This is a genomic window from Flavobacterium sp. N1994 (genome assembly GCF_025947145.1).
GTDB lineage: Bacteria > Bacteroidota > Bacteroidia > Flavobacteriales > Flavobacteriaceae > Flavobacterium.
Genome location: NZ_CP109999.1, coordinates 2,305,810 through 2,363,480, shown reverse-complemented (window position 1 = coordinate 2,363,480; position 57,671 = coordinate 2,305,810). Strand labels below are relative to the sequence as shown.

Here is a 57,671-nt window from a genome sequence, read left to right as displayed (position 1 = left end):
GATAAATTTTCAAAACTAACGCGTCAGATTCTGGAAAATTCGAATGAGAATTATATTTCATTAGCCGAAGAAGTCGAAATGATTGAAAACTATTTGGCTATTCAGCAATTGCTTTACAACAACAAGTTTACCTATTGGGTAGCAGTTGAAGAAGCTATTGAAAGCGACTCCATTTTTTTACCGCCTATGCTAACGCAGCCTTTTATAGAAAACGCTATAAAGCACGGATTGAGTGATACTTCGGTAAACGGAAAAGTAGCAATTCATTTTTATTTAAAAGACACCAAATTGTTTTTTGAAGTTACTGATAACGGTAAGGGATTTGATTCTGTTCAGAAATCGACCAATCACAAATCATTGGCGATGACGATTACCAAAGAGCGGCTAGTAAACTATACAAAAAATCAGGATTTTGTTGTGGTTACGGATAATATTTTGGACAATGAAACTAAGGTTATAGGAGCCAAAGTTGTTTTTGAAATTCCCTACATTTACGAAAATTAAACACCATGTTACGAGCCATTGTCATTGATGATATCGAATCTATTCGAAAAGAAAACATTGCCATTATCAAAGCGAACTGCCCAACTATATCTATTATTGGCCAGGCCGATTCAGTAGAGTCGGGAGTGAAACTTATCAAACAATTAGTACCCGACATTGTTTTCCTCGACATTGAAATGCCCGACGGCAATGGCTTTGAATTACTTCAAAGATTGAAACCAATACAGTTTAAGGTTATATTTATCACTGGATATGAAGACTTTGCTATTAGAGCTTTTCGCTTTTCGGCTATTGATTATCTGCTAAAACCATTACAAGCAAGCGATTTGAGGGAAGCAGTAAAAAAAGCTGAAGATTCATTAGCGAAAGAAGTTTTTGACATGAAACTAAACAACCTATTTGTCAATTTAGAACGCCCCAAGAACCTTCAGAAATTGATTTTGAAAACCTCAGACCGCATTTACTCTGTAAACATACAGGATATAATCAGCTGTGAATCGGATAAAAACTATACAACCTTCAACCTGATTAATGCACCTAAACTTGTTGTTTCCACCAACCTCAAAGAGTACGAAATGCTCTTAACACCACATAAGTTTTTCAGAACCCACAAATCGCATCTGATTAACATGGCATATTTTGACCATTTTGTAAAAGCAGATGGTGGCAATAAGGTAGTGATGAAGAACAAATTATCGGTGCCGCTATCAGTTCGCAAGAAAGAAGAGTTCCTTGTTTTGCTCGAAAACCTTTAAATTCTCATTTGACCAAAAACGTTCGTCCTATGAAACCATACGTTAATATTTAAAAACTATACGTTAGTTCATTGGTCAAAATCCTTATTCTCCTTTGATTTATTATTGCATTGTATTTCATAAAATGTTAAACAAAACAATTAAAATCAGAATCAAATGAAAAAACAGACCCTAGTTATTGGATTGCTCTTTCTTTCCCTTAGCAACACCAGCGCCCAATTACTCAGTAAACTCAAAAAGGCAGCTAAAGATGTGAATAATGTTACTGAGACCGTTAAGACAGGTGAAGAAGTTTTAAAAAACGTTAAAAAGAAAACAGGTGCGGGCACGGGATCTGCTGGACTCAAATTAGACTGGACCACTTTCAAACAAACTCCAGCAATAACTTTTAGCTCTTTACTATACGGCACAAATGTTGGTCTAGAAGGATTAACCCACTTAGAAGGATATACCGCCACTTTTGTTCCAAATAAAACCATGAATGGAACAACTGTAGATGCTATTCATGACCAAGAAGATTACTTAAAAATCAAAGTCTTTAAAGATGGTCAATACCTAAACTATTTTGAATACTCAGGAACACAAACTTTTGATGATGGCAAAAAGACAAAATACAATGTGCCAAACAGTCGGTACCAACGTAACGGAGAATGGGTAGGAGACACTGACATCGATGCTAAAAAAAATGGTCCAGGAATGTACCGATTGGATTTTTATGCCGGAGACAAAATGTTCTATTCGTTTGATTTTGAAATTGCCAAACTAACCAATAACGATCCTTATGCTGCTATTAGCGAAATGTATGTGACTAGAGGTCCTTGGAATAATTACGCTTACATGAATTATGCCGATACAGGAAATTTAGTATTTGGATTTTACTTAAATCACGAAGAATTTCAACCAAACCCTGCCAACAACAGAAATACAAATAAAAGCGTGAAATGGGGTGTTAAACTATTTAAGGATACTAAATTATATGCACAACATTATGGTAATGGTATGAATACAGCTCAAGTAGAACAAGCCAAATGGAATGAAAACTCTTGTGCGTTTAAATTAATTGACAAACCAGGAGAAGTAAAGTTTGCCAGCTTACCTGATGGAGCCTATAAAGCAGAATTAACCATTGAAGGAGAGAAAAAACCTAGAGCCTATACTTTTTCTGTAAAAAACAATAGGATTGTTCAAAGTCCAGAACAAGATCGAGCTAAAAACACTGACCCAACGCATTTGATAGAAGGTTGGAATGATTACTTCTGGTTGAAAATGGAAAAATAGAGACTCTTGAAAACGGCATACAAAGTATTAGGAATTTTGGTCATCTTGATTGCTTTATCGGCATCGGTTGTAGCTATAAAAGCGTTTGAAAAAGAGGTTGGTTTTTTTTCTTTCGAATGGGAGTATTGGCTGCTGCAATTTTTAGAATTGATACTTATTGTAATCACCTTGTCCTTTGCAGTCCTCTTGTTTCGTCCCAATGTAAAATTGACATCCCATTTACTTTGGGCTACTGTACTAGTTTTGATTGTTATCTCTTGTATCTCATCCGGAATTAACAGAAACTTTGGAGGACTTGAAAGCTATAGCCTTTCAATAGTAACTGGCATTCCTGTTATTCTGTCTGGAGTATGTTCTTTATTAGTGATGAAAAACGACCAATCCTTATTTTACGATGAGTTTAAATCAAAGTTAAATGTTTGAAATTAGTAATGAATAAATCGTTTGTGTAATATTAAAAAAAGGAAGTTGCTCTGCACTATATATTTTTAATAATTTGTTAAAATGATTTAATAGTGTAGGTTTGCAGCCCAACATTTGAGTCTGGTTGAACAAAAAAACCACTATCTAGGAAATTAATACCAATAAAATAATTTATTAACTAAAATCTGATCCTAAAGTAGGGGGATGAAAAGCGAAACAAAAAACAAAATGAAAAAACAATTACTCTTTATGGCCATCGCCGGTTTATTTACCTCAATGGCTTCTGCAACCGACTTAATCGTAAGAGATGCTGGTGCAGGTGGTGCTTATGCAACAATTACAGCGGCAATTACAGCGGCAAATGATGGTGACCGAATTATCATTCGCCCAAAAGTAGGAAACGTTCCGTATCAGGAAAGTGTTTTGGTCAATAAATCACTAACATTTGTTACGGAGATTCAGGGAGATAAATACGAAATTAATGGTACGATTACCATCGAAGCCATGGAAAACAGAACGGTAACCATTCAGGATGCCTACATAGTCAACACCCAGTCGATTACTATGAGCGGTGCCGTTTCGGGATCAAGACAAAATGTAAACATTTTAAATTGTTTTGTTGCCGGAAACATTAACCTTGGTACTCCAGGTGTAACTGCTACTATCACCGGTAGTGATTGTGCTGCGATTAGCATAGTACATGGTATTGTTACGGCCAATGCTACCAAGAGAATTACATTGGTAGACGATACTTTTGCTATTGCAGGAACAGGAGATGTTTACATTATCGCCAATAAGGTATCCTATCCTGCCTCTGGAAACTATGTTGACAATTTAGTAACGTTAGGGTCTGGTAAATATGCATTCCATGTAATGAATAACTTCATCAATGATGGTTTGGGTGGCCCTAGTTTAACGGTAACTAAAGTTAAGGCAGCTACCACAAATGAAATTTACAATAATTTTCTTTATACGAATAAGGTAAATGAATATGGCATAACTATTAGCGCAGCGGATATAGCCAACATTAGCATCGTGAACAATGCTTTTGATTTTGGAAGCACGGCAGGAGTAATTAATTCGCTTTCCTCTGCACCTTATGTTCTGGTTCAGTATAACATCAATGAAGCGAGCACGTTAGGCACTTCATTTATTTCAACAAATGTTGATGTTAACACGAACAATATTTCAGGCCCTTATAATTTTTCATCTAATACGGGCGTTGCATCGGGAACTATTATAAATGGTGGAAATCCTGATAATACTTTTGCTGACATCGATTTAACAAGAAGTGATATGGGACCAACAGGTGGTTCTTATGCCTGGAGTAATTACTGGACTGGAGTAACCAGCAAACCACATGTGTTTTTCCTGAATACGCCAAGAACAATCTTTAACGGAACTACTACTTTCAGTTCCAACGGAACTGCTGTTACTAAATAATTTTATTTTAAACTAAACTATAATTTACGACTATGAATAAAATTAAATATATACTACCAATCCTATTGTGCGTTTGTATGAACTCCTGGGGACAAGTAGTATCAAAGACAGAATATTTCTGGGATACCGATCCGGGCGAAGGTAATGGGATTGTTTTTAATGCTACCGATGGCAGCTTTAATGCCAATCTTGAATCATTTTCATCAAGTACAATTGCTGTGCCTGCCACCACAGGGCTGCACGTTTTTAACGTTAGATCTAAAGACTCCAACAATCAATGGGGACCTGTAAATAAACAAGTGGTTTATGTGAATCCGGCAATTTTGGGTACTAACGCAGTACCAACTTTATCACAAGTTGAATATTTCTGGGACACCGATCCCGGAGAAGGCAATGGTTTGCCATTTACTGCTACTGATGGAGACTTTAGCAGCACTGTAGAAAAATTTGTAAAAACAGATGTAAGCATAGTAAACCCCTTAGGATTACACGTTTTGAATGTACGAGCCAAAGATAACACAGGGGTCTGGGGTCCGGTAAATAAACAGGTTATTGTAATAGAAGCTGTTTTAAGTATCAATCCGAATACTCTTGCTGATAGTTACTATTTCTCTCCTAATCCGGGAACAACAGTAATTCGATTCAACAAGGATATTGAGAGCGTTATCATTGTTGATCTTAACGGAAGACAAATGGTAACATCAACAGCTAATAATGAAGTAAATATCGAAGGATTAGCTATCGGAACTTACCTACTGAAAGTAACTACACCGGAGGGACTTACATTCAACAAAAAAATGATCAAACGATAATTCGTTTAATCTCTTATAAAACAAAAGCCAGTCAAAGACTGGCTTTCTATTCCTTTGATGTTAAAATTTAGTACTTTAAAAAAAATAAAAGTCGATATTTGGGCTCTCAAAAAACAAATAACAATTAATACAAACCTTATTCAATGAAAAAACAATTACTTTTTATGGCACTTGTAGGGCTTATTACCTCAATGGTTTCTGCTGCTGATTTACACGTTAGAAACTTAGGTGCTGGTGGTGCTTATGCAACTGTAGGTGCTGCTATTACAGCTGCGGCCAATGGAGACCGAATCATCATCCAACCCAAAACTAACGGTACTGCTTATGTTGAAAATCTGACCATCAACAAATCCTTGACTTTCGTTTCGGAAACTATTTACAACAAATATTTTATTCAGGGATCTATTAATATTACTCCATCAGCTGGAAGAGTAGTTACCTTTAATAATTTAAGCTCTGGAAATTTTACGATTTATAATGTTACGGTTACCGGAGCTACTACCGGAGGAAGAACTACCGTAAACTTATACAACTGTTATTTGAATAATGTAGATGGAAGTTTTCCTAATACTACAACAAATATATCAGGATGCAATGTTATAGGCTATATTGCTATTTCACACGGAAGAGTTACCGGAAATACCTCAGGGTCTTTAAGTGCTTATAGTCAGGGGACAGATACCAGTCTTGCCACAAGTGATGTTGAATTTATAGGAAACGCTACTACAAGTGGAATCACCAATCAACAAGACAGTTATAACTTTAAATTCTGGAATAACTTTACATCAGGCATCTATGCATACAAGATAAAAGCCGGTGGATCTGATGAAATTATTAATAATACCATTTACCAACCTAACGGTGGCGATGTTGCTCCAATCTACATTGATATTGCTAATGCCAATACTGCAGGGAATATTACCATCATGAACAACGCGGTTTCTTTTGTGGTAGGTCAAACCACGGCCTGTATAGAATACTACGGTATTGCAACAGTAACAGCAACCTACAATGTATTTACCAATGCATTCGTAACCTCTGGCAGTCCTATAACGCAAAGCAATAATACAGGAGCAGTCAATATGAGTTTTAACAATACTACTTATACCGTAACGGGAGGGAATGTTAATGCTGGAAATCCATCGGTATTGTACACCGATTTAGACTTAACCCGAAACGATGCAGGTCATTATGGAGGCTCGAACAGTTGGGCTAATTATTGGGGACCTGATTCAGGAGCTATGCCTCAAATTAACTATTTGGTTACTCCAAGACAGATTTTAAACACTAGTACATTGAACGTTACTGGTTCAGGTTTTTCTAAATAATTTTAAAGATACAACAGATGAAGAAATTTATATATACTCTAGCGGCTTTCTTAACCATAGGCCTTTGCTCAGCTCAATCCACCATTTTACAAGCCGAATATTTCTGGGATACGGATCCAGGATACGGATTAGCTACTCCTGTTTTAGCCACAGACGGAACCTTTAACAGCGCTTTTGAACAACTAACCAAAACCGGAATTACATTACCATCTCTTGGACTGCATGTTTTTAACATCCGTATCAAAGACAATAGTAACGGATGGGGACCTGTTTTCAAAAATGTAATTAGTGTACAAACTAGTTTAGCCACTGCCGATTTAGATTTAAAGAACGTGGTGCTTTATCCTAACCCAGTAAAAGACATGCTGAACATCAGTGGAGAAAAAAATATCACCATTGTGGCTGTTTATAATGTACTAGGTCAAGAAGTTCTAACGAAATTTTTTAATAGTAACGAAGTAGCCTTTGATATCTCAAGCCTAACCTCAGGGACGTATTTCGTAAAAGTATACGCCGATGGTTTGGTAAAAACTATGAAAGTGATTAAAGAGTAACCTGATAGTAAAATCTGGTTTTCTTTATCAACATATCATTTAGAACTTAATTTTTAAATAGAAATGAAACAAAAACAAGTACTTCTAATAGCATTATTGGTAATGTCAGTATGTTCTGCCGGCTTTGCACAACAAGCGGTTGTTGCTTCGGGAGGTAATGCAACAGGCTCTGGAGGTTCTTCGAGTTACTCTGTAGGCCAAGTGGTTTATACAGTGAATTCAGGGGCTAACGGAAGAATTACTCAAGGGGTGCAACAGCCTTTTGAAATATCCACTTTAGGAACAGACAATTTGCCAACTGCAAATATCAATCTAATAGCTTTTCCTAATCCAACTAATGACATTCTTCTATTGTCTGTTGAAAATTACGATACCAATACCTTGGTTTATCAACTCTTTGATGTTACTGGTAAAGCAATTAAAAATGGTAGCCTTAACAGAAATCAAACTGAAATTGATATGAGCCAAACGGCAAGTGGAGTTTATCTACTAAACATTACCAAAGATTCTGGAAAAATTAAAACCTTTAAAATCATAAAAAACTAATCACACATGAAAAAAATAATTACCCTTTTAGTAGTATTTGCATCTGTGACCATTTGGGCACAAGCACCAGAAAGAATAAGTTATCAAGCTGTAATCCGCAATGCGAGTAATGCCCTAGTAACCAATACCAATGTACGTATTCGTGTCAGCATTCTGCAAGATGTGGTTACAGGGCCTGCGGTGTATGTCGAAACCCACAGTACTGATACCAACAGCAACGGATTAGTTAGTTTGGAGATTGGTGGAGGAACTGTTGTTTCCGGAGATTTTTATGGAATCAATTGGGGAACCAATACCTTTTTTATCAAAACAGAAACGGATCCAACAGGAGGTACCAATTATACCATCACTGGAACTAGTCAATTCCTAAGTGTGCCTTACGCTTTATACGCACAAAGTGCGGGAGCGAATAACTTACAACAAGTTTTAGACGCCGGGAATACCGCAACAAAAACGTTAAACAGTACGGCTTCAAATGGTCTTTCATTGACTTCAAACACAACAACAGCAAGTCCGGTATATCGCGGAATAGTAAGCACAATGTCAAGCACCACTGCCCTAGCCAGAGGAGTACAAGGTGTTTCCAATGGCAATAATGCTCAGGTAAATGTTGGATCTGCCGGTTTTGCCAGCAATTCATCACTATTAAGTAACGGTTTATATGGTTTTGCTTCGGGTACTTCAGATAATTATGGAGTATGGGGAATAGGTCAAAATGCTATTGGAGATAAAGAAAACCGTGGAGTTATGGGTTACGCTATAACTTCAACAGCAACAGGATGGAATTATGGAACTACGGGTTTTACGGGTGGTTCTGAAATAGCCAACATCGCCTTGGGTGGTTATGCGGATGCTGCAGGTTCAACTACAGGTGACAATTATGGAGTTAGTGCCAGAGCTACTGCTGTTTCAACTACAGGAACCAATTATGGAATATATAGCGAGGCTGCTAATGGAGCTACTAACTACGCCGGATTTTTTAATGGTGATGTTACAATAACCGGAACCTTTGTACAACCTTCCGACCGTAAACTTAAAAAAGACATCCATACTATTGGATCTGCATTAGACAAAATCAATGCATTAGAACCAGTAAGTTATCTGTATGATGGCGATAAAACTAAAGGACTTAATTTACCTAAAGGGTTACAATATGGTTTTATTGCTCAGGATTTAGAAACCGTTTTTCCTAACTTGGTTACCAAACAAGTATTAAATTTAGCTACCACAGGTAAAGGAAACAAAGGAAATACCATTGTAGATGCTGAAGGGAATGTCGTTGTTGCTGAGGGTTCTAATGCCACTGACAGTTCCTCAAATAAGGGTACTAAAGAAGAATTCAAAGGAATCAACTATACCGGGTTAATCTCTATTCTGACTCAAGGTATAAAAGAACAACAAGCAGAAATTAAAGACTTGAAAGCTCAAAACGAAGCACTTGAACAAAGAATGCAACGTTTAGAAAAATTGCTTCTTAAACAATAACGATTATTATTTATAATAAAGAAAGCCTAATACGAAAGTGTTGGGCTTTTTTGTTTGCTCTAACGGTTTAAATTAAAAGCACTCTTTCAATAGTCCAATACAAAGCGATACAGGCAATGATACTGGAAATCGGATAAACGATTCGTTCTTTATAATAACTCTTGTTTGAAAACCATTTACTGATTAAAAAATAAGCCGTAAGTATCACCATAACTTGTCCTAATTCTACTCCGAGATTGAAAGAAAATAAAGCCGCAAAAAAGTGATTATTTGGAATGCCTATTTCTTTTAATACGTTGGCAAACCCCATTCCGTGTAGTAACCCAAATAGAAAGATGAGAATTAGTCTATAGGGATTCACTTTGTCGTGAATGATATTCTCTATTGCCGTAAAAAGTATAGAAATCGCTATGAGGGGTTCAATGTAATTTGCATTGGGAAGAATCAAACCTGAGGCTGCTAACCCTAGTGATAAACTGTGAGCCAAGGTAAAAACAGAACATTGTATGATGACCGATTTAATTCTTGAATTCAAAAAAAACAAGCATAAAATAAAGAGTATATGATCCAACCCTAGTGGAATTACATGAGTAAAACCTAAAGTAAGGTAGTGCATAATCATCTCTGAATAGGGCATGCTTTATTCTTTAATAAGTTTACTTCTAGTAACGATATTCGATATTATTTTTAAGATATAAATCCCTTTCGCTAAAGAAGAGAAATCTTGTTTACTAATATTTTTACCAGCATATAGTTGTTTCCCACTTTCATCGAACAATTCAAAATATTCATTCCCTAAAGTATTAGAAACATTTATTTTCGATTGAAATGGATTGGGAAACACTTTAAAAGAATGGTCTTCTTGAATAACAGTAGCATTGTTTAAAGTACTCGGATTCCCTCTCACACAAATAACATAATTGCTATTGGCTTTAACATCATAAGTAGTAATTCCGAATTGGGTATTCCAATACCAGGCACTAGAGGGATTGGTAGTATTCGGTTTTAAAGTGGTAGAAGACCAATAGTTTTTTACTCCAATGGAACCAAAGAATGCAGTATTTACAGAGGGATTGGTTACACTTTCATCGTTTAGTGATTGCAATTCTTTAATATTGGGCAATCGCCAATCTGAAGTGCTTCCTAAAGTTAATCCTTCTGCATAAGTTAAGGCTTGTTCCCAAGTCATCGCCGAAGCATTGGGTACTTTTTGCCATGTTAGTTGGGTTAGATTATCTGTTATTGTTCCATCTCCGTTATCTGTAAAATGATTAGCAAGTACTATTGAGGGAACCATATCTCTCACAGCTCTGACATGAAATCTTTTTGTCCCACCAGCACTAATAGTTTCTGATTTAGGATGATTTCCTATTCCGCCACCTGCATTGGTACACCAAACTTTAGTATTATCTCCAGCTTGAAACTTGCTTGTCCACCAATACTCAGCAGCACTTGCCGTAAAATAAGTGGTATTCATGGCGGGGTTATTGTTTTGCAATATTTGCAGACTAAATGCTTCTAAAGGCGTTGGCAATCTCCAATCTGAAAATCCGCCTAACACTAGTCCATCACAATAAGAGGTAGCATTTTCAATAGTCATTTCCCCTCCATCCACTTGTTGCCACATCAAACCAGTTACAGTATCAGTAATGGTTCCGTTTCCATTATTGGTATAAGAAGGTGTGTTGATACTATAATCATTATCTTCTCCAAAGGTATTGGTATAACTTGCAGTCTGTCCTGTATCGGGTAACAAGGCAATCGATTTAGTCACACTTTGTGAAAATGAAACAGCAGTTATTAAAACAAAAATTAGTCTTTTCATAGGAAGCACTTATTGAATCAACATTTTTTTGGTAACTAATGTCCCCGGAAACTGAATCTTTACTAAATAAGTTCCTTTAGCTAAATTTCGAATATCAATAGCCGATTTGAATTTTTCTACTTTTAAGACCACATCTCCTTTGATGCTATAAATCATAATATTTTGTACCTCATCTTGTAAACTATCGTTTCCTAAATTAATGTTGAGAACCTCCTTTACTGGATTCGGATACAAATGTATGTTAGGCTCTGAAACAAATGTACTATTGTTTAAAGTGGGAACTGTACATTGGGCAAAACCGTTATAATTTGTGGTTGTCGTTCCTGATGGGGTAACATAATTGAAGGTGTAGGTGGTGTTATTCCAACTAAAATTTGTAGCATAACCAGGTGTTCCGTTCAAACTATAGGACAAGTTATAGCCATTGTTGATGGTATTAGGGACACAAGAAGTAATTAAAGCGCCGCTCAATGGTGTCCAATTTTCATTTCTAACAGGATGTGCTGCCGCTTGTGGAATTAATTGATAAGTGGCATCTTCGGTAACTTGGCCCACAAAATTAGCAATCATATAAGGTGCCGTTGCAGTTCCATGATAATGATATACTCCGTTACTTCCATAATGCCCATGATTAGCATCTAATGTTGCCATTGGAGAACCATCTGGTTCAACGCTACCATATACAGCATATCCGTCTAAAGCAAAAGCACAAGGCAAATTAGTAGTCGTTTGTCCCAAAGTATATAAATGCGTTGGTGCTATATGATAATGATAATCATCTCCACGACCACAATGGCCTCCATAAGTATCAAGTTGCCCATCTAAATAAGAATCGACTCCTGTATTAGTATGATAGTTAAAAATAGCTACACCGTTAGCCGCAATAGCAATAGCGCCTCGTGTAAAATGAACATTATCGATAGCAATTGGTGTACTGGCCACGACTGGATTTAAAGGAATACTCCAATGATTATTTCCGATGTAGCACTGCGGATTAGGCACTTGTTGTTGCCATCCATGATTAGAAATACCGACCATCATAGTGTGATTAGGAATCCCTTTACTTTCAACATAAAAATAGGTGTTGTCCCAGGAAGTAGCCACATTGGGAACAAAGGGTAGGAATGCCGAATTTACAAAGTTAGGGTCTGTAGTAGTAACCATTTTTTTGGTAAAACTATATAAGGTCATTAGGATTCCGATGCCAAGTATTGGCGCTAAATATTTCACTTTATTTCGGCTTCCTGCTTTATAAAACCAAAAGGCTAATGCCAATAACAAGAGCACTATTCCCATCAGTTTAACTCTAAAGACTTCTTTGCTTTCAGTAGCGTTTTGTGTACTATTCATGTTGAGAGCTACAACTTGTTCTTCTCTTTGCTTTACATAAATTTGATCTGCTTCAGAAAGAGTGTTCAATGGATAAGACCTTATGTTGTTTTGAGCATCTTCAATATACACCTTCCCATCTTTCATCATAGAGAACGACCCATCAATAAAACGATGTTCTTTTTGAATGTTCCAATGTCTTAAAACCTGATTTTGATAGTTGATGGTATGTGCCATAGCTGACAAACCCAACAAAAAAACGAAAAACACCATTACTCTTTTCATGACCTTACTGTAATTAAATTATCTTTTTACTATTATTTTACCCGTACTAAGTGTCCCTTTTTCTCCAGTTATTTTATAGATGTAAATCCCATTGGCCACCTCATCACCGGAATTGTTTTTTCCATCCCAAATGACCTCAAACTTTCCTTCGTTAATTTGATTATCGGTCACTAAATTTTTCACTAATTGCCCTAATTCATTATAAATAGTAATAGAAATTTGCTCGGCTGTAGCTAAGGAAAATTCTATTTTAGTTTCTGTGGCTAGTGGATTCGGATATATTATTTCATCCTTATAATTGGTATTCCATATTACCGGACTACTAACTCCTAAGTTGTAACAATTATTCAATCCTATAGTATACGTTGCCGAAATATCTTTGTTATGTCGAGTGGCATTTTCATTAGCGGGAAGATAAGCTCGCACATAATCAACTTGCATTTGGGTACCACTTACGGTGACTTTAAGATGCCCCGAATTACCAACGATTTGTCCAGCTAAATAGCCATAATCGGCTGCTTGATTAGGGTAATTAAAGTTGGGTAAACTAGGCTGAGGGGTTTCTTGGTACACCAAACAATCTTTGTCTTGCTTTACAAATAAATGATCATGTCCGTGAAAGAAAATAGTAACATGATTATCCATTAATAAATCTTTTATAGGCTTGTACCATCCTTGTCTATTAGTAGCAAAGCCCGGTGTCACTCCGTCTAAATTCATCCCTCCCCATTCATACTTATCAGCAAATTCGATACCCCCACGTCCTTCTGCATCTCCTCCAACCATTTGATGAGCAAAGACAAATTTGAATTTAGCATTACTATTTTCTAAAGTGGTTCTAAGCCAATTGTATTGTGTAGCTCCCAATGTCCAATTCCAACCTGTGGTAAGAGTAGGTTTCGGATTGGTATTCCAATAAGGATCAATAACCACAAACAAAGCATCCCCCAAGTCCAGGAATAATAAGCGTTCCTTTGAGCTGATGTATTGTTTGGTCCAACATAATTTTGTAGTGTAGTGTCTCCAGAGTAAAACCCATCAGGTCCCGGATTTAAAAAATACTTTTGTCTTTCTTGTGTTCCCCAAACGGCAATATTATTAGGAGTTCCATTTAAGTTCCAACCAGCCTCTCCTTCATGATTTCCTAAAGCAATAAACAACGGAACCGAGTGGCATATAGTTTCATAATACGAGCGCAATAAGTTACAACGAAACGGAATGGTATCACGTGGAATGGTATTGGTAGTTAAGTTCTTTAGTTTGTCAGTCATTAAAAAATCTCCTAAATCAATCATGAAATCAGGATTGTCTTCTAACTGATTTTGCAAACATCTTTGATATAAAGCAGGATCCGATGAGGCGTCCAAATGTGGGTCTGCTTGCACCACAAACGTGAAGGCGCTACCAAGTTGTCTTTGCGTATGGAAGTTATGTTCTGGTTGGGTTGAAAAAGTAGTATCCCCAGGGTTTCTGTAAATTACACGGTAGTAATATTTTGTGTTTGGCTGCAAACCATTAATAGTCATTTCTGCTGGTTCATTAGCAATACAAGGCTGCCAACTACTTTGCACAGTATACGACCCACTAGTAGTGCCGTATTGAACAGCCATTTCTGCTGGAGTGGAAAAAAACATTTTTAAAGTAATCCCAGTATCTCTAGGTTTTCCTAATATTTCTGGTCGGGATATTGTTTGTGCACTAGCATTTAAATTCACAAGCAGTACCATAATAGCATATAAATACCGATTCATTATCTGAAGTGTTTAATGATTATTTTTTTCGTTAGATTTTTATTTCCGTCTATTTCTAAAAAGTAAATACCATTTGGAATAGCTTCTGTATTGCATTCATTGGTATCAAATGTTGTAATGATTTGTCCAAGAATATTAGTTATTTGATAGTGATGATTCGTCGAATTATCCTCAAAAGAAATATAGAGTTTAGCATTTGCTGGATTAGGGTAAACCCATACTTTAGCCTTTGGATCACCTACTCCATCGGTGTTCAAGTTACAAGTCCCAACAGTGTAGGAGTAACCAATTTCACCATTGGTATGACCTGTAGAACCTGTAGTTCCAGGGATGTATGATTTAACATAATCTACGGTAACACAATTTGGAGTAACATTCACTTTTATATGTCCCGTACCGTCTAATGTCACATCGGTGTAGGCAGTAGCATTGGCAGTATAACCAAAAGTATAAGTAGCATCACTTGGCATAGGCACTTCTTGATAGACTACCCCATTAAGTTGTTCTTTGGCAAACAAATGGTCGTGCCCTTGAAAGAAAATATCCACCCCAGCATCTACAAATACTTGATGAATCGGTTTTCCCCACCCTGGACGGTATTGATCAAATTTATACTGATTGCCTTGCATTCCGCCCCATTCATTTCCAGTGGCAGTGCTGATTCCCCCTCGCCCTTGTCCTCGAGTATGATGTGCAAAAACAAACTTATGGGTTGCTGTACTAGTTTCTAGCACATTTCGCATCCATTGGTATTGGGTATACCCCAAAGTCCATTCCCAATTTAGTGGTTTCGAACCATCAACTGGTGCAGTTCCTGGAAATATTTCAGTCCGATACACATCCAACACTACAAATAGCGCATCCCCCCAAGTCCAAGCATAATAGTTCTCCGGCAAATCCATTCCAAAACCTTCTGCATTGCTATTGCCACTGTAAAAACTATTAGGAAACGGATTCGGATAATAATATTTTCTCCATAGTGTTCCCCACACTCCAATTGCATTAGGAGCTGCAGGTAAATTATTGGTAGCTGTGGTGTAAATCCCATTCACATTTAAATAGTAATCATTCTCAGCATCGTGATTTCCTAAACAGACGTAAAAAGGAACCGAATGACATAGCTGCCCTAAATATTGTCTGTAGTTTTTATGTAAAACATTCATATCAGCACTAGTAGTAGTGGTGGGTGTGTGGTCATCGCCAAAAATATCTCCTAATGACAACATAAAATCAGGGTTCTCAGCCGCTTCATTAGCCAAGGTTACTTGATACATCCCTGCATCGGCATAATTATTATATAAATGCTCATCCGCTTCTACAGTAAAAGCAAAGGAGCTTCCTGGAGCACGTTGGGTATGAAATTTATATTCTGCTGTTGGTGTGTAATTAGTAGCTGTCCCCACTTTATACTGCATTCTATAGTAGTATTGTGTGTTGGGAGCCAATCCTGTTACCTCTACCTCATCTGGCACATCAGCCGTATTGGTATAGATTGCAGTGGCGTTTGGATAACTACCACTTTGTGTCCCATATTCTAAATAATAAGTAACCGCTTGATTGAATAAAATACTGGCGGTTATAGAAGTATCTGTTGGTCTTCCTAAAATAATTGATTTTTCTTGTGCCTTGCTATGGATAGTAAAGCATAAGAGTGTTATCATTACCCAAATCTTTTTTAAAGTACTATTCCTTTCTTTTTTCCTCATCATTCTCTTTTTTATCGTTTTATAGGTTGGTTATCAGGTCTGAAATAATCGCGAATTTCTTTTACTAAACTTTCAAATCGCTCTTGCTGTTGTGGACTACAAATCGCTTTTAGTTCTTTGGCCTGACTGTAGCGAAGTAATTCCATTTTATATTCGTTACTAGCTATTCTTTTGGCCAACATCATGATGGTAGATTCATTCGTTTCCTTATTAAACATCTCCTGATTCATGGCATCTTTATCGTCCTTGATAGTTTGCTTTAATTGGATTTCTTTGTTAAAATAGTCTTCCCTAATCGCGTCGAATTGCTTTACTTGTTGGTTGTTTAATTCCAATTCCTGTTTTAAAATACCTGACACATCCTTGTACTTTTCGTTTTTAGGAAACAAGAGAGGTTCGTGTCTTGGTTTAAGCTCTTTCCAAACAAAGAAACTTACCAATGCCAAGTTCAGAAGTACTAGAATGGCAATGGTTCGTGTTAATACTTTATGCTGACTAAAAATATCCATCTTGATTAATTTGAAGTAATTAATAATTCACTAGAAATCACTTCCAAATTAGTGGTACGTGGCGTTTCGGTTTGTGGCGTTTTCATAAGCGAAAACAATACAAAGAGACCATTAACCAATACTAAGCCTACCAAAACTAAAGAATAGTGACCTCTTGCACTAGGTTGGGCTTGATGTGTTAATTGAAGTCTTGTTTGCATGGCTATATCCCAATTTTGAGACGCTGAAATAGGGGCTAACGATTCAAATTCTTGAAGCTTTTGAATCACTTTTTCGTTTAGTTCAGGTGTTTTCATAAAATGGCATTTTGTATTTAGACGATAGTAAAATTAATAACTGGCACTAGGTGTCTTTATTTTTTAAAATAGTAGTAAGCTCTTCTGCGGTTTTCTTTTTGGCTCGGTGAATTAAACTCTCCACCGCTATGGTCGTGGTATTCATGATTTCGGCTATCTCTTTGTTGGTAAAGCCTTCTATTTTACTCAAGGTAAACGCTACTCTTTGATTTTCGGGCAAAGTGTTTAAAACAGTACTTATTTCACGGAATCTTTCCTCCTCCTGCAAGGCTTTATCGGGCATCGAGTCTCCTGCAATCCACGGAATAATAGTATCAATATGAAGCAGTTTCCCTAATGAAGATATTCTTTTTTTACGGTTGCGTTTTTTGATTTCATCCAGGCATTTGGTGACTGTGATTCGGTAAATCCATGTCGATAGTTTGGCGTCGCCCCGAAAAGAAGATATGGATTGGTAAATTTCAATAAACACTTCTTGCGAAATGTCTTCGGCATCTTCTTGATTTAATAAAAACCGATAACAAGTATTGATGACACTATTTTTATGTAGTGCTACCAGTTCCTCGAATGCGGCTTTCTCGTTCTCTTTTAGTCTATTAATCAAGTAAGTAAAATGCTTTAGCCTTTTAGACGATTTCTGCAGTTGCTTCTTGCACTACAACCGCTTAAAATACTAGTTGTTGATAGGCTCTTTTGAATTACTAAAAGGTAATGAATTGTCCCTTATCCTTTTACTCCACATAAATAGCCTGTTTCAAATTTAGGAAAATCAAGGGAGCTTAAGACCATTTGGGGTTCTCCTTTTCATTTTTACCTATTTTTGTTCTTACTACAACACTCCCACCCCATGAAAATCATCACGTGGAATTGCAATATGGGTTTCCGAAAAAAGGCAGGCGTTATCTTAGCCCATCAGCCGGATATCCTAGTGATTCCCGAATGTGAAAACTTAGATAAAGTAACCTTTGCCGAAGGCCTACCACTCGCCACAGATAGCTTATGGCACGGTAAAAACCCACATAAAGGACTGGGTGTTTTTGGGTATAATGGCTACCAACTGCAATTGCTCGACTGCCACAACCCCAACTTCAAAACCATCTTACCCATAGCAGTAACAAGAGGCGAAACTGATTTTATACTCTTTGATATTTGGGCCAACAACCCCGAAGACAAAGACGGCCCTTATGTAACCCAGATTTGGAAAGCCCTAAAGCACTACGACCATTTACTCTCGGATACTAAAACCATCCTGATAGGCGACTTTAACAGCAACGCCATTTGGGACAAACCAAGAAGAGAAGGCAACCACTCCGCCCTAGTAGCGAAACTAGCCGCCAACGATATTCAGAGCACCTACCACACCTACTACAACCAACAACAAGGCCAAGAAGCCCACCCCAACTTTTACCTCTACCGCCACCAAGACAAACCCTATCATTTAGACTACTGCTTTGCCTCGCAAGATTTTATAAAAACCCTAAAGAAAGTTACTGTTGGTACTTATGAAGACTGGACGAGGTTTAGTGATCATAAGCCTTTGATGGTGGAGTTTGAGTAAGTATATTTAGTATACCACACGAAAGGATTCGTGCGGTAGCGGGGGGAAGTATAGTGACCATAAACCTTTGATGGTGGAGTTTGGGTAAGTATATTTAGTATGCCACACGAAAGGATTCGTGCGGTAGCGGGGGTATCGAAGGACGATTTTTACCTTTAAAATAATCCCGTTAGGGATTTAATATTGGTAGAGAATTAATGTTAGAATGAATTAAATCCCTTTAGGGATGATATAAATTACGTAGGTTCTTTAAATATATACCGATCATCATAATCTATCTCAAACAAATTTAAAAACTCTAAATATTCATCTCTAAACGTTTTTACCGCATGATGTTTCTCTTGATTTTTAATATAATCAATAACAGAATTTACTTGAGATTTGGAATAAGAAAACGCTCCATACCCCTCTTGCCATTCAAACTTTGCTTTTAAAAATTTCTTTTCATTTATCCATTTTGAAGAATTCCCTTTAATGTCTTGCAATAAATCAGATACTGATTGTGTCGGACGCATTCCAATAAAAACATGAATATGGTCAGGCATACCGTTTATTGCTAATAATTTATGATTGTTATTTTTAATTATACCCACAATATATTGATATAATTCATCTTTGAATGAAGAATGTATAAGGCCATCACGGAATTTAACCGCGAAAACAAATTGAATGTGAATTTGTGTATAGGTATTGGCCATTTTATATCATCCCTAGCGGGATTTTGGGTTTACGCTTAATAAATTACTACCGCTATTAAATCCCTAAAGGGATTATTTAATTTCGTAACAAATGAATTCAGCTATGTTAAACTCCGAATCAATTATCCATTCATTTTCTATTAATAGTTTTTTTAACGCTTCATTTTCGTTAGCAACATTGTCAACAATTCCAATAACTTGTAAGTTTTCAATTTCCGCGCCATTAGGAGCAGAGGTATTACCTTCTGGGGTTATGAATATGTATTTTTTCATTAGTCTATTTTCTTGTAGGTTCCCCTTCCATTAAACTCAATAATTCCTTTGTCTCTCAAAAGCTGAAGTTGCTGTCTGATTTTATCTCTTATAAAGTTATTATTTGGATATTTTATTTTTAATTCACTTTCAAAGTTATAAATATCTTTTAGTGTAAAATCTTTATTTGGTATTTTTTCAATGCAATATAATATCTCTAAAATCCATCCTTTTGTATCTGAACTTTTATTTCTTATAAATGTTGTTTTATTGAAGGCAGTTTGAACAATTGCAGGACTAATTATTTTGGATTTTTCAACTAGAAATATTTTGCCAAGTTCTGATACTTTCGATAGGTCAATATTGCAACCTGTCCAACCTGCTCTTATTGCAGTTTCAGACAAAGGCTTTCTTTTAATAATGATGTCAGGGGTAAAAAATTGTTTGGGAATTATTAAAAAATTATCAACTGCCAACTCTTTATTATACGTTAAAAAGAAAAAATTTGGGTTTGTCTCAGAAGTTATCCTATTTGTCATGGTATCATAAGCCCCGTCAGTTATAGTTGTGCTGAATTTTCCACTCTTACTTTTTAACTCAAATTCTTCTGTGCATTTTACGCAATAAAAATCGGCAACTGGTCTGTTGTTTTCAAAATCATTTAAAGGTTTTTCACCACAACTAGGACAATACGAATTTTTCTTTACCCAATCTTCAGTAAGGACCCTTGCAATTTGAGAATTACTAGAATATCCTTTAGCTAATTCAATATTAAAATTTAAATCCATTTACTATTTCAGAAAAGGTTTTGCTTGCATAAAGTTCTTTGGTTTCTGCTAAAATAAGAAATATACAGTAAGCGATAGTAAGCGTTTTGTTTACTTTTCAACAAAATAAAATTGCCATTTTTAAACTGTTATTGTCGTTTGAGGTTTGTTATCCAACCTGCAAAAAATATAAAAAAGTAACTCCCCTACTTTTCCTTGCATTTGCTACGTTTTTCTTCACTCTTCCTTCCTACCTACTCCATACCTAGTCCATAGCTAGTCCATAGCTAGTCCATAAAAAAGCTATTATTTTATGGAGTAGCTATGGATTGGGTATGCATTCCCTATGAAGTAGTTACGAACCAGTTTGGCACAAAAATTGATAAAGTATTTTATAAAACGGAGTAAAGCAATTTTTTAAATCATTACGTTATGGCACGAATAAACAAAAAAGGACAAATAATAGGTAGCATCGGCCCGGTAAGCTTCCGCACCTATAATGGCAAAGATTATATGCAAGGCAAACCGGGTAAGGATAAAATGAAACAAACAGTGGCGACTAAAAAAAGTGCTTCCGACTTTGGGAGAGGGAGTCGTTTAGCAAAAGCCATTCGAGAAGCGCTGTTTCCTATTGTACAAAACCACAGCGATTCAAATTTCTATCGCCGGTTTACGACTAAAATCAATACCGCCACTCAAGAGGGCAATCAGCAATCTATAGGAAGTCGGACACTGATGGAGGGGAATTTGGCTTTGCTCAACAACACCGACTGTAACTTGGCGAGTCCGTTTGTGAACTATTGTCGACTTACTCCAACCCTAACGCTTTCTGATGCTCGTCAGCTTACCATTGCTTTGCCTGAGTTTAGTGTACTGGATTACATCGCCCAAAAAGAAAAGGCCACTCATGCCGAATTGGTATTTCTAGTAACGGCCACTCCTGCTGAAATTGATCCCGACAATCCTATCGAACCTAAAGCAGAACTCTTCCGAGTAGCGTTCCCTTTAAAAGCCAGTCTCATCTCTGCCCAAGAATGGACATCAAGAGTCTTACCAGGAGCACAGCTGGTTGTTGTAGCCTCGGCATTGTTTTATTATAGAAATAACAATCTAGCCGGCATGGTAGGGTTAAATGGAAAGGAATTCCACCCGTGTGAAGTAACTGCGGTTTTAAAAGGATGAAACTACTTAGCTAACCTTAGTGGTTTTACTGTGCTCGGTTGATATAAATCCAGCCCGTTTTGGTTGGGGTATCTTGAAAGTTAATTACATAATAATAGGTACCGTCTGGTAAGTCATCGCCTTTATCGGACTGCCCGTGCCACTCATTATTATAATTAGTCTTGTCGAACACTTTCATTCCGTAACGGTTAAAGATGGTCAAATTCGAAACGTTGTAGGCGGCAAGATCAAAGTTATCATTAAGCCCGTCATTATTAACAGAGATGCCATTTTGAATACTACATAACGTATTGAGTACTTCTTTGGTTCCACTATTGCTGCATCCATTCTGCGTTACGACTAATGAATACATTCCGGGTGTTGTTATGGTTACAGTAGCATCAGAACCAATCTGTACATTGGAGGGGTTATACCAAGCATAGGTCGAACCCGAGGAATCGGTTTGTATAACACTCAAGGTATATACTCCGGTACAACCTCCCGAAATGGTAAATTGAGGTAATGGGTTTACTTGTACCGTAAGCGAAGTCGTTGTAGCACATTGCCCAGCAGCAGGAGCAAAAGTGTAGGTGGTAGTGGCTGTATTGTTTAGTGCTGGCGACCATAATCCGGTAATACTATTATTTGAAGTAGTTGGCAAACCAAGTAAAGGATCGCCATTGCATATTGGCGCAACAGCAGTAAACGTTGGTATTGTCGTTGGATTTACTTGTATGGATAGGGTAGCGTTACCGGCACATTGTCCGGCAGCAGGTACAAAAGTATAGGCGGTAGTGGCTGTATTATTTAAAGGTGGAGACCAAGTTCCGTTGATTCCGTTATTGGAAGTAGTGGGTAAAGCGTTCAAAGTATCGCCAGTACAAACTGGAGCAACAGCAGTAAACGTTGGGGTCACAGGTTGATTAACTACAATTTGAAGGGTAGCCGTCGTGGTACAGGTACCTGTAGTTGGTGTAAAAGTATAGGTTGTTGTGGCGGTGTTATCTAATGCCGGAGACCAGGTTCCCGTAATTCCGTTATTGGAAGTGGTTGGTAAAGCATTCAAAGTATCGCCCTTACATATTGGCGCAACAGCGGTAAACGTAGGTACCGTTGCTGGCGTCACGGTAACAGTAACACTTTTAGTATAGATACAGGTTACCGTTTCCTTTAACGAAATGTCATCTAAGGCAAAGTCATTTCCGTTTGACGAAATCTCTCGGTCATAAATACAAATATTCGCCGTGGTATTGGAACCCGAATTCCAGGTAAAGGTATTTAAGGTCCATGCACAAGTGGTAAAAGGGGCTGTTATAGGAGCGCCTAATGAAACACCATTAATGGTTGGTTCTAATTTTGCTGGAGAACCAGTGGAGACAGAAGCAACATAATAAGAAAAAGTATAACTCTTGTTGGGAAGTACTGGAATCGGTGTTGCATTGCACCAGACTTTTATATTCCCACTAGCATCGGTGGCACCGTCAAATACCATCATGTACCCACTACCGTTAGTGTGATCGCCACAAGAGGAAAAAGGATTAAACCAAGCTGCGGGGTTGGCAACAATACTATAAGACGTTTGAACACCAAATGGATTTGGGTCACCAACTTGAGTATATTCAGTAGTGAATCCGCTATACCCCGAAGAAAAATCACCGTTAACTACCAAATTTGTTGGTGATGATGGCGTGCCCGAAGTAGCCGTATAAGTTGTAGTAACAGTTGGACTGACAGTTGGCGTTGCCGAATTCGGATTGACTAAAGAGGCGTCCGCCGGACTTGCTGTCCAAGTGAACGTAGAAAGGCCACCGCTTACAGATAACTGCGTAGATTGCCCCGAACAAATAGTAACCGGACCACTTATAACCAAATCATTGGGAGCCGTTAATACAATATTAGATTGGGTGTATACTTGATTATTAGCATCGGTAACAGAAATGGTATAGGTTCCGGCTGGTAAATTAGAAAAGATACCATTGGCGTTAGTTTGGGTAACCGTACCGGTTAAATGATAGCTTCCATAAGGTAAAAAACCACCCGCCAAAGTAACGGTAATAGAACCATCTGTGTTGGTAGGGCAAGTAGGGTTTGTGGTAGCATAAGTTCCGCTAAAGGGAAGTGCTCCAGGGGTTATTGAAAAATCATCTACAGCAAAATCATTTCCTACCGATGGTACACTCATCGTTTTTAAACGCACCATTACATTCGTGTTGGTAGCCACAAAAGAATAACTAACCTGTTGCCATCCATCTGAAGGTAGTGGTGCCAAATGGTCTAATGCTGGTGGATTTACATTACTCGCATTGATAAATAAAGCGCTTATATTAGCTCGGGTAGCGTCATTAGTAACCTGATTGGAAACTGATTTAATCCAATAACTAAAAACATAAGATTGTCCTACAGTAAATCCTGGAATGGTCCCACCGGTATTTCCAGTGGTCCAAATGAATTTGTTGGGAGCTGTTGCTCCATCAAAAACCAACATTTTACCAGTTCCTGTAGTATGGTCACCACTAGCATTAAAGGTAGTGTTCATTAATGCGGGATTGGTAGTTCTACTATAAAAACCTGGAGAGCTGGTTCCGGTAAGCGGGTTAATTAAAGTATAATCGGTTACCAGAAAGCCAACGCCACTTCCACCACTTTCAAAATCACCATTAGTTAGGATTTGGGCATTTAAAAAAGTACTGCCTGTAACCAGTAAAAACAAAAACAAGTAGGTTTTGTTTAAAGAAGTGATTGTTTGATGTATCATGTTATTTTAAAAAAAAGTTATAATTACTAAAAATACGATGCTTTTTTTAAGAAAATGAGTGTTTTCTATTATAGAAACTATACAATTCACAATTTATGCAAATCCTTCTACTTTCATCATTATGACTGATATGCTGGAGTCCTATAGTATACTATTTTTACTAGTTCCTCCATTTTGTTGTAGTAATGTTTAGTTAACCCCTTGTTTTTGTTTAAAAGATTTGGATGCACATCACTGTTAATTATCAAAAATACCTATTTTTTAATCTCTTGATTCACATAATTGATTAAAAATCTTGGCTAGGGTCACGCTAAATGTTAAAAAAAGGTTTTTAGTATCCTTGTTAAAGTAAAAAAATACTACTTTAGTATTCTAATTAGTAGGGTGTAAACTAAAAATAGCTCCTAATAGTGTTATGGAAGACCAATCAAGATTATCGGCCAACAGAATCAAGACCATGCAGCTTTTTATTTTAAAAAGTCTAATTAGCGAGATAAAAAGAGGAAAGAGAATCGACTTCAGTCAAATTCCATCGGATATCGTAGCCCTGTTTCAGCAAGAAGTTGCCAGAAACGAAGAGTTGCGAATGGCAGTGGAAAAGCATGCTAAATAGAATACACCAAAAGAAAATACTAAAAACCCCCAATACAAAAGTATTGGGGGTTTTTTTAAGTCAAACTGAATTCCATTGGCTCCGAAATAAATCAAGTACAAACCCGCCTAAAAAACAACATTTTTTGTAAGCCTTTTTTCCTATATTTGTTTCCTAACTCTTTGAGCATGAAAAAATTTACTTTCTTGATTAGCCTTTGTCTTTGTTCTGTTTTTTATTGTAATGCCCAGTTCTCCGAAAACTTTGATGGGGGTGTGGGAAGTGCGTTGCCAACAGGCTGGACTAAAATTAATGGTGCCAATACCGCTTCTTGGTTGATAGGCTCTCCGCTTTATATCACGGCGCATAGTGGAACTAAGGTGGCTATGATTTCGGGGTCTGGAAGTGCGGCTCATGATGATTATTTGATTACGCCACAGATTACCGTGGTAGCCGGAGTTACAGATAGACTAAGCTATTGGGTGGGAATTTCCTCTACCGGTAATTTGGAAAGTTATGATGTGAAAATATCAAAAACAGGCACCGCCTTAGCCAACTTTACCGATTATGCACATCAAAATGTATATGGACCACAATTCTTTACCAAAAGAACCATCAACTTATCTGCTTATGTTGGGCAGTCTATTTATGTGGCCTTTCATGCTACTTCCCCTGCGAACTCTATAGGATTGAATCTAGATGATGTAGTGAATGATGGCTTTCCCACTTGTAGTGCCACGACTGGGTTTTCAGAAAGTTTTGAATTAACCCAAACCGTCAATAGCAGTGTGGGTGATTTTCCAGGCTGTTGGACTTCTCAAAATGCCGCCAATCAAAACAACCTTTGGTATATAGGCTACAGTGATACGGGTGCTGCGCATACAGGACAATATGTTGCTACGGTTACTTATAATCCGGCCACTTGCCTTAGTAATTATTTAATCTCTCCTAAAATTACCGTTACTGCTGGAGTGAACGACCGCTTTTCCTTTTGGGCACGAAGCGGCGCTACTTCCAACCGCTATTTGAAAGTGAAGGTTTCTACCACCACGCCTACTGTTGGGGGTTTTACCAGTACTTTAGTCAATGCTATCGGTTTGACCACTACTTATAAACAAGTGACCCTCGATTTATCGGCTTATGTAGGACAATCTATTTATTTGGGGGTTAATTCTGAAGATGCTACTTCTGGCTATTTTCTACTAGACGATGTAGTCAATGACGCCTTGCCTGTTGTCGCTGATTTTCCGCAAGGTTTTGAAAGCGCTAACACCATACCAGGACACTGGCGAGCTCTTACGCCTAGCAACACTAGCTCTTGGTCGGTTTCGGCTAATGGGCATACAGGTGTTAATGCCGCTCAGTATGATTATAGTTCAGCCGCCCAAAATGACATGTTAGTTACCCCAGCCATAACTGTAGTAGCTGGAGTGAATGACCGTTTGAGTTTTTGGGCTAAAAGTACCACTGGCTTTTACAATCAAAACAATATTATAAGTGTGGCCACTGTGGCTAACCCAACGGCTGCTAATTTTAATCCCATTAAATATTGCGACAGTTTCAGCACTTGGTCTAAACAATTTGTTGATTTATCCGCTTATGTGGGGCAAACCATTTACTTGTCTTTTAAAGGAACCACCTCACTAACGAGCAGTGCGGTTAGTTTTTATTATGATGATTTTGTTTTAGATCGTTTAGTTCCTGCCTTGCACTCGGATTGTCAAGGGGTTTATAATTTTACCCTTCAAAATACCCTTTTACTGAATGGTCAAAATGCGAGTCAGAATACCATCACGTTTTATTACAATGAGCCCGATGCTATTGCTGGTACTAACGCTATTGCTAATCCAGAAAGTGCTGCTATTTATTCTAGTAGCCCAATTACTATTTATGCTAGAATCTACAACAACACAACCAATACTTTTACCACGAATTATTTTGGTTTAGTAAGTGATAAAATAGATTTCCAATTCCAAGTAAACAACGGCACTATTTTGGCTTCGTTGATTGGAGGTAGTAGTGTCACCTTACAATGGTATTATCAAAATACGGCTTTACCTAACGAGACTAGTCCATTTCTCAACACTCAGTTTTATCCACAATTTCAGGCTTTTTCTTTGAAAGCTACCAATACCGTTACTGGATGTACTATTACCAGTAATCCTATTCTCATACCTGTTTTTGGGGAAGATACGTTTACCCTTACTTTAACCAGTGAAGCGGTTACGACTACCTCTTCCGTGTTTGATAATGATATTTTATTTGGGTTGGCTCTTGGTACTCCTGCTCCTACTGACGATCCAACATTCACGATGAATGTTGATGGGACTATTAATGTAGCTGCAGGCACACCTCCAGGAACTTATTCGGTGATTTATAGTTACTCTAGTGTAGGTAGTAACGTTTACTATTATGGCACAAGAACTGCTACCGTGCTTATCTTAAGTTCGGGGATTAGAATGAACGCGTTCCTTGACTCTAATAATAATGGGGTCAAAGACAGTGGAGAACAAAATTTCACCAAAGGACAATTTCATTATATCCTAAATGACAACGGCATAGAGAACAATATTTTTTCATCTATTGGAAGTTGTACCATTTATGACAATGTTATTACAAACTCCTACGACTTAAGTTATACCATTAATAATGAGTTTGCGCCCTATTATGCCTTAGCGAACCCCACCTTTAACAATGTTGTAATCAATGGTAATGGCTTTCAAACTTTTAATTTTCCGATAACGGCTACCCAAACTTATGCAGATTTATCGGTTACCATTTCTCCTTTAAGCCAACCAAGACCTGGTTTTACCTATATCAATAGACTTACCTATACCAACAATGGCAACCAGACTTTAGCTGCGGGAACCGTGACTTTTTCGCCTAATATTGGGTTGTTTATTAATGCTATTTCACAGTCGGGCACGACTTCTACAGCTAACGGATTTAGCTATGCGTTCACCAATTTAAACCCGTCGGAAAGCCGCTATATAGATGTTACTATCAATGTCCCTAGTATTCCTTCGGTAACTTTGGGGCAATTGTTAACCAGTACGGCTACTATCACCAATCCAACGGGTGAAATTTACCCTACGGACAATAGTGCTTCTTTAACGCAAGCCGTTATAGGCTCTTATGACCCTAACAACAAATCCGAGAGTCATGGAGGTCGTATTCTACAGTCTTCGTTTTCAGCCAATGATTATTTAACTTATACCATCCTATTTGAAAACACGGGCACAGCTGATGCTATCACGGTGCAAGTTAATGACGTTCTAGATGCCAAGTTGGATGAAACCTCTATCCGCATGTTGGGAGCCAGTCATAATTATATTTTAGATAGAGTGGGCAGCACGCTAAATTGGAAATTTAGTGGTATCAATCTGCCGCCTTCTGTGGCCAATTCACAAATTGGACATGGGTATATTGTGTTTAAAGTAAAACCAAAAGCGGGTTATGCGCTTGGCGATATCATTCCAAATACCGCCAACATTTACTTTGATTTCAATCCGGCTATTGTGACCAATACTTTTACGACGCAGTTTGTTGCTACTTTAGGTACTGAGGACTTTGCTTTTGCTTATTTCAGTTGTTATCCTAATCCGGTGAAAAACACACTTACAGTTACGAATGACGCCACTATAGATACTATAGAAATAGCTACGGTTTTAGGACAAAGCATAAGTTCACAAAAAGTCAATGACTTACAAACTCAAATCAATTTATCAGGATTGGCCAGTGGGATCTATTTTGTTAAAGTAACTAGTAGTAAACAAGAGAAAACCATAAAAATCATCAAGGACTAATTTTCCTTTCTTTTTAATGATAAATAAAAGCCATTCAAATGAATGGCTTTTATTTTTACTTTTAAGTGAGGCTACGAAAACGATATTGTTTGCACTTTCCCTTAAGATTTCCTTAAAATTGTTAAATAGTGGTTAAAAAATTCTTGATTTTCTGCAATTGAAAGCTACATTTGTGACCAAATATGAAAAACACAATACTATATCTTGTTTTCATCTGTCTGTTGGTTTCCCAAACAGGTCATGCCCGTTCTATAGAAATGGGTCATATTGCTGTACCTTCTACGGTGCAACAACCCTATGCGCCTGCCGCTGTGATACAAAAAGTGACGGTAGGAAGTAGAGAGGATGTTTTCACTTATTGTGATGATTACGACGAATACGATTGTGATGATCATGAAACAGTTATTAAGGATAAAGCGTTTGTTGCTAGTACTCCTTACCCCTTACATTTTAATGTGGCGGCTTCTTTTGTGGCTATTCCTTTTAGCTATAAAGCCTATCACCACGTGAATTTTTCACGTCTTCCTCGTTTTAATTATATTTCGCTCAAAGTCTTTCGTCTTTGATTTTTATAGTTTAACGCATTTAAAAAAAGATTGTTTCGCTCTGAAATAGGTCAAGATTCATTATTAAAAATTTATTTGAAAAAACATGAAAAAGTTCGTAGTGCTTATTGGTATTGGTGTTGTATTAAGTCTCAACAGTTGCAATCAAAAGAAAGAACAAAAAGAAGAAGAAGGTAAATATACCGCTACTAATCCAGTGGCCATAGATACTTCTTTTGTAAAAGAGTATGTTTCGCAGATTCGCTCGGTGAGAAACATTGAAATTCGCAGCCAAGAAAAAGGTTACTTACAACAAATTTTTGTTGATGAAGGTCAGTTTGTAACCGCAGGGCAATTGTTGTTCAAAATCATGCCTAAGATGTATGAAGCTGAATTGCTAAAAGCCCAATCGGAAGAAAAAGCGGCTGAGATTGATTTGATGAATGCTAGAATCTTAGCAGAAAAAAATGTAGTGTCTAAAAGCGAACAAGCATTGGCACAAGCCAAATTAGATCAAGCGAAAGCGGAAGTGTCGTTAGCTAGATTGCATTTGTCATTTACTGAAATCAGAGCGCCTTTTGCTGGAACGATTGACAGAATCCCTAAAAAAATTGGAAGTCTTATAGATGAAGGCGAACTATTAACTAGTCTTTCAGATAACAGTGAGGTGTTTGCTTATTTTAATGTGTCGGAACCCGAGTACATTCAGTACCAGACCGATGTAAAAGATAGAGGCGATAGTCAAGTAAGTTTGTTATTGGCTAACGGAGAGCAACTGAAATACAAAGGAAAGGTAGAAGTTATCGAGAGTGAATTTGATAATGAAACAGGAAACATTGCTTTTAGAGCGAAGTTCCCCAATCCAGATAAACTATTAAAGAACGGTGAAACGGGTAAAGTCATGATGATTGTGCCTGTGAAAGACGCTTTAATTATTCCGCAAAAAGCTACTTACGAAATTCAGGATAAAAAATATGTTTTTGTAATAGATAACAACAACGTAGTAAAATCGAGAGAGATTAAAATTACCGGAGAATTACCCGATTTGTATGTAGTGAAAAGCGGTATCACAGCAGCTGATAAAATACTACTTGAAGGAGTTCAGAAAGCGAATGATGATGATAAAGTCAAGTATGATTATCAGGATCCGAAAGAAGTACTTTCTCATTTGAAATTAAAAGCAGAATAGCCCTAATTCATAAATTATAAATCAATGTTTAGTAAATTTATACAAAGACCCGTTCTTTCGATAGTAATATCGTTGATGATTGTCTTATTGGGGGTGTTGGCCATAACCCATTTGCCGGTTACGCAATTGCCTTCTATTTCGCCACCAAAAGTAAACGTAACGGCCGATTATCCTGGAGCCAATAATGAATTGTTGATTAAATCGGTGGTCATTCCGCTTGAGAGAGCCATCAATGGAGTACCTGGGATGAAATACATTGCTTCGGATGCTGGGAATGATGGTGAAGCGGCTATCCAAATCGTATTTAATTTGGGTACCGACCCGAATCAAGCGTCTATTAATATCCAAAACAGAGTAGCTTCGGTAGTAAATAAATTGCCGCCTCTTGTAGTGAGAGAGGGTGTGAAAATTACTCGTGAGGAATCAAATAACTTGATGTACATCAACGTATTCAGTAAAGATCCAACTATGGATCAAAAGTTCTTATATAACTTTTCGGATATCAATATTCTGTCTGAGATTAAACGTGTGGATGGTGTAGGAGATGCGGATATTATTGGAAACCGAGATTATGCGATGCGTATTTGGTTGAAACCTGACCGAATGTTAGCCTATAAAATTTCGGCCGATGAGGTCATGGAAGCGTTGTCACAACAAAGTTTGGAAGCCTCTCCAGGAAAAACGGGAGAGAGTTCAGGTAAACGTTCACAATCTTTTGAATATGTATTAAAGTATTCGGGGCGTTTTACCACGGAAGAACAGTATGGCAACATTGTCTTAAAATCTAGTCCCAACGGAGAAATACTGCGTTTGAAAGACGTGGCTAAAATAGAGTTTGGAAGTTCGATGTATGACATCTACTCTACTTTGAACGGAAGACCTTCTGCTGCGATTGCGATTAAACAATCCTATGGTAGTAATGCCAGTCAGGTAATTAAAGATGTAAAAGCGAAGTTACTCGAAATCAAAAAAACCTCCTTTCCAAAAGGGGTCGATTATGAAATCAGTTATGATGCCTCTAAGTTCTTAGATGCTTCGATTGAAAAGGTAATTCATACCTTATTAGAAGCGTTTATTTTGGTGGGATTGGTAGTGTTCTTGTTCTTAGGGGACTGGCGTTCCACAGTAATTCCAGCCATTGCCGTACCGGTTTCCTTGATTGGTACTTTTGCTTTCATGCAAATTTTTGGGATTACGATTAACATTGTAACCTTATTTGCTTTAGTATTGGCAATTGGTATTGTGGTAGATGATGCGATCGTCGTCATCGAGGCGGTCCATGCCAAAATGGAAGAAGACCATCTCTCGCCACTCAAGGCTACTAAAAAAGCTATGGGTGAAATTAGTGGTGCCATTATAGCGATTACCTTTTTGATGGCAGCGGTATTTATTCCTTTAGCGTTTATGTCGGGACCGGTGGGTATTTTCTACCGACAGTTCTCTATTACGATGGCAACAGGGATTATTTTATCAGGGATTGTGGCGTTAACGCTTACTCCGGCACTTTGTGCGATGATGTTAAAAAACACCCATGGGGTACCTAGAAAGAAAACGCCTTTGAATAATTTCTTGGATGGTTTTAATCATAAATTCCACCAACTCACAGGAAGATATCAAGGTATCCTTGAAAAGATTGTCAATAAAAGATCGGTTACGTTTATTGCCTTTATCTCCTTTTGTGCTGGAATCTTTTTCTTAAACAATGGATTACCTTCTGGATTTATTCCTAATGAAGACCAAGGAATGTTTTATGCTATTATTCAAACTCCGCCTGGTTCTTCCTTAGAGAGAACGAATGATATCGCCATGAGACTTCAAAAAGAAGCAGAGAAAATTGATGGGGTTAAGTCGGTTTCCTCTTTAGCGGGATTTGAAATCCTTACGGAAGGAACTGGATCTAACTCGGGAACTTGTTTGGTGAATCTTAAAAGTTGGGAAGACCGTAAAGAATCGGTTGATGAGATAATGAAACAGCTAGAAGAAAAAGCTAAGAATATCTCAGGAGCTACTATCGAGTACTTCCAACCGCCAGCAGTACCAGGCTATGGAGCAGCCGGAGGATTCGAGTTACGTTTACTAGACAAAGCGGGTTCAGGGGATTACAAAAAAATGGAAACGGTTAATAATGATTTCGTTAAAGAACTGAATAAACGACCTGAATTATCTTCTGTGTTTAGTTTTTACAGTGCCAGTTTCCCACAATACATGATGCGTATTGATAATGATATTGCTCAGCAAAAAGGAGTAACCTTAGAAAATGCGATGAACACCCTTTCTACTTTAGTGGGAAGTAACTATGAAATCAGTTTCATTAAGTATGACCGTCAATACAAGGTAATTGTGCAAACCTCTCCAGAGTACAGAGCCTTGCCAGAAGACATCATGAAATTATATGTAAAAAACAATCGTGATGAGATGGTGCCTTTTTCAGCCTTCATGCACATGGAAAAAGTATATGGATTGTCGGAGATTACGAGACATAATATGTTTAATGCCTCAGAGATTAGTGGTCAATCGGCACCAGGATACAGTAGTGGTGAAGCCATTAAAGCCATTCAAGAAGTAGCCGATCAGAAATTGCCAAGAGGATTTGGTATTGACTGGGCAGGTATCTCAAAAGATGAGGTAGGTCGTGGGAATGAAGCGATTTACATTTTTATCATTTGTTTGCTCTTCGTTTACTTAGTATTGGCGGCGCAATATGAGAGTTTTGTGTTGCCATTTGCGGTAATCTTATCGCTTCCTGCGGGAATCTTTGGTTCGTTCTTGTTGCTAACCTTAACCGGATTAGAAAACAATATTTACGCTCAGGTTGCCTTCATTATGCTTATCGGATTGTTAGGGAAGAATGCCGTATTGATTGTAGAGTTTGCGGTTCAAAAACACGAACAAGGAATGACCGTTCTTGCCTCAGCTTTGGAAGGCGCTAAAATACGTTTTAGACCTATCTTGATGACTTCTTTTGCCTTTACAGCGGGGTTAATTCCGTTAGTGTTTGCTTCAGGTCCTGGGAAAATTGGGAATCGTACCATTGGAACAGCCGCTTTAGGTGGAATGCTATTAGGAACCATTATTGGGGTATTGCTTATTCCAGGATTGTATTTGATTTTTGGAACTATTGCCTCTAAAATTAAAATGGTGAAAAAACAAGATCATAACCCATTAACAGAAGATATTGATTATGAAAAATAAAATCAAGTTATATCCATTCCTTATCGCGCTAGGCATAGGCCTAGTGGTGGTAAGTTGTAAAACCCCTGCGATAACTCCAACAAAAGCTACTGCAGCGGTTCCAGAATCCTTTGGAGTGGCCTCTACGGATACGACTAATATGTCAACACTACCTTGGAAGACCTTTTTTAAAGATCCGAATTTAGTAGCCTTGATAGATACCGCTCTTCAAAACAATCAAGAGTTGAAAATTACTTTACAAGAAATAGAAATCGCAAAGAATGATATTCGAGTAAGGAAAGGAGCTTTATTGCCAACCGTGGGTGTTAGAGCTGGAGCTGGTGTTGAAAAAGTAGGGCGTTATACTAGTCAAGGAGCAGGAGATGCTACTACAGAGATTATGCCTGGGACTGAAATGCCTGATCCTTTGACCGATTTTACTTTGGCCGCTTATGCCAATTGGGAAGTAGACATTTGGAAAAAATTGCGCAATGCTAAAAAAGCAGCCATCAGCCGTTATTTGTCGACTATTGAAGGTAAAAACTTTGTGACTACCAACTTGATTACAGAAGTAGCCAATTCGTATTATGAATTGTTAGCTTTAGATAGTCAACTGGAGATTATAAGACAAAATATCAAGTTGCAAAACAACGCTTTAGATATTGTAAAGATTCAGAAACAAGCGGCTAGATCCACAGAACTAGCAGTACAAAAGTTCCAAGCCGAAGTATTGTCTTCTCAAAGCATGGAGTTTGAAACCTTGCAAAAGATCAAAGAAACGGAGAATCGCATTAATTTCTTATTGGGACGTTATCCTCAAGAGATTAAAAGAGACAGTGCCGCTTTCTTAAAACTGTTACCAGCGGAAGTGAAATCGGGTATCCCATCACAATTGTTAGCGAATCGTCCTGATATCAAACAAGCCGAATTGGAATTGGCGGCAGCAAAATTGGATGTGAAAGTAGCTCGAGCTGAGTTTTATCCAACATTAGGCATCTCTGCTTCATACGGATTGCAGGCATTTAAAACCTCTTACCTGTTTAGGACTCCAGAGTCTATTCTTTATTCTTTGGCAGGAGATATAGCAGCTCCGTTGATTAATCGTAATGCCATTAAAGCTGAGTTTGCTAGTGCTAATTCTCGACAATTACAGGCTTTATATAACTATGAACGAACTGTTTTAAATGCGTATTTGGAAGTGTCTACCCAGCTTTCCAACATTAGTAATTTAGACAAAAGCTATGCTTTAAAATCACAACAAGTGGATGCTTTAAACAAATCGATTGATGCGGCTAATGATTTATTCAAGTCAGCCAGAGCCGATTATTTTGAAGTGTTGATGACCCAACGTGATGCGTTAGAATCAAAATTAGAATTGATCGACACCAAGAAAGCACAACTCAATGCGGCTATTCATGTTTATCGTGATTTAGGTGGTGGTTGGAAATAACCGTTTGTCCCAATACTAAAAAAAGAGGTCTTACGACCTCTTTTTTGTTGTTATACACTTTTGATCACATAGGTGACTATTCCCCAAATGATTAATTCGTTGTCTTCGGTAATTTTAATAGGTTGAAAGTCTTTGTTTTCGGGCATTAGATGGACGCCTTCTTTTGTTATTGTAATCCGCTTTACCGTAAATTCTCCGTCAATATAACACACCGCTATTTTATTATTGGTAGGTTCCAAACTTCTGTCAATGACCATAATATCGCCATCATCAATGCCTGCGCCAATCATAGAATTCCCAGAAGCTTTAGCATAAAAGGTAGCTTCATGGTTTTTGACCAATACGTTGTCTAGGCTAATTTTAGTTTCATCAAAATCGGCTGCCGGCGAAGGAAACCCTGCCTTGATACCTCCTGAAATAAACGAATGCTTTTGGCTGTTTTCCCTATCGGGGATAAAGAATGAAATGGTCTTTTTTATCGACATGGTATTTCTAGTATTTCTTTGATGTTGGTCGTATAGCGTTTAGACAAATGCTCTTGTTTCATTTTCCAGGTGCGTTGCAAATCTTGGCTTCCCAATCGTATTTTGCGTTCGCCTGTTTTTTTATGAAAGGAATCCATGACTTGCATCAGTTTTAAATGCTTTGGGTTTTCTTCCTCAAACAAGTGGAATTGTTTTTGGTTTTCTGGAATAATTTCGGTGACAATTACGCCTGCTTTTTTATAGATTTCGCCTTCTTCAAAAATGGTCTTTAGCATTTTTATTGCGGCGTTACTTATGGTGATGGAGGAATTGCTGGCGAAAGGCAAGGTCTCCATTTTATAAAAATTGTAGCGTTCTCTTTCTGTTTTGTATTTGTCTTTTCGCAGGTACAGAATCACACTATGGCAACAAGATTTTTGTTTGCGAAGTTTCTCGGCACAAACGGTAGCAAAAGTAGAAACCCGTTCTTTCATTTCGTCGAGCGTGGTGATATTCCCTGCAAAACTTCTGGTAATAGCAATGGTTTTACGGTCTTTGGGCAACTCCATTTCTAATACCGATTTCCCTTCTAATTCGTATTTCAAGCGTAAACCTACAACGCCCATTTCCTTTTTGATGAACCCTTCGTTATGCGGTAGCGTAAAATCGTAAGCGGTGTTGATGTTCTTGGCTATCATCTTCTTTTTTAATCGGAAACCAATGCCCCATACATCTTCTATTTTAGTCCATTTCAAGGCTTTAATACGTTTTTCTTCCGTATCAATAACATAAACACCTTTAGTTCTTTCGGGATATTTTCGAGCGATTTTATTGGCAACTTTGGATAGCGCTTTCGTTTCGGCAAAGCCAATAGAAACGGGAATACTCAACCACTTCATGATACGCTTTTTCATTTGCAAACCATACTCGTGAAAATCGGCTACGTTCATTCCCTTAAAATTCAGAAAAGCTTCGTCTATGCTATACGGTTCGGTGTGAGGCGTAAACCCTTCTAGGATTTTCATCACCCGATGACTCAAATCACCATACAAAGGATAATTAGACGAAAAGACCTCAATGTTTTTTTGCTTTAACTCTTCCCGTACTTTAAACTCGGGAGCGCCCATGGGAATGCCTAATGCTTTAGCTTCATCGCTTCTTGAAATAATACAACCATCGTTATTGGACAAAATAACAATCGGTTTTCCAACCAAATGTGGCTGAAATACCCGTTCGCACGAAGCATAAAAATTGTTACAATCGACTAAAGCATACATGGGATAAAATTACAAAATCAACAGTTCGTTTTGGTGTTGACAAAAGTTAATTTTGTTCCTTGTTGATAACTAAAAAACCCATCAAAATAATTCTTGATGGGTTTCTTGTTTTCTAGTATTGCTTTTAAAACTCATTCAACATTTTAGAAATCTCGTCTAATTTTGGCGTTAGGATGATTTCGATTCTACGGTTTTTAGCTTTGCCTTCATTGGTGTCGTTACTCAATAGTGGTGCAAATTCTCCACGCCCCGCAGCGGTTAAGTTTTGTTTTCTGATACCGCTATTTTCGCATAAAATATTTACGATAGCTGTAGCTCTTTTGGTAGATAAGTCCCAGTTGTTTTCTATGCCGCCACCTATGTTTCCAAGGATTTTATCATTATCGGTGTGACCTTCAATCAGTACGGTAATATCTGGATTTTGTGCCAACACTTTTCCAACCTCTACTACGGCACTTCTTCCTTCCGAACCTACAGACCAGCTTCCGGTTTGGAACAGCAATTTATTTTCCATAGATACATATACTTTTCCGTTCTTTTGGTAAACGGTCAATCCTTTTCCTTCAAACGCATTCAAGGCTTTGGATAAGGTATCTTTTAGTTTTTTCATCGCAGCATCTTTAGCCGCAATCATGCTTTCTAGTTCGTTCAGTCGCTTGGTATTCGAAGCTAATTCTGCATTTAATTTATTTAATCGGTCTTGTTCTGCAGCCAGTGCTTTTTCTTTGGCATCTAATTGTGTCAACAAGTCACGGTTCTTATTCATGTTGGTTTCAAGCGCCTCGTTGCTGTTTTTTTCAAGTGCCGCATACGAATCTTGTAACGCTTTTAAATTATTGCTTGTAGCGGTACAATCGGCAGTCAGTTTGTCTTTATCCGCTTTGAGTTGATCTCGTTCAGCAATCAACGATTTGTTCACCGAATCAAACTCGGCATTAGCTTTATGAAGCTCATCGTTTTCATCGGATAGCGATCGGTTTTCCTTCTTTAAATCGGTGTATTTGTTTTCCAAATCGTTGTAGATTTTTTTGGATACACAGGATGTCATCAAACTTACTAGGGCAAGGCAAAAAACTATTTTTTTTATCATTATTGAAGTGATTAGTAATTAGTAATTAGTGATTAGCGTTTTAATCTATTTCCACCAAAATCGGACAATGGTCTGAATGCTTGGCTTCGGGTAAAATAACGGCTCTGCTCATTCGGTCTTTTAGGTTTTCGCTGACCAAATTATAATCGATGCGCCATCCTTTATTATTCCCACGGGCACCAGCACGATAGCTCCACCAACTGTAATTATGAGGCTCTTTATTAAAATGACGGAAACTATCAACAAAACCACTCTTCATGAATTTATCTAGCCAAGCACGTTCTACTGGTAAAAATCCTGATACTGTTGCATTTCTAATCGGATCATGAATATCAATAGCCTCATGGCAAATGTTGTAATCGCCACAAATGATTAAATTGGGAATGTCATTTTTCAATTCATTGATGTAGTGTTGAAAATCGTCCATGTATTTGAACTTGTGATCCAATCGGTCTAAATTGGTTCCCGAAGGCAAGTACAAACTCATTACAGAAAGGTCATCAAAATCAGCGCGGATGTTTCTCCCTTCAAAATCCATGTGTGTTACTTCGGTTCCTTTGACCACCTTGTTGGGTTTTATTTTGGATAAAATGGCCACACCACTATAGCCTTTTTTTTGTGCCGAAAAATAATATTGATAGGGATAGCCTGCTGCTGTGATAGCTTCTGTTGGGATTTGATCTTCCGTTGCTTTTATTTCCTGAAGGCAAATCACATCAGGATTGGCTAGCTGCAACCAATCTAAAAATCCTTTAGTAATAGCTGCTCTAATGCCGTTAACGTTATAAGAAATAATTCTCATGAAGTGTTGTTAAGAGTTTTTAACTTCGTTCAATTGAGCCAAAAGGCCTTGGGTCAAATGTAGTTAAAATCATAAACATTTGAAATTCAAAATCAATATTAAAATTTAAATCGTCTTTGGCGATTTCTGCTTTTTGTTAATCCTATTTCAATAGAATTACTATCTTTGTTTCATGCTCAAAAAAACTAGTTATACATGGGTTTAGTCACTGCTAAAGAAGTTGCCAAAGCGATTAACGCTGATAAATACGGGGTTTTCGGAACTTTTTGTGGCTGGTTATTAATGAAAGCTTTAAAGATTTCGACCTTAAACAAAATCTACGACCGAAATAAGCATTTGAGTGAGTTAGAATTTTTAAATGCGATTTTGGACGAATTCCAAATCAAATTTGAGATTCCCGAAGAAGACTTTAAACGATTGCCAAAAGACGGTGCGTACATTACTATTTCCAATCATCCGTTAGGCGGAATTGATGGTATCCTTTTATTAAAATTGATGCTCGAAAGAGAGCCTGACTTCAAGATAATTGCCAATTTCCTGTTGCATCGTATTGAACCTATGAAGCAATACATCATGCCTGTGAATCCTTTTGAAAATCATAAGGACGCTAAGTCGAGCGTGATAGGCATCAAAGAAACGTTGCGTCATTTGAGTGATGGAAAACCATTAGGAATGTTTCCTGCTGGAGAAGTATCTACATATAAAGATGGACAGTTAGTGGTGGATAAAGCTTGGGAAGAAGGCGCTATCAAAGTAATACGAAAAGCACAAGTGCCTGTGGTGCCGATTTATTTTCACGCTAAAAACAGTCGCTTTTTTTATCTGTTATCTAAAATCAATCCAACACTTAGAACGGCTAAATTACCTTCGGAACTGTTGACCCAAAAAGACCGTGTGATTAAAGTGCGTATAGGAAAACCGATTTCAGTAGCCGAACAAAACGAACACAAAAGCATTGAAGAGTATTCGGAATTTTTGAGAAAGAAGACCTATATGTTGGCCAATTCTTTTAATAAAGAAAACAACATTCTGAATCCTCAAAATTTGAATTTAAACCTGAATTTAAAATCTGTTAAAAACCCAAAACAGATTGTAAAACCGGCTAATCAAGATAAAATTTTAGAAGAAATTGCTACTTTAAGAGATAGTGATTGTCGCTTATTACAAAGCAAAAATTACATTGTGTTCTTAGTTCCTGCAGATCAAATTCCAAACATTCTTCATGAAATTGGTCGTTTACGAGAAATTACTTTTAGAGCCGTTGGAGAAGGAACTAATGAGTCTATTGATTTAGATCGATGTGATTCGTATTACCAACATATGTTTTTGTGGGATGATGAGGCGCAGCAAATTGCTGGTGCTTACCGAATGGGATTTGGTTCAGAAATTTTTCCAAAATATGGTATTGAAGGATTCTATCTTCAGGATTTATTTCGATTTGAGCCTGAGTTGTATGATATGATGTCGAAATCCATTGAAATGGGTCGCGCTTTCATTGTGAATGATTACCAACAAAAACCAATGCCTTTGTTCTTACTTTGGAAAGGAATTGTGCACACCACTTTGCGTTATCCGGAACATAAATTCTTGATTGGTGGCGTGAGCATTAGTAATCAATTTACGGAATTTTCTAAATCGTTGATGATAGAGTTTATGAAGTCGCATTATTATGATCCTTATGTGGCGCAATACATTCACCCAAAGAAAGAATTCAAAGTAAAACTGAAAGATGCTGATAAAGATTTTGTCTTCAACGAAACCGAATCGGATTTAAATAAGTTTGATAAAATTATTGACGAAGTAGAACCAGGCACTTTGCGTTTGCCGGTCTTAATTAAAAAATACATTAAGCAAAATGCACGTGTAGTAGCTTTCAACGTGGACCCCATGTTCAACAACGCCGTTGATGGATTAATGTACATCCGAATTGCTGATTTACCTGAAAGTACCGTTAAGCCTGTAATGGAAGAGTTTCAGGCAGAACTGGAACGGAAAGAGAAAAATTATAAATAAAAAAGGCAACTCGTTGAGTTGCCTTTTTTATTATTCTGCTTTAACCTCGTCTTGAAAGGTCTTCCAATCTTTTTCAGAGATTGTGGCTTTGCTTTTTAATTTCTTACCTTTGATATAATCCAAGATATATTTGGCGCGTTCTTCGGATTCTGGATGATCGGCAATCCAATACAAATTTTTATCTATTTGAATTTCTTGTGCCATTTGATACATAAAATCGGCCATTGGTTTTGGATCAATGTGTGCTTTCATCATGTATTTTACGCTGGCAATATCCGCTTCTTTTTCTAATGATCTGTCATAGGCAGAAGAAGTAAGTGTTTTCAAAATTTGTCTAGCCATTTGACCTCCTTTGGCACCACCAGCAGTTAGCAATACTGAGTATCCAACTTCTTTGGATAGTTTTTTCATCACATGATTGTTCTCAATATGCGCTATCTCGTGACCTAAAACACCCTGAAGCGCTTCTTGCTTTTTACAATCTTCAATCAATCCTGTGTAAACCACTAGATGATTATTTGGCAAAGCAAAGGCATTAATTTCATCCTTTTTTACGATATGAACTTTCAACGAATCTTGTTCGATGTCGTTAGCCTCGCAAATAGGTTGTAGTAATTTATCTAATGATTTTGTGATGGTGTCATTGGTTACAACATCTTCGGTATCTTCTATTTGATTCCAAATCATATCACCTAATTTGTTTTCCATGTTTTGTGTTCTTTCACGCACTTTGAAAAACTTCATAAAATCCAATTGGGAAAATCCGAACCATAACAAAAAGAATCCGGATACAATAATCAATCCTTGAAATAGTGTTTTCTTAATCATTAGGGTTTACAAATTAAGTTAGTAATATTTCCGAAAAACAAAAACTGAACTTGTTTTCCTTTTCGGGTTTGAACAGCAGCATAAATAGTAGAAAAAATTTCTAATAGGTTAAATACGATGACCGTGAAGATATAAGCAAAGTATTGATTACTTGCTTTTTCATCTGAAAACAAAATAGAAATGGTCCACCAAAAACTAGCACTGTTTATGCCTAACAAGGCTAATTGCGATAACAAGGCCTGTGTACAATGCCAACGTACAAAATAAGTACCTTTTCTATTGGCTAAAAAGAAAAAGAGTGTTGCCAGCAAATTAATGATCGGCAAAGGCAATCCAGCTATTAGAGCTACTAAAGACATCAAATAACTATTCGATGCTTTTTCGCATTCGTGTTCGCCTGGTTTATAAGCAAAAGTGGTTTCTTGTATCATAAGTGTTTGTATATATTCCAAATCCAATTGAGAATGACTAGTATGATAAGAAAAATAGCCAACCATTTGGTTCTGATAATTACTTCAGCTTTTTTATAACTATGAAAAAAAGTGTCTTTCTTTAAAACGAAATCTATTGCAATCCAAATTGGTGCTACGGTCATTAGTATTGCTACAATAATGCCAAAAGGATTCATTTTGAGAGATTCGATAAAGTCTCCCTGAACAAGAAGTTGCATTGCTCTTGTTGTGCCACAAGAAGGACAAGGATAACCCGTTACATTCTTTATCATACAAACGGTCAAATGATATTTATCGGTGGAAAAAATGCTATACCATAAATATACATGTCCTAATATACAAGCTCCAAAAAGCCATGCATACAACTTATTTCTTGTCATTAATTAATTTTAATCTAATATAATGCGTTTTGAAAAGTTTCCATATTCTTTTCTCTAGCCGCACCTTGTATCATAAACCAGTCGATGATTGTCCAAATCCCAAGACCTCCACAGGTAAGTAATTTAACGATTCCTAATCCAGTATCACCGATAAAAAAACGGTCAATTCCTACTTGGCCCATAATGGATAAAATTTGTGCTGTGTCAGGGCTTTTAAATTGTAGTGTTTGTACCAAAGGCCATTTCGAATCATCTAAGCTTAATAATTTTTCTCTTACTGCATGAAGATGGTGTCCCTCGAAATACTTGTTATTAGCAATCATAAACATGTCAACTTTTTGTGCGTCCATAATACGTTTGGTTTAATTGGTTTTGTTTTAATTTATTCGTCTAAAATATAAAAATTTATAAGAAAGCACTATCATTTGGCTCTCAAAGTTTGATTTTATTTCTATTGTTTATACAATTTTTTGATTTTATCCACTATCGTCTGTGCTAACTTTTGATGACTTTCATAAGTCCAACCCGCAATATGTGGCGTTAATAAAACATTTTCTGCTTGAAGCAAATATTCAAAGGCTTTGGGCTTTTCTGTATCGATAAAAAGATTTTCAAACGACAACTTCTCGTACTCCAAAACATCCAATCCAGCACCAAGAATTTTACCAGATTTCAAAGCAGTAACCAAATCCTCTGTTACTACATTTTTCCCTCGTGATGTATTGATAAACCAAAACGGTTTGGCAAAAGCACTGATAAAATTGGTATTAACCATCTTATCCGTTTTTGAAGTCCACGGAATATGAAGGCTTAACACATCGGATTTAGCTTGTAATTCTTGTAACAAAACTTGTTTAGCATTTTCATCGCCAACATTGGATTGAATATCATAACACAAGACTTCTACCTCAAATCCTCTTAGCTTTTTAGCAAATGATTTTCCCATATTACCGTAGCCAATAAGCCCAACGGTTTTGCCTTCTAGTTCATAGCCACGATTCCCTTCCCGAATCCATTGTCCTTGGCGCACCAATTTATCCGCTCGATTTAGTTTATTCATTAAAGACAATAACATTCCTAAAGCGTGTTCCCCAACGGCATTTCTGTTACCTTCAGGAGCTGCAATGAGATGAATTCCTTTAGCTTCAGCATAGTCACAATCAATACTTTCTAATCCAGCACCAACACGTGCTATGAATTTAAGATTAACCGCTTTATCTATAAAGTCTCTGTCAATCTTAAACGGCTGCGTATGACGATTCCGTGATAGTTTTGGATTTTGTCTTCGATGGCGGTTTTGGATGAAGTGAAATCGGCTTCGTTATGAAATCCTGCCTGTTCCAATTGTTCCCATAATAAAGGGTGATTGCTATCGATGTGAAGTATTTTGACGTCTTGAATGGACATAGTATGTTGTTGAAAAAGTAAAGATAGTATTTATTAAAATACCATAAAAAAAGCCGCCTGATTTCTCACGACGGCTCTTAATGAGGATAATGAAGTTATTATTTATTTGTTTAGTATTTGAGTTACGGTTCCTAATAAAACATTGGCACCAATTGCTAAATCTTCATAAGAAGAATACTCTAAAGGATTGTGACTAATCCCGTCTTTACAACGCACGAATATCATTCCGTAATCACAAGCATAAGACAATGCCAGCGCATCATGGAAAGGCCCACTCATCAATTCAATTTCATCAAGTTGTAGTTTTTGACATTCGGCATGAATAATTTCCTTAATCCAATCCGCACAATAACGAGGATCGCTTTTAGTATCTTCTGAGATTTCGTAAGTCAGTTGATGTTTGGCACAAATGGTTTCAATTCGATTGCGCAATTGTTTCTCATAACGGTTTCTTCGTTCTAAATCGATGTCGCGCAAGTCGACGGTAAAGGTCACTTCTTCCGGAATGATATTTCTGGAAGCTGGAAAAATATTCAATGTTCCCACCGTTCCTACTGTTGGATTTCCTGGAACTTGAGTAGCTATTTCATTAACCGCAATAATGATTTCGGCAGCTCCTACTAAAGCATCTTTTCGAATCGGCATAGGAACGGAACCCGTGTGTCCTGCCATTCCTTTTAGCTTAACCGTCCACCAAAGCGGACCTGAAATTCCAGAAACCACTCCAATAGGTTTGTGAGCCAAATCTAAAATAGGACCTTGTTCAATATGCAATTCTAGAAAACAAAAAATACTTCCTGGTTGATATTCTGATTCTTTGAATTTCGTTATGTCGCAACCAAAATCTTTTAGTGCTTGCCCTCGAGTGATTCCGTCTTTATCGGCACGTTCTAATTCGCCTTCTTCAAGTTTTCCTAAAATACCGCGTGAGCCAAAAAGCCCTTTATTAAAACGCCAGCCTTCTTCATCGGCAAAGGAAATGACTTCTATAGTTCTTTCTGGAAAGATGCCATTATCGTGCAACGTTTTCACTACCTCGATGGCACAAAGTACTCCGGCCACTCCATCAAAACGTCCTCCATAAGGTTGTGAATCGAGATGAGAGCCCATCATTAAAACAGGTAACTCAGGATTTGTGCCTTCTAATCTTCCGATAAGGTTTCCAAAATTATCAATGCGGACTGACATGCCAGCTTCTTTCATCCAAGAACCTGCTATTTCAAAACCTTGTTTTTCCAAATCGGTATGTGCTGGTCTACAAGTGCCTGTTTCTCCTATTTTGCCAATCAGACTCATAGCTTCAAAATGCTGTTGTAGTCGTGCAGAATTTATTTTCATTCTTTTCAAATTTTATTTACGAACTAAAGTTCGTGTACCTGACTGCCACTGGCAGTCCTCCTCTTAATCTCAAATATCCAAGAGCCTGCAATTTCAAAACCTTGTTTTTCCAACACAGTATGTGCTGGTCGACAAGTGCCGGTTTCACCTATTTTACCAATCAGACTCATAGCTTCAAAATGCTGTTGGAGTCGTGCAGAATTTATTTTCATTTTAGTGGTCGTTTAAAGGTAATCCTTGCGCTTGCCAATCTTTCCAATTGATGTATTCAGGAGCTACACGATGCACTTCCATGGTGATACAATTATCAACTGGGCACACTAATTTACATAAGTTACAACCCACACATTCTTCTTCTTTGATAGTGTAATTGTTATAAGGAACTCCTCTTTCAATATTGATGGATTGATGCGAAGTATCTTCACAAGCGATATAACACAAACCACAGTGAATACATTTCTCTTGGTCTATCTTAGCAATATGATGATAGTTAATATCTAAATCTTCCCAGTGGGTAATTTTTTCAACTGATTTACCAATAAAATCAGTAGTTTTTTGATAGCCTTTTTCGTCCATCCAATTGTTTAAACCTTCGCACATATCTTCCACAATTCGGAAACCGTGAGTCATAGCAGCAGTACAAACTTGAACTGAAGTGGCTCCTAAAAGCATAAACTCCACAGCATCTTTCCATGTACTAACCCCTCCAATACCAGAGATTGGCACTTTACTTGTCTTTGGGTCTTGGGCAATAGTGGTTAACATTTTTAACGCAATGGGTTTCACTGCTGGACCGCAATAGCCTCCAAAAACACTTTTACCTGCAACGTATGGATTTGGAACTAAAGTATCTAAATCAATTCCGGTTACACTTTGAATGGTATTGATTAAACTTAGTGCGTTAGTTCCTCCCTCAACAGCGGCTCTTCCTGTTGGAACAACCGAATGTACATTTGGCGTAAGTTTTGTAATTACTGGAATCGTTGCTTTTTCCATTACCCATTCAACTACCATTTTGGCAATTTCAGGGTCTTGACCAACGGCTGCTCCCATACCTCTTTCGGTCATCCCGTGTGGACAACCAAAATTTAATTCGAATCCCATAGCACCAGCATCTTCACATTTCATGATGAGTTCGTGCCATGATTTTCTATCGTTATCCGCCATCAATGAAACAATCATAGCGCGATCTGGGAACATTTTTACTACTTCAGTGATTTCTTTTAAATTGATTTCTAAAGGTCGGTCACTAATTAATTCAATATTATTGAATCCCATTATTCGTTTTCTTCCGTATTCTACAGAAGAGTAACGAGAGGAAACATTTTTTACTTGAGAGCCTAATGTTTTCCATACTACACCACCCCAGCCTGCTTCAAAAGCACGGACTACATTTATTTTTTTATCCGTTGGAGGCGCACTTGCCAGCCAAAATGGGTTTGGTGATTTTATGCCTAAAAAATCGGTTGATATATCTGCCATAATTTTGATTCTTAATTGTTGAACGTTGGTTTTAATTCGGATTCGATGATATAATCCGGGCTGATGATGTATTTCAGTATAGCGGCAGCTCCGTCTTTTCCAGCTTGTACCGCATCGACTACTTCTCGACCTCCGTTGACACAATCGCCACCAGCAAAAACACCAGCTATTTTTGAAACGGATTTTCCATCAACTACAATTTTACCGTTGTTGTTTTGGATGTTATTATCATTCACTAAAGATTGGAAAGGCATTTGCCCGGCCGCTTTGATGACCATATCTACATCAAGTGTAAATGTTTCTCCTGAAACAACAGGACTTCTTCTTCCACTGGCATCAGGTTCGCCGAGTTTCATAACATCACAGATTAATTGAGAAACTTTTCCGTTGTTGCCTTTGATTTCTTTGGGTGAGGCTAACCAGATTACTTTACATCCATCGAGTTTAGCGATGTCCAATTCTTTTTCAGTACAAGGCATTTCAGCTTGTGTTCTTCTGTACACCAAAGTCACATCGGAAGCCCCTAATCTTTTGGCTTGAGTCGCTGCATCGATAGCAGTCATTCCCATTCCGATTACGGCAACTTTATCGCCTACCGCTATTTTGGAATAGTCATTGTTTCTCAATTCGTATATGAACTTGATGGCATCTTCCACACCTTCCAAATGTTCTCCTTCAATATCCAATTGACGAGCTAATCCTATTCCGAAAGCCATGTAAACGGCATCATAGTCTTTTTGTAATTGCTCTAAAGTGATATCTTTCCCAAATTCCTGATTGTATTTAATATCAATTCCTCCAATTGAAGTAATGTAATTCACCTCATCTTCACAGAATTCTGGCGTTACTTTATAAGCGGCAATTCCATAGGTCATCAAACCACCACCTTTGCTTTCTTTTTCATAAATAGTTACATCGATTCCTTCACGGCTAAGGGTGTGAGCACAACTCAATCCAGCAGGACCAGCTCCTACAATGGCCACTTTTTTACCTTTTGATGGTTTTCTATCGAATAATTGCCATTTGTTTTCCATAGCTTTTTCTGTCGAATAACGTTGGAGTTTGGCTATGTTGATGGGTGTTTCGTGCATTAAATTATAGACGCAAGCCCCTTCACACAATTTTTCTACCGGACAGACTTTACTGCAACCAGCTCCCATAATGTTGGAAGAAAAAATAGTATGTGCCGATCCTTTAAGGTTATCGGTGGTAATTTGTCTGATGAATTTTGGTACGTTAATAGATGTTGGACACGACTTCATACAAGGAGGGTCGTAACAAAACAAACAACGGTTGGCTTCAACCACTGCTGCATCTCGTGTTTCAAAAGGTGGGTGGATATCAGCGAAGTTTTCCTGATATTCTGCCTGGGTTAATCGGTTATTTTTTATGCTCATATTTTGGTTGGTTTAATATCTATATAATTTTCATTCGTTAAGGTGCTGTGATTTCGCCATAAGTTTCTGGTCTTCGGTCTCTATAGAATTGCCATTTACTTCTAATTTGTTCAATTAAATCCAAATCAAATTCGGCTACTAACAGTTCATCTTTATCTTCGGAAGCACAAGCAAAGATTTCGCCTAACGGATTTACAAAATACGAGGTGCCGTAAAAGCGTCCGAGGTTCCATGGTTTCTCTATACCTACTCTATTGATGCAACCCATGAAATAGCCATTGGCAACAGCATGTGCGGGTTGTTCCAATTTCCATAAGTTTTGAGATTGCCCTACGGTAGTTGCTGATGGATTGTAAACAATTTCAGCTCCGTTTAATCCTAGACATCTTGCGCCATCAGGGAAATGTCGGTCGTAACAAATGTAAACCCCAACTTTAGCGTACTTCGTTTGAAAAACGGGATAGCCTAAATTCCCTGGTTTAAAGAAATATTTTTCCCAAAAACCGCCTGTTTGTGGAATATGATTTTTACGGTATTTACCCAAGTAAGTTCCATCTGCATCAATGACGGCAGCGGTATTGTATAAAACTCCTGCTTGATCTTTTTCATAAACAGGAACAATAATCACCATATCATATTTCTTGGCGTAGACTTGCATTCTTTCTGTAGTTGGACCAGGAACGCTTTCTGCTGAAGCATACCAAGCACTATCTTGTCCTGGACAGAAATAGGGAGTATTAAAAATTTCTTGGAAACAAAGAATCTGAACGCCTTGTCTTCCTGCTTCTTCAATAAACGGGATATGCTTTTGCACCATGGCTTCCATAATTTCTGGAATGGTTCCTTCGCCTTCTGTTTTGGCTAAACTCAACTGAATTAAGCCTGATTTTACTATTCTTGCCATAGGATTAAATTTTTCCTTCTACTTTATTTCGTTTCACAAATTGACCGTAGCCTTTTTGCACTTTACATTCGTTATTATCGATGACCACTTTTCCTCGAAGCAAAACCGTTTTTACTTTACCTGTAAGTTCCCAACCTTCGTAGCCGCTATAATCTACATTCATGTGATGTGTTTTGGCGGAAAGGGTATGTTTTTCATTGGCATCAAATAATACAATATCGGCATCACTACCAATAGCAATCGTTCCTTTTTTAGGGAACATACCAAATATTTTAGCGGCATTGGTTGACGCCACTTCTACATATTTATTTAACGTGATTCTGCCTTTGTTTACTCCTTCGCTGAAGAGTAATTCCATTCTGTTTTCTATCGCTGGATGACCATTCGGAATTTTTGAGAAATCGTCTTTCCCCATAAGTTTTTGTTCCCACATAAACGGACAATGGTCGGTGGCTACTACATTAACTAATCCTTGATTTAATCCGGCCCAAAGGGTTTCTTGGTCTTTCTTTTCACGTAACGGAGGACTCATTACCCATTTGGCACCTTCAAAGTTTTGTTCATACAAACTCGCATCTAAAATCAAATATTGGATACAAGTTTCCACAAACACATGTTGGTTTCTTCTGGTTGCGAAACGCACGGCATTCAAAGCACCTTCACAAGTCAAGTGAACAATATAACCTGGACAACCGGTGTAATCCGCCATATCGGCAAAACGACTGCTGGCTTCTGCTTCGGTCACTTCGGGTTGTGATAAATAATGATATAGTGGTGCTAATTTCCCTTCTGATTTATGTTTGGCAATCAGAAAATCAATCATGTCGCCATTTGTAGCGTGAACATTGATTAATCCTCCGTGCTTTTTTACTTCCTGCATTAATCCAACCATTTGGCGGTCATCAATCATTAAAGCTCCTTTGTAGGCCATGAATGTTTTAAAAGACGTGATGCCTTCAACTTCAATAAAATGCTGAATTTCTTTTTTGGTTTCTTCGTTGAAATCAGTCACCGCCATGTGGAAACTGTAATCCCCCACCGCATTATTATCGCTTCTTCCTTTCCATTCTTGTAAGGCTGATTGCAGACTATTTCCTTGGGTTTGCAGAATGAAATCAATCACAGTAGTGGTTCCTCCATAAAGAGCAGCGCGTGTTCCAGTTTCGTAATTGTCACTAGAATACGTTCCCATAAAGGGCATGTCTAAATGTACGTGTGGATCAATTCCGCCTGGCATTACTAATTTCCCTGAAGCATCAATTACTTCATCAGCTGTTACATTTAAGTTTTTACCGATAGACGAAATCGTTTCCCCTTCTATAAAAATGTCTGCTACATAATCATCGGTAGCGGTTATAATTCTTCCGTTTTTAATTAAAATACTCATACTCTAAATGTTTATTTTTTCTTCATTAATAACCAATAAATAAGTCCACTTAAGGCAAACCCAACGAACCAAGCGTAGTTATATAAACCTAAAATCCACGTTGGAAACATTTCTGGCGGAAATACTTTTATTGTGGTGAAAAATCCGGGGACATTGGGAAAAATTCCAATGATTAAAGCGATGATGGCGCTAAAATTGAATCCTTTTGAAAACGTATAAATTCCGTTGGTATTGTATAAATCGTCCACTATCAATTTTTGCTTTCTGACGAAATAATAATCTACAATCATAATCCCTCCGACAGGTCCTAATAAACTGGAATAACCAACCAACCAAGTGAAAATATACCCAGATGGATCGGCTATTAATTTCCAAGGAAAAATCATTATGCCAATGATTCCTGTAATATAACCTCCTTTTCTGAAATCAATTTTAGATGGTGATAAATTGGCAAAGTCATTGGCCGGACTAACAATATTAGCTGCAATATTGGTCGCTAATGTTGAGATGGCTACTGCAATCATAGCTATGCTTACTAATAGTTTACTATCGAATTTTCCAGCAAGAATAACCGGATCCCAAATCGTAGTTCCAAATACTATAGCTGTTGCTGAAGTCACTACTACTCCAACAAATGCGAACATAGTCATTGAGGTTGGTAAGCCGTATATCTGGCCTTTGATTTGCGCTTGCTGTGAAGTGGCATATCTTGTAAAATCGGGAATATTCAACGATAAAGTTGCCCAAAAACCTACCATTCCAGTTAGCGCAGGGAAAAAGAAATGAAAGAAATCAACTGAATTGGTAAATTTAGAATGGGTTTCTAATATTGGGCCTAAACCATGTGCCGCACTAATAGCCCAAAATAATAAGGCTAAAGCTGCAACTGGTAAAAAGATGGCTTTGAATACCAATAACTTTCTTATGCTTTCCACTCCCAAATAAACCACATACATATTCAATAACCAAAACAAGAAAAAACAAATAGCTGGTCCCGTTTGTAATCCGAAGGAGTCAGGAAATAGTTGTGGTAATTTTTCAATGCTAGGTATCCAAAGACGAACCATTTGATAAATGGCAAATCCGCCAATCCAAGTTTGTATTCCAAACCATCCGCAAGCTACAATTGCTCGAAGCAATGCTGGAATATTAGCTCCCATGGTTCCAAAACTCGCTCTAGCAAATACCGGAAAAGGGATGCCATACTTAGCACCTGCATGACCGTTTAAAATCATCGGAATTAAGACAATCGTGTTTCCTAAAAAGATAGTTAATATCGCTTGCCACCAATTCATTCCTCCTTCAATCAATGAACTCGACAACATATAGGTGGGAATGCAAAGACTCATGCTAATCCAAAGAGCAGCATAATTCCATGTGGTCCAGGTTCGTTTTTCGGCTGAAACTGGAGCCAAGTCTTCACTATACAACGACGAGTTTGTATGATTAAGGTTTTCGGACATGTGTTTGATTTTAGTTAACTAAAGCTGCATCAGAAATTTTCAAGGCTTCACTTATGATGGCTAAACCTTCATCGATTTGCGCTTCCGTAACACATAATGGTGGTGCTATAAATATATAGCCCCAACGTACGAAAGTGTATAATCCCAATTCTCTAACTTTTGCTGCGATTTGATTGGTTACTTTTAAATCATCACCAGCGGCATTATAAGGAGCAATTAGTTCCCCTGTTGCTTTGTTTTTTAAAATATCTAAACAACCCAACAATCCGGTGTTTCGGAATGTTCCCATACTTGGATGCTGTGCTCTCATCGCTTCAATTCTGGACTCTAAATAGACTCCCATTTTACGAGTGTTTTCAATCAGTCTATCACTTTCGTAGATGTTGATTACGGCTAAAGCTGCAGCCAAAGCTACTGGGTGACCATTGTAAGTAAGACCAATCATCATCGGCGTACTTTCAAATTTAGAGGCTATTTTATCTGAAACCATCAGACAACCTAGCGGTAAATATGATGCCGTCAATCCTTTGGCCATACAAATCATATCAGGAATAATGTCATGGTTTTCAAAACCAAACCATTTTCCTGTACGTCCAAAGCCACTCATTACCTCATCAGCAACGAAAAGGATTTCATATTTTTCACAAAGAGCTTTAACTCCTTTTAAATAGCCTTTTGGATAATGTAAACAACCCGAAGAACCGCTTTCACCTTCAAAGATAAACGCAGCGATATTGGTTTTGCCTTCCAAATGAATAACTCTTTCTACGTATTCCAAACTCAAGCTTAACTTGGTGGCTTCGTCTAGATTTTTCATACCGAAGAAATAATAAGGATCATCTAAATGAACCGCATTGGGCATTTGTTGGGAATCATTAGCTAACTTTCTTGGGTCTCCCCCAACAGTCATTCCACCTATGGAACCTCCGTGAAAGGCTCTGTATCTTCCGATAATTTTATGCCTACCTGTGTACAATCTTGCCAATTTAATAGCATTGTCAATTGAAGAAGTTCCACATAAAGTATAAAACGCTTTGTTCAAATCGCCTGGACAGATTTCAGCTAACTTTCTCGATAACTTAGCTCTGATTTCTGTGGTGCAACTTGGCGTTACAAAACTTACTTTTTGCATTTGTTCTACAACGGCATCGGTAACACGTTGGTCACCATGACCAATATTTACCGACATTAAGCCTGATGAAAAATCAATGATTCTGTTCCCATCGTAATCGTATAAATAAACGCCTCCGGCTCTTTCAATAGCAATCGGATTGACACTCGCTTGTGCTGACCAAGAAAATAAACTAAATTCTTTGCTATCACTTATGATTTGCTCTTTGGTCAAGGTTTGTTCTTTTGTAATCATTTCAGTTGTATTTTATTAACTCATCCAATTTACGCCAGCTTCGGCATTCCACTTCACGGTACTTTTCTTTAATTTGGTCCAAAACTCAATAGAACTTTTTCCGGTGATATCACCTACTCCAAATTTACTTTCGTTCCAACCACCAAAACTGAATGGTTCTCTAGGTACTGGAACTCCAACATTTACTCCAATCATTCCGGCACTAGCTTTGTCAATAATATAACGCGCCATTCCACCGTTTTGAGTAAACACACTAGCTGCATTTCCATAAGGATTTGCGTTTTCAATTGCCAGTGCTTCGTCTACAGTTTTGGTTCTGATAATTGAAATTACTGGTCCAAAGATTTCTTCTTTTGCCACACTCATATCTGGAGTTACAAAGTCGATTACTGTTGGTCCTACATAGGTTCCTTTTTCTTTTCCAGCTACTTTGGTATTTCTTCCATCAACTAGAATTTTAGCACCATCTTTTTCAGCTTGACTGATATAACTTTCAATTCTGTCTTGAGATTCTTTATTGATAACAGCACCTAAGTTTACACCCGGAACTATTTTACGAGCTTCATCACAAATTTTGGAAACGATGTGGTCAATTTCACCTACTCCAACCATTGCGGAAGCGGCCATACAACGCTGCCCCGCACAACCCGACATCGAAGCTGCCACGTTTTGCGCTGTCATATCAGGAATAGCATCTGGTAAAACCATTAAGTGATTTTTGGCTCCACCAAGTGATAAACATCTTTTTAGATTTTGGGTAGCACGTTGGTACACAATCTTCGCCACTTTAGTAGAACCAACAAAGGATACCGCTTCGATATTTGGATGGTCACATATGGCATTTACGATATCAACATCGCCGTGAACTACGTTAAAAACTCCATCGGGAAGTCCGGCTTCTTTTAAAAGTTCCGCTAATCTTCCACAACTTAACGGCACTTTTTCCGACGGTTTTATAATCATACAATTTCCTAAGGCAATGGCGTTTGGAATCGTCCAATTGGGAACCATTGATGGAAAGTTGAATGGAACGATAGAAGCGACAACTCCCAAAGGAACGTGCTCTGTTCTACATTCAACGCCTTTGCTTACTTCTAATAATTCTCCTGTTATAAGTTGTGGTAATGATGTGGCAAATTCAGTAAGTTCAATACATTTTTCTATTTCGGCAACAGATTCGCCATGAGTTTTTCCGTTTTCCTCGCTGCATAATTCAGCAAGTTCTTTAAGGTTCTTTTCTAATAAGGTTTTATATCTAAAGAATACTTGTACTCTTTCCTTGATTGGTGTTTTGCTCCAAGCAGGAAAGGCGGCTTGCGCAGCTTTGACAGCATCGTCTAAATCTTTGGAATTCGACATTGGAACTGTTGATAAATGATTTCCATCTAAAGGAGAAATGACATCCATCGTTTTTGAGGTAGAAGCGTTTACAAAACTGCCTCCGATATAATTCTGAATTGCTGAATATTTCATTGAAATTCGTATTGTTTTTAGTTAATTAAAAAAATCAGGATAGCTAATTTGATTATTTATTTATTATAAAAAAAATAATATTTCAATTATTTTGTTAAAATTGTCGGTTTGTTTTCATTTTTAATAATTTACAACCCTTTAAATTCATAATTTGCTTGTTAAATAATTATCGATTGTGCATTTTTGCGATTTGAATAAACAAAAAAACCCAAGAATTTCTTCTCGGGCTTTTCTAATTTGTTTTACTGTTTTATTTTAATAACCAGCTCCAGCACCGGCAATCACTTCAATCGGATGCCAGGTTGTTTTGGTTTCTTGGAAATCATAAATTAAATAAGGCGATTCGTGTTTGTCATCAAAATATTCGCTGTCTTCACGGAGCACAACTCGTTTTAAGTTTTCGATGGCTAAATCCTGAATTTTGGCAATCATTTCTGAATCTTTACCACAATATAAAATGGCATTCACATCTTTATGTGCCGCGAATTGAGTTAGCAGTTCAGTTTGATTTCCAGTTAAGATATTAACCACACCGCCCGGAACATCAGAAGTTGCTAATACTTCGGCAAACGTGACAGCGCATAGTGCTAATTGTTCTGAGGCTAATACTACACAGGTGTTTCCACCGGCAATGATACTTGCGATTTGTGTTACTAAACCAAGTAAGCCACTTTGTTGTGGCGCATATACAGAGATAACCCCCATAGGTTCTGGTACAGAAAAATTGAAGAAACTTCCCGAAACCGGATTTACCGTACTGTGTAATTGTGTGTACTTATCGCACCATCCAGCATAATAAATCAAGCGATCGATACTTAAATCTACTTCTTTTTCGGCTTTGGCTTTAGAGATTCCCTGCAATTCTAGTTCGGATACAAACTGTGCTTTTCTTCCTTCTAGAACTTCTGCAATTCTATACAAAATTTGACAACGATTGTAAGCGGTTTTATGCGACCATCCCCCTTGAGCATTTCGAGCAGCAACGACAGCATTTCTGAAATCTTTTACAGAAGATAAACACATATTGGCTACCGTTTTTTTGTTGACAACAAGCGGATAATAACGTCCTGATTCGGTTCTTGGAAAACTTCCACCGATGTATATTTTATAGGTTTTCAAAACTTCTATTCTTGACATGATGATACTTTTTATTCAAATTTTAAATACGCTTCCAATCCGTGAACGCCACCTTCTCTTCCGAAGCCACTTTCTTTGTATCCTCCGAATGGTGAAGCTGGATCAAACTTGTTAAAGGTATTGGCCCAAACTACTCCAGCACGCATTTGTGAAGTCATGTTAAAGATTTTGGAACCTTTGTCCGTCCATACACCAGCTGATAATCCGTATGGTGTATTATTGGCTTTTTCGATAACTTCGTCTACCGTTCTGAACGTTTGAATAGCTAAAACGGGCCCGAAAATTTCTTCCTGTGCAATTCTATTCGACTGACTTACTTTCGTAAAAATGGTTGGTCTACACCAAAACCCTTTTGCAGGCAAATCGCAAGTTGGTTGGTACATTTCGGCACCTTCCGCTTTTCCAATTTCGATATATTTACTGATGGTATCTAATTGTTTTTTGGAATTGATGGCACCAATATCAGTATTCTTATCTAATGGATCTCCAACGTTTAAGGAATTCATTCTGTCCTTCAACTTCTGAACTACGACATCAAATACTGATTCCTGAACGTAAAGACGAGAACCCGCACAACAAACATGACCTTGATTGAAGAAGATTCCGTTAACGATTCCTTCTACTGCTTGATCTAAAGCGGCGTCTTCAAAAATGATATTGGCAGCTTTCCCTCCCAATTCCATAGTGGATTTTTTTGGAGTTCCAGCAATGGCTTTCATGATAATTTTACCCACAGCTGTTGAACCCGTGAAGGCGATTTTATCTACATCGGGATGATTTACAATAAATGAACCTGTTTGTCCTGCACCTGAAACAATGTTTACAACTCCAGCTGGTAATCCCGCTTCTTGAATCACTTCTGCCAATAAATAAGCCGTCAACGGAGTAGTTTCAGAAGATTTGATAACCACTGTATTTCCAGCAGCTAAAGCTGGAGCTATTTTCCATGCCGCCATTAATAATGGAAAGTTCCATGGAATAATTTGTCCTGCAACGCCTAAAGCTTTTGGTTTTCTGTTTGGGAAAGCGTATTCCAATTTATCAGCCCATCCAGCATAATAAAAGAAATGTGCTGCTGCTAAAGGAACATCCACATCACGAGATTCACGTATTGCTTTTCCACCGTTTAAAGTTTCAACCACAGCAAATTCTCTGGCGCGTTCTTGAATGATTCTAGCAATTCGGTAAATGTATTTCCCGCGTTCTTTTCCGGATAATTTGGACCAAACAGTATCGTATGCTTTTCGAGCTGCTTTTACGGCTGCATCTATATCAGCTTCATTAGCTTCTGCCACTTTGGCCAAAACTTTCTCCGTTGCCGGATTAATAGTGTCAAAATATTTTCCAGATTTTGGTGCTACAAACTTCCCGTTGATAAACAAATCGTAAGTATCCTTAAGTTTAAAGTGGCTAGTGCTTTCTGGTGCTGGTACCAAATTCCAGTCAGAACTAAAATCTATTTTATGTGTTTTTTTCATGCTGCTTAAACTTTAGAAATATAATCATTCGATTGGTAAATGCCTGATTTTTGTTTTGCGATTTGCAATAACACATCGTTGGCTAAACTACTTGCTCCAAAACGAAAGTACTCATTGGTTAACCATTTTCCGCCAAGGGTTTCTTTTACCATCAGTAAATAATGTAAGGCTAATTTCGATGTTGAAATGCCGCCCGCCGGTTTCATTCCAATCATGATTCCAGTTTTATAATAATAATCGCGGATAGCTTCAAGCATTACTAAAGTTACTGGTAATGTTGCCGCTGGTTTTATTTTCCCAGTTGACGTTTTGATGAAGTCTGCTCCAGCATGCATAGCGATATCACTTGCTTGACGGACTTTATCCAAGGTTCCAATTTCTCCTGTTTCAAGGATAACTTTCAGACGAACGTTTTTCCCACAAGCTTCTTTTATCATAGCAATTTCATCGAACACAAAATTGTATTCACCGCTATGAAATTTACCACGACTGATTACCATATCAACTTCATCAGCTCCACCATCAACAGCCATTTTGGTGTCTAATAATTTGATTTCAGCACTGGATTGGCCACTTGGAAAAGCAGTGGCTACTGAAGCAACTTTCACTCCTGTTCCTTTCAGTTCATTAACAGCCAACTTGACAAAATTTGGATAAACACAAACTGCAGCAGTTGTTGGCAATCCTGGAATTTCATCATGTAAATGGTGTGCTTTAAAACAAAGTTGTTTTACTTTTTCTTCGGTATCTGCTCCTTCTA

Annotated in this window: 51 protein-coding genes and 1 pseudogene (2 of these 52 only partly in view); 19 read left to right on the top strand and 33 right to left on the bottom strand. The window is 37.6% G+C overall.

What is annotated here, in order from left to right:
* The 10 genes from OLM53_RS10535 to OLM53_RS10490 all read left to right on the top strand — a co-directional run.
* On the top strand, window positions 1–504 hold the end of the coding sequence (locus OLM53_RS10535) for a tetratricopeptide repeat protein (protein WP_264520196.1). Its footprint begins 1,635 nt before the window's first position; 504 of the gene's 2,139 nt are visible here — the last part of the coding sequence; its start codon lies beyond the left edge, outside the window; its stop codon occupies window positions 502–504.
* Between the two features lie 5 nt (window positions 505–509).
* Window positions 510–1,259, top strand: coding sequence for a LytR/AlgR family response regulator transcription factor (locus tag OLM53_RS10530; protein ID WP_264520195.1), 750 nt, complete (start codon window positions 510–512; stop codon window positions 1,257–1,259).
* A 156-nt stretch (window positions 1,260–1,415) separates the two neighbouring features.
* Entirely contained in the window at window positions 1,416–2,537 is a 1,122-nt protein-coding gene (locus OLM53_RS10525; protein ID WP_264520194.1) for a hypothetical protein, read from the top strand.
* Between the two features lie 6 nt (window positions 2,538–2,543).
* Window positions 2,544–2,960 carry a hypothetical protein gene (locus OLM53_RS10520; RefSeq protein WP_264520193.1) on the top strand — a complete coding sequence of 139 codons (417 nt, stop codon included), beginning with the start codon at window positions 2,544–2,546 and terminating at the stop codon, window positions 2,958–2,960.
* 228 nt (window positions 2,961–3,188) lie between these two features.
* The gene (locus OLM53_RS10515) at window positions 3,189–4,403 is read left to right on the top strand and encodes a hypothetical protein (protein WP_264520192.1); all 1,215 of its coding nucleotides are present in this window, start codon (window positions 3,189–3,191) and stop codon (window positions 4,401–4,403) included.
* A gap of 32 nt (window positions 4,404–4,435) precedes the next feature.
* Window positions 4,436–5,215 (top strand): T9SS type A sorting domain-containing protein, encoded by a 780-nt coding sequence (locus OLM53_RS10510; RefSeq protein ID WP_264520191.1) that lies wholly within the window; start codon window positions 4,436–4,438, stop codon window positions 5,213–5,215.
* A 143-nt stretch (window positions 5,216–5,358) separates the two neighbouring features.
* Complete coding sequence (locus OLM53_RS10505) at window positions 5,359–6,543, top strand: hypothetical protein (RefSeq protein ID WP_264520190.1); 1,185 nt, start codon at window positions 5,359–5,361, stop codon at window positions 6,541–6,543.
* A 17-nt stretch (window positions 6,544–6,560) separates the two neighbouring features.
* The gene (locus OLM53_RS10500) at window positions 6,561–7,097 is read left to right on the top strand and encodes a T9SS type A sorting domain-containing protein (protein ID WP_264520189.1); all 537 of its coding nucleotides are present in this window, start codon (window positions 6,561–6,563) and stop codon (window positions 7,095–7,097) included.
* Between the two features lie 63 nt (window positions 7,098–7,160).
* Complete coding sequence (locus OLM53_RS10495; RefSeq protein ID WP_264520188.1) at window positions 7,161–7,643, top strand: T9SS type A sorting domain-containing protein; 483 nt, start codon at window positions 7,161–7,163, stop codon at window positions 7,641–7,643.
* 6 nt (window positions 7,644–7,649) lie between these two features.
* Window positions 7,650–9,128 carry a tail fiber domain-containing protein gene (locus tag OLM53_RS10490; protein WP_264520187.1) on the top strand — a complete coding sequence of 493 codons (1,479 nt, stop codon included), beginning with the start codon at window positions 7,650–7,652 and terminating at the stop codon, window positions 9,126–9,128.
* A gap of 67 nt (window positions 9,129–9,195) precedes the next feature.
* On the opposite strand, the gene OLM53_RS10485 is transcribed toward OLM53_RS10490, so the two are convergent.
* The 9 genes from OLM53_RS10485 to OLM53_RS10445 all read right to left on the bottom strand — a co-directional run bounded on the left by OLM53_RS10485 (window position 9,196) and on the right by OLM53_RS10445 (window position 17,433).
* On the bottom strand, window positions 9,196–9,765 hold the full coding sequence (locus OLM53_RS10485; RefSeq protein WP_264520186.1) for a HupE/UreJ family protein: 570 nt from the start codon (window positions 9,763–9,765) through the stop codon (window positions 9,196–9,198).
* A 3-nt stretch (window positions 9,766–9,768) separates the two neighbouring features.
* Complete coding sequence (locus OLM53_RS10480; protein WP_264520185.1) at window positions 9,769–10,953, bottom strand: DUF1566 domain-containing protein; 1,185 nt, start codon at window positions 10,951–10,953, stop codon at window positions 9,769–9,771.
* 9 nt (window positions 10,954–10,962) lie between these two features.
* Complete coding sequence (locus OLM53_RS10475) at window positions 10,963–12,567, bottom strand: T9SS type A sorting domain-containing protein (RefSeq protein WP_264520184.1); 1,605 nt, start codon at window positions 12,565–12,567, stop codon at window positions 10,963–10,965.
* Window positions 12,568–12,585: 18 nt separating this feature from the next.
* Window positions 12,586–13,008: a T9SS type A sorting domain-containing protein gene (locus tag OLM53_RS10470; protein WP_264522444.1), complete on the bottom strand. Its 423-nt coding sequence runs from the start codon at window positions 13,006–13,008 to the stop codon at window positions 12,586–12,588.
* A 386-nt stretch (window positions 13,009–13,394) separates the two neighbouring features.
* Entirely contained in the window at window positions 13,395–14,318 is a 924-nt protein-coding gene (locus OLM53_RS10465) for a metallophosphoesterase (protein WP_264520183.1), read from the bottom strand.
* Complete coding sequence (locus OLM53_RS10460; protein ID WP_264520182.1) at window positions 14,318–15,979, bottom strand: T9SS type A sorting domain-containing protein; 1,662 nt, start codon at window positions 15,977–15,979, stop codon at window positions 14,318–14,320. The genes OLM53_RS10465 and OLM53_RS10460 overlap by 1 nt, the downstream gene beginning before the upstream one ends.
* Before the next feature lie 56 nt (window positions 15,980–16,035).
* Window positions 16,036–16,533 carry a Spy/CpxP family protein refolding chaperone gene (locus tag OLM53_RS10455; RefSeq protein WP_264520181.1) on the bottom strand — a complete coding sequence of 166 codons (498 nt, stop codon included), beginning with the start codon at window positions 16,531–16,533 and terminating at the stop codon, window positions 16,036–16,038.
* 5 nt (window positions 16,534–16,538) lie between these two features.
* A complete protein-coding gene (locus OLM53_RS10450; protein ID WP_264520180.1) occupies window positions 16,539–16,829 on the bottom strand; it encodes a hypothetical protein in 291 nt (96 codons plus the stop codon).
* Between the two features lie 46 nt (window positions 16,830–16,875).
* The gene (locus tag OLM53_RS10445; RefSeq protein ID WP_264520179.1) at window positions 16,876–17,433 is read right to left on the bottom strand and encodes an RNA polymerase sigma factor; all 558 of its coding nucleotides are present in this window, start codon (window positions 17,431–17,433) and stop codon (window positions 16,876–16,878) included.
* A gap of 243 nt (window positions 17,434–17,676) precedes the next feature.
* Here OLM53_RS10445 and OLM53_RS10440 point away from each other — a divergent pair, with 243 nt between their 5' ends.
* Window positions 17,677–18,387, top strand: coding sequence for an endonuclease/exonuclease/phosphatase family protein (locus OLM53_RS10440; protein ID WP_264520178.1), 711 nt, complete (start codon window positions 17,677–17,679; stop codon window positions 18,385–18,387).
* A gap of 236 nt (window positions 18,388–18,623) precedes the next feature.
* On the opposite strand, the gene tnpA is transcribed toward OLM53_RS10440, so the two are convergent.
* The 3 genes from tnpA to OLM53_RS10425 form a co-directional block, all read right to left on the bottom strand.
* Window positions 18,624–19,085: an IS200/IS605 family transposase gene (tnpA, locus tag OLM53_RS10435; RefSeq protein WP_264520177.1), complete on the bottom strand. Its 462-nt coding sequence runs from the start codon at window positions 19,083–19,085 to the stop codon at window positions 18,624–18,626.
* Between the two features lie 72 nt (window positions 19,086–19,157).
* Window positions 19,158–19,358 carry a hypothetical protein gene (locus OLM53_RS10430; RefSeq protein WP_264520176.1) on the bottom strand — a complete coding sequence of 67 codons (201 nt, stop codon included), beginning with the start codon at window positions 19,356–19,358 and terminating at the stop codon, window positions 19,158–19,160.
* Window positions 19,358–20,125, bottom strand: coding sequence for a DpnI domain-containing protein (locus tag OLM53_RS10425; RefSeq protein ID WP_264520175.1), 768 nt, complete (start codon window positions 20,123–20,125; stop codon window positions 19,358–19,360). Before OLM53_RS10425 ends, OLM53_RS10430 begins: the two co-directional genes overlap by 1 nt.
* Before the next feature lie 519 nt (window positions 20,126–20,644).
* Between OLM53_RS10425 and OLM53_RS10420 the strand changes: the two genes are divergently transcribed.
* Complete coding sequence (locus OLM53_RS10420) at window positions 20,645–21,286, top strand: hypothetical protein (RefSeq protein ID WP_264520174.1); 642 nt, start codon at window positions 20,645–20,647, stop codon at window positions 21,284–21,286.
* Window positions 21,287–21,311: 25 nt separating this feature from the next.
* Here OLM53_RS10420 and OLM53_RS10415 read toward each other — a convergent pair whose 3' ends face one another.
* Window positions 21,312–24,020, bottom strand: coding sequence for a gliding motility-associated C-terminal domain-containing protein (locus tag OLM53_RS10415; protein WP_264520173.1), 2,709 nt, complete (start codon window positions 24,018–24,020; stop codon window positions 21,312–21,314).
* 415 nt (window positions 24,021–24,435) lie between these two features.
* On the opposite strand from OLM53_RS10415, the gene OLM53_RS10410 reads away from it, so the two are divergent.
* The 6 genes from OLM53_RS10410 (at window position 24,436) to OLM53_RS10385 (ending at window position 34,773) form a co-directional block, all read left to right on the top strand.
* A complete protein-coding gene (locus tag OLM53_RS10410; RefSeq protein ID WP_264520172.1) occupies window positions 24,436–24,633 on the top strand; it encodes a hypothetical protein in 198 nt (65 codons plus the stop codon).
* Window positions 24,634–24,800: 167 nt separating this feature from the next.
* Complete coding sequence (locus tag OLM53_RS10405) at window positions 24,801–28,418, top strand: T9SS-dependent choice-of-anchor J family protein (RefSeq protein ID WP_264520171.1); 3,618 nt, start codon at window positions 24,801–24,803, stop codon at window positions 28,416–28,418.
* Between the two features lie 182 nt (window positions 28,419–28,600).
* Window positions 28,601–28,984 carry a hypothetical protein gene (locus tag OLM53_RS10400; protein ID WP_264520170.1) on the top strand — a complete coding sequence of 128 codons (384 nt, stop codon included), beginning with the start codon at window positions 28,601–28,603 and terminating at the stop codon, window positions 28,982–28,984.
* Window positions 28,985–29,069: 85 nt separating this feature from the next.
* Window positions 29,070–30,152, top strand: a complete 1,083-nt coding sequence (locus tag OLM53_RS10395) for an efflux RND transporter periplasmic adaptor subunit (protein WP_264520169.1) — start codon at window positions 29,070–29,072, stop codon at window positions 30,150–30,152.
* A gap of 24 nt (window positions 30,153–30,176) precedes the next feature.
* Entirely contained in the window at window positions 30,177–33,344 is a 3,168-nt protein-coding gene (locus tag OLM53_RS10390) for an efflux RND transporter permease subunit (RefSeq protein ID WP_264520168.1), read from the top strand.
* Entirely contained in the window at window positions 33,334–34,773 is a 1,440-nt protein-coding gene (locus OLM53_RS10385; protein ID WP_264520167.1) for a TolC family protein, read from the top strand. The genes OLM53_RS10390 and OLM53_RS10385 overlap by 11 nt, the downstream gene beginning before the upstream one ends.
* 50 nt (window positions 34,774–34,823) lie before the next feature.
* On the opposite strand, the gene OLM53_RS10380 is transcribed toward OLM53_RS10385, so the two are convergent.
* The 4 genes from OLM53_RS10380 to OLM53_RS10365 form a co-directional block, all read right to left on the bottom strand.
* On the bottom strand, window positions 34,824–35,258 hold the full coding sequence (locus OLM53_RS10380) for a LexA family protein (RefSeq protein ID WP_264520166.1): 435 nt from the start codon (window positions 35,256–35,258) through the stop codon (window positions 34,824–34,826).
* On the bottom strand, window positions 35,249–36,514 hold the full coding sequence (locus tag OLM53_RS10375) for a Y-family DNA polymerase (RefSeq protein WP_264520165.1): 1,266 nt from the start codon (window positions 36,512–36,514) through the stop codon (window positions 35,249–35,251). Before OLM53_RS10375 ends, OLM53_RS10380 begins: the two co-directional genes overlap by 10 nt.
* A 124-nt stretch (window positions 36,515–36,638) precedes the next feature.
* Window positions 36,639–37,604 carry an OmpA family protein gene (locus OLM53_RS10370; RefSeq protein WP_264520164.1) on the bottom strand — a complete coding sequence of 322 codons (966 nt, stop codon included), beginning with the start codon at window positions 37,602–37,604 and terminating at the stop codon, window positions 36,639–36,641.
* A gap of 40 nt (window positions 37,605–37,644) precedes the next feature.
* Window positions 37,645–38,406, bottom strand: a complete 762-nt coding sequence (locus OLM53_RS10365; protein WP_264520163.1) for an exodeoxyribonuclease III — start codon at window positions 38,404–38,406, stop codon at window positions 37,645–37,647.
* Between the two features lie 195 nt (window positions 38,407–38,601).
* Between OLM53_RS10365 and OLM53_RS10360 the strand changes: the two genes are divergently transcribed.
* A complete protein-coding gene (locus OLM53_RS10360; RefSeq protein WP_264520162.1) occupies window positions 38,602–40,419 on the top strand; it encodes a lysophospholipid acyltransferase family protein in 1,818 nt (605 codons plus the stop codon).
* 30 nt (window positions 40,420–40,449) lie between these two features.
* Here OLM53_RS10360 and OLM53_RS10355 read toward each other — a convergent pair whose 3' ends face one another.
* The 16 genes and pseudogenes from OLM53_RS10355 to deoC form a co-directional block, all read right to left on the bottom strand.
* The gene (locus OLM53_RS10355) at window positions 40,450–41,247 is read right to left on the bottom strand and encodes a M48 family metallopeptidase (protein ID WP_264520161.1); all 798 of its coding nucleotides are present in this window, start codon (window positions 41,245–41,247) and stop codon (window positions 40,450–40,452) included.
* Window positions 41,247–41,678, bottom strand: a complete 432-nt coding sequence (locus OLM53_RS10350) for a DUF4870 domain-containing protein (RefSeq protein WP_264520160.1) — start codon at window positions 41,676–41,678, stop codon at window positions 41,247–41,249. Before OLM53_RS10350 ends, OLM53_RS10355 begins: the two co-directional genes overlap by 1 nt.
* Window positions 41,675–42,079 (bottom strand): DUF2752 domain-containing protein, encoded by a 405-nt coding sequence (locus OLM53_RS10345; RefSeq protein WP_264520159.1) that lies wholly within the window; start codon window positions 42,077–42,079, stop codon window positions 41,675–41,677. Before OLM53_RS10345 ends, OLM53_RS10350 begins: the two co-directional genes overlap by 4 nt.
* A gap of 14 nt (window positions 42,080–42,093) precedes the next feature.
* Window positions 42,094–42,429, bottom strand: coding sequence for a TM2 domain-containing protein (locus tag OLM53_RS10340; RefSeq protein WP_264520158.1), 336 nt, complete (start codon window positions 42,427–42,429; stop codon window positions 42,094–42,096).
* A gap of 101 nt (window positions 42,430–42,530) precedes the next feature.
* Window positions 42,531–43,486: pseudogene (locus OLM53_RS10335) on the bottom strand (2-hydroxyacid dehydrogenase).
* Between the two features lie 102 nt (window positions 43,487–43,588).
* The gene (locus tag OLM53_RS10330; RefSeq protein ID WP_264520157.1) at window positions 43,589–44,824 is read right to left on the bottom strand and encodes a M20 family metallo-hydrolase; all 1,236 of its coding nucleotides are present in this window, start codon (window positions 44,822–44,824) and stop codon (window positions 43,589–43,591) included.
* Window positions 44,825–45,037: 213 nt separating this feature from the next.
* Window positions 45,038–46,306, bottom strand: a complete 1,269-nt coding sequence (gene preA, locus OLM53_RS10325) for an NAD-dependent dihydropyrimidine dehydrogenase subunit PreA (RefSeq protein WP_264520156.1) — start codon at window positions 46,304–46,306, stop codon at window positions 45,038–45,040.
* 11 nt (window positions 46,307–46,317) lie between these two features.
* Window positions 46,318–47,703: an NAD(P)-dependent oxidoreductase gene (locus tag OLM53_RS10320; RefSeq protein WP_264520155.1), complete on the bottom strand. Its 1,386-nt coding sequence runs from the start codon at window positions 47,701–47,703 to the stop codon at window positions 46,318–46,320.
* Between the two features lie 37 nt (window positions 47,704–47,740).
* Entirely contained in the window at window positions 47,741–48,607 is an 867-nt protein-coding gene (locus OLM53_RS10315; protein WP_264520154.1) for a nitrilase-related carbon-nitrogen hydrolase, read from the bottom strand.
* Window positions 48,608–48,611: 4 nt separating this feature from the next.
* Window positions 48,612–49,994 (bottom strand): dihydropyrimidinase, encoded by a 1,383-nt coding sequence (hydA, locus tag OLM53_RS10310; RefSeq protein ID WP_264520153.1) that lies wholly within the window; start codon window positions 49,992–49,994, stop codon window positions 48,612–48,614.
* 11 nt (window positions 49,995–50,005) lie between these two features.
* Window positions 50,006–51,457, bottom strand: coding sequence for an NCS1 family nucleobase:cation symporter-1 (locus tag OLM53_RS10305; RefSeq protein ID WP_264520152.1), 1,452 nt, complete (start codon window positions 51,455–51,457; stop codon window positions 50,006–50,008).
* A gap of 10 nt (window positions 51,458–51,467) precedes the next feature.
* Window positions 51,468–52,823 (bottom strand): aminotransferase class III-fold pyridoxal phosphate-dependent enzyme, encoded by a 1,356-nt coding sequence (locus OLM53_RS10300; RefSeq protein WP_264520151.1) that lies wholly within the window; start codon window positions 52,821–52,823, stop codon window positions 51,468–51,470.
* 15 nt (window positions 52,824–52,838) lie between these two features.
* Window positions 52,839–54,296, bottom strand: coding sequence for a CoA-acylating methylmalonate-semialdehyde dehydrogenase (locus tag OLM53_RS10295; RefSeq protein WP_264520150.1), 1,458 nt, complete (start codon window positions 54,294–54,296; stop codon window positions 52,839–52,841).
* A 255-nt stretch (window positions 54,297–54,551) separates the two neighbouring features.
* A complete protein-coding gene (locus OLM53_RS10290; protein ID WP_264520149.1) occupies window positions 54,552–55,433 on the bottom strand; it encodes an aldehyde dehydrogenase family protein in 882 nt (293 codons plus the stop codon).
* A gap of 11 nt (window positions 55,434–55,444) precedes the next feature.
* A complete protein-coding gene (locus OLM53_RS10285; RefSeq protein WP_264520148.1) occupies window positions 55,445–56,911 on the bottom strand; it encodes an aldehyde dehydrogenase family protein in 1,467 nt (488 codons plus the stop codon).
* A 5-nt stretch (window positions 56,912–56,916) separates the two neighbouring features.
* A protein-coding gene (gene deoC / locus OLM53_RS10280; RefSeq protein WP_264520147.1) for a deoxyribose-phosphate aldolase crosses the window boundary here: on the bottom strand, window positions 56,917–57,671 show its 3' portion. Its footprint extends 148 nt past the window's final position; 755 of the gene's 903 nt are visible here — the last part of the coding sequence; its start codon lies beyond the right edge, outside the window — the gene reads right to left on this strand; its stop codon occupies window positions 56,917–56,919.

What these genes read in the sequence shown, in the direction of transcription:
- OLM53_RS10360 (WP_264520162.1), top strand. Translation starts at nt 38,602, where the DNA reads ATGGGTTTAGTCACTGCTAAAGAAGTTGCCAAAGCGATTAACGCTGAT.
- OLM53_RS10460 (WP_264520182.1), bottom strand. Translation starts at nt 15,979, where the DNA reads ATGATAACACTCTTATGCTTTACTATCCATAGCAAGGCACAAGAAAAA.
- OLM53_RS10455 (WP_264520181.1), bottom strand. Translation starts at nt 16,533, where the DNA reads ATGGATATTTTTAGTCAGCATAAAGTATTAACACGAACCATTGCCATT.
- tnpA (WP_264520177.1), bottom strand. Translation starts at nt 19,085, where the DNA reads ATGGCCAATACCTATACACAAATTCACATTCAATTTGTTTTCGCGGTT.
- OLM53_RS10475 (WP_264520184.1), bottom strand. Translation starts at nt 12,567, where the DNA reads ATGAAAAGAGTAATGGTGTTTTTCGTTTTTTTGTTGGGTTTGTCAGCT.
- OLM53_RS10390 (WP_264520168.1), top strand. Translation starts at nt 30,177, where the DNA reads ATGTTTAGTAAATTTATACAAAGACCCGTTCTTTCGATAGTAATATCG.
- OLM53_RS10480 (WP_264520185.1), bottom strand. Translation starts at nt 10,953, where the DNA reads ATGAAAAGACTAATTTTTGTTTTAATAACTGCTGTTTCATTTTCACAA.
- OLM53_RS10315 (WP_264520154.1), bottom strand. Translation starts at nt 48,607, where the DNA reads ATGGCAAGAATAGTAAAATCAGGCTTAATTCAGTTGAGTTTAGCCAAA.
- OLM53_RS10355 (WP_264520161.1), bottom strand. Translation starts at nt 41,247, where the DNA reads ATGATTAAGAAAACACTATTTCAAGGATTGATTATTGTATCCGGATTC.
- OLM53_RS10385 (WP_264520167.1), top strand. Translation starts at nt 33,334, where the DNA reads ATGAAAAATAAAATCAAGTTATATCCATTCCTTATCGCGCTAGGCATA.
- OLM53_RS10415 (WP_264520173.1), bottom strand. Translation starts at nt 24,020, where the DNA reads ATGATACATCAAACAATCACTTCTTTAAACAAAACCTACTTGTTTTTG.
- OLM53_RS10450 (WP_264520180.1), bottom strand. Translation starts at nt 16,829, where the DNA reads ATGAAAACACCTGAACTAAACGAAAAAGTGATTCAAAAGCTTCAAGAA.
- OLM53_RS10440 (WP_264520178.1), top strand. Translation starts at nt 17,677, where the DNA reads ATGAAAATCATCACGTGGAATTGCAATATGGGTTTCCGAAAAAAGGCA.
- OLM53_RS10495 (WP_264520188.1), top strand. Translation starts at nt 7,161, where the DNA reads ATGAAACAAAAACAAGTACTTCTAATAGCATTATTGGTAATGTCAGTA.
- OLM53_RS10530 (WP_264520195.1), top strand. Translation starts at nt 510, where the DNA reads ATGTTACGAGCCATTGTCATTGATGATATCGAATCTATTCGAAAAGAA.
- OLM53_RS10410 (WP_264520172.1), top strand. Translation starts at nt 24,436, where the DNA reads ATGGAAGACCAATCAAGATTATCGGCCAACAGAATCAAGACCATGCAG.
- OLM53_RS10470 (WP_264522444.1), bottom strand. Translation starts at nt 13,008, where the DNA reads ATGCAAGTTGATTATGTGCGAGCTTATCTTCCCGCTAATGAAAATGCC.
- OLM53_RS10525 (WP_264520194.1), top strand. Translation starts at nt 1,416, where the DNA reads ATGAAAAAACAGACCCTAGTTATTGGATTGCTCTTTCTTTCCCTTAGC.
- OLM53_RS10465 (WP_264520183.1), bottom strand. Translation starts at nt 14,318, where the DNA reads ATGAATCGGTATTTATATGCTATTATGGTACTGCTTGTGAATTTAAAT.
- OLM53_RS10420 (WP_264520174.1), top strand. Translation starts at nt 20,645, where the DNA reads ATGAAACAAACAGTGGCGACTAAAAAAAGTGCTTCCGACTTTGGGAGA.
- OLM53_RS10320 (WP_264520155.1), bottom strand. Translation starts at nt 47,703, where the DNA reads ATGAGCATAAAAAATAACCGATTAACCCAGGCAGAATATCAGGAAAAC.
- OLM53_RS10365 (WP_264520163.1), bottom strand. Translation starts at nt 38,406, where the DNA reads ATGAGAATTATTTCTTATAACGTTAACGGCATTAGAGCAGCTATTACT.
- OLM53_RS10485 (WP_264520186.1), bottom strand. Translation starts at nt 9,765, where the DNA reads ATGCCCTATTCAGAGATGATTATGCACTACCTTACTTTAGGTTTTACT.
- OLM53_RS10300 (WP_264520151.1), bottom strand. Translation starts at nt 52,823, where the DNA reads ATGATTACAAAAGAACAAACCTTGACCAAAGAGCAAATCATAAGTGAT.
- OLM53_RS10290 (WP_264520149.1), bottom strand. Translation starts at nt 55,433, where the DNA reads ATGTCAAGAATAGAAGTTTTGAAAACCTATAAAATATACATCGGTGGA.
- OLM53_RS10515 (WP_264520192.1), top strand. Translation starts at nt 3,189, where the DNA reads ATGAAAAAACAATTACTCTTTATGGCCATCGCCGGTTTATTTACCTCA.
- OLM53_RS10340 (WP_264520158.1), bottom strand. Translation starts at nt 42,429, where the DNA reads ATGGACGCACAAAAAGTTGACATGTTTATGATTGCTAATAACAAGTAT.
- OLM53_RS10375 (WP_264520165.1), bottom strand. Translation starts at nt 36,514, where the DNA reads ATGTATGCTTTAGTCGATTGTAACAATTTTTATGCTTCGTGCGAACGG.
- OLM53_RS10510 (WP_264520191.1), top strand. Translation starts at nt 4,436, where the DNA reads ATGAATAAAATTAAATATATACTACCAATCCTATTGTGCGTTTGTATG.
- hydA (WP_264520153.1), bottom strand. Translation starts at nt 49,994, where the DNA reads ATGAGTATTTTAATTAAAAACGGAAGAATTATAACCGCTACCGATGAT.
- preA (WP_264520156.1), bottom strand. Translation starts at nt 46,306, where the DNA reads ATGGCAGATATATCAACCGATTTTTTAGGCATAAAATCACCAAACCCA.
- OLM53_RS10295 (WP_264520150.1), bottom strand. Translation starts at nt 54,296, where the DNA reads ATGAAATATTCAGCAATTCAGAATTATATCGGAGGCAGTTTTGTAAAC.
- OLM53_RS10500 (WP_264520189.1), top strand. Translation starts at nt 6,561, where the DNA reads ATGAAGAAATTTATATATACTCTAGCGGCTTTCTTAACCATAGGCCTT.
- OLM53_RS10505 (WP_264520190.1), top strand. Translation starts at nt 5,359, where the DNA reads ATGAAAAAACAATTACTTTTTATGGCACTTGTAGGGCTTATTACCTCA.
- OLM53_RS10430 (WP_264520176.1), bottom strand. Translation starts at nt 19,358, where the DNA reads ATGAAAAAATACATATTCATAACCCCAGAAGGTAATACCTCTGCTCCT.
- OLM53_RS10285 (WP_264520148.1), bottom strand. Translation starts at nt 56,911, where the DNA reads ATGAAAAAAACACATAAAATAGATTTTAGTTCTGACTGGAATTTGGTA.
- OLM53_RS10490 (WP_264520187.1), top strand. Translation starts at nt 7,650, where the DNA reads ATGAAAAAAATAATTACCCTTTTAGTAGTATTTGCATCTGTGACCATT.
- OLM53_RS10370 (WP_264520164.1), bottom strand. Translation starts at nt 37,604, where the DNA reads ATGATAAAAAAAATAGTTTTTTGCCTTGCCCTAGTAAGTTTGATGACA.
- OLM53_RS10305 (WP_264520152.1), bottom strand. Translation starts at nt 51,457, where the DNA reads ATGTCCGAAAACCTTAATCATACAAACTCGTCGTTGTATAGTGAAGAC.
- OLM53_RS10425 (WP_264520175.1), bottom strand. Translation starts at nt 20,125, where the DNA reads ATGGATTTAAATTTTAATATTGAATTAGCTAAAGGATATTCTAGTAAT.
- OLM53_RS10330 (WP_264520157.1), bottom strand. Translation starts at nt 44,824, where the DNA reads ATGAAAATAAATTCTGCACGACTACAACAGCATTTTGAAGCTATGAGT.
- OLM53_RS10350 (WP_264520160.1), bottom strand. Translation starts at nt 41,678, where the DNA reads ATGATACAAGAAACCACTTTTGCTTATAAACCAGGCGAACACGAATGC.
- OLM53_RS10395 (WP_264520169.1), top strand. Translation starts at nt 29,070, where the DNA reads ATGAAAAAGTTCGTAGTGCTTATTGGTATTGGTGTTGTATTAAGTCTC.
- OLM53_RS10405 (WP_264520171.1), top strand. Translation starts at nt 24,801, where the DNA reads ATGAAAAAATTTACTTTCTTGATTAGCCTTTGTCTTTGTTCTGTTTTT.
- OLM53_RS10345 (WP_264520159.1), bottom strand. Translation starts at nt 42,079, where the DNA reads ATGACAAGAAATAAGTTGTATGCATGGCTTTTTGGAGCTTGTATATTA.
- OLM53_RS10400 (WP_264520170.1), top strand. Translation starts at nt 28,601, where the DNA reads ATGAAAAACACAATACTATATCTTGTTTTCATCTGTCTGTTGGTTTCC.
- OLM53_RS10380 (WP_264520166.1), bottom strand. Translation starts at nt 35,258, where the DNA reads ATGTCGATAAAAAAGACCATTTCATTCTTTATCCCCGATAGGGAAAAC.